Source organism: Kitasatospora sp. NPDC087315, assembly GCF_044744345.1.
Classification (GTDB): Bacteria; Actinomycetota; Actinomycetes; order Streptomycetales; family Streptomycetaceae; genus Kitasatospora.
The window spans coordinates 115,344-167,616 of the sequence record NZ_JBIUYD010000023.1 but is presented as its reverse complement, the minus strand read 5'-3'; the positions used below and the strand labels follow the sequence as shown (position 1 = coordinate 167,616).

The 52,273-nt window shown below is 74.3% G+C and carries 52 protein-coding genes and 1 riboswitch (1 of these 53 running past the window's edge); of the genes, 29 read left to right on the top strand and 23 right to left on the bottom strand.

Annotated elements, in window-relative coordinates; translation table 11 throughout:
- A partial coding sequence (locus ACIO5D_RS29460; RefSeq protein WP_400798910.1) for an IS4 family transposase occupies nt 1–911 on the bottom strand: 911 nt, incomplete at its 3' end.
- A 182-nt stretch (nt 912–1,093) separates the two neighbouring features.
- Here ACIO5D_RS29460 and ACIO5D_RS29455 point away from each other — a divergent pair.
- A complete protein-coding gene (locus ACIO5D_RS29455) occupies nt 1,094–1,870 on the top strand; it encodes a GntR family transcriptional regulator (RefSeq protein ID WP_400650517.1) in 777 nt (258 codons plus the stop codon).
- A 55-nt stretch (nt 1,871–1,925) separates the two neighbouring features.
- Here the strand turns inward: ACIO5D_RS29455 and ACIO5D_RS29450 are convergent, their stop codons facing one another.
- Nucleotides 1,926–2,345, bottom strand: a complete 420-nt coding sequence (locus tag ACIO5D_RS29450) for an HIT family protein (RefSeq protein WP_400650514.1) — start codon at nt 2,343–2,345, stop codon at nt 1,926–1,928.
- 153 nt (nt 2,346–2,498) lie between these two features.
- Between ACIO5D_RS29450 and ACIO5D_RS29445 the strand changes: the two genes are divergently transcribed.
- Complete coding sequence (locus ACIO5D_RS29445; protein WP_363605020.1) at nt 2,499–2,717, top strand: DUF1508 domain-containing protein; 219 nt, start codon at nt 2,499–2,501, stop codon at nt 2,715–2,717.
- A 105-nt stretch (nt 2,718–2,822) separates the two neighbouring features.
- Here the strand turns inward: ACIO5D_RS29445 and ACIO5D_RS29440 are convergent, their stop codons facing one another.
- Nucleotides 2,823–3,518 carry an MSMEG_1061 family FMN-dependent PPOX-type flavoprotein gene (locus ACIO5D_RS29440; RefSeq protein ID WP_363605018.1) on the bottom strand — a complete coding sequence of 232 codons (696 nt, stop codon included), beginning with the start codon at nt 3,516–3,518 and terminating at the stop codon, nt 2,823–2,825.
- A 126-nt stretch (nt 3,519–3,644) separates the two neighbouring features.
- Between ACIO5D_RS29440 and ACIO5D_RS29435 the strand changes: the two genes are divergently transcribed.
- Complete coding sequence (locus ACIO5D_RS29435; RefSeq protein ID WP_400650512.1) at nt 3,645–3,950, top strand: antibiotic biosynthesis monooxygenase family protein; 306 nt, start codon at nt 3,645–3,647, stop codon at nt 3,948–3,950.
- Nucleotides 3,951–4,095: 145 nt separating this feature from the next.
- Here ACIO5D_RS29435 and ACIO5D_RS29430 read toward each other — a convergent pair whose 3' ends face one another.
- On the bottom strand, nt 4,096–4,344 hold the full coding sequence (locus tag ACIO5D_RS29430) for an SCO4226 family nickel-binding protein (RefSeq protein ID WP_363605016.1): 249 nt from the start codon (nt 4,342–4,344) through the stop codon (nt 4,096–4,098).
- Nucleotides 4,345–4,744: 400 nt separating this feature from the next.
- Nucleotides 4,745–4,872, top strand: a riboswitch (FMN riboswitch).
- Nucleotides 4,873–5,064: 192 nt separating this feature from the next.
- Between ACIO5D_RS29430 and ACIO5D_RS29425 the strand changes: the two genes are divergently transcribed.
- From ACIO5D_RS29425 to ACIO5D_RS29380, 10 genes are all read left to right on the top strand, one after another.
- The gene (locus ACIO5D_RS29425) at nt 5,065–5,736 is read left to right on the top strand and encodes a riboflavin synthase (protein WP_400650509.1); all 672 of its coding nucleotides are present in this window, start codon (nt 5,065–5,067) and stop codon (nt 5,734–5,736) included.
- Entirely contained in the window at nt 5,733–6,377 is a 645-nt protein-coding gene (locus tag ACIO5D_RS29420; protein ID WP_400798908.1) for a nicotinamide riboside transporter PnuC, read from the top strand. The genes ACIO5D_RS29425 and ACIO5D_RS29420 overlap by 4 nt, the downstream gene beginning before the upstream one ends.
- Nucleotides 6,374–7,633: a bifunctional 3,4-dihydroxy-2-butanone-4-phosphate synthase/GTP cyclohydrolase II gene (locus ACIO5D_RS29415; RefSeq protein ID WP_400650505.1), complete on the top strand. Its 1,260-nt coding sequence runs from the start codon at nt 6,374–6,376 to the stop codon at nt 7,631–7,633. Before ACIO5D_RS29420 ends, ACIO5D_RS29415 begins: the two co-directional genes overlap by 4 nt.
- Nucleotides 7,634–7,710: 77 nt before the next feature.
- Nucleotides 7,711–8,184: a 6,7-dimethyl-8-ribityllumazine synthase gene (gene ribH, locus ACIO5D_RS29410; RefSeq protein WP_363605012.1), complete on the top strand. Its 474-nt coding sequence runs from the start codon at nt 7,711–7,713 to the stop codon at nt 8,182–8,184.
- A gap of 111 nt (nt 8,185–8,295) precedes the next feature.
- The gene (locus tag ACIO5D_RS29405) at nt 8,296–8,568 is read left to right on the top strand and encodes a phosphoribosyl-ATP diphosphatase (RefSeq protein WP_030306151.1); all 273 of its coding nucleotides are present in this window, start codon (nt 8,296–8,298) and stop codon (nt 8,566–8,568) included.
- A gap of 51 nt (nt 8,569–8,619) precedes the next feature.
- Complete coding sequence (gene hisG / locus ACIO5D_RS29400) at nt 8,620–9,468, top strand: ATP phosphoribosyltransferase (RefSeq protein WP_363605010.1); 849 nt, start codon at nt 8,620–8,622, stop codon at nt 9,466–9,468.
- A 135-nt stretch (nt 9,469–9,603) separates the two neighbouring features.
- Nucleotides 9,604–10,041: a PH domain-containing protein gene (locus tag ACIO5D_RS29395; protein WP_363605009.1), complete on the top strand. Its 438-nt coding sequence runs from the start codon at nt 9,604–9,606 to the stop codon at nt 10,039–10,041.
- A 238-nt stretch (nt 10,042–10,279) separates the two neighbouring features.
- Entirely contained in the window at nt 10,280–11,623 is a 1,344-nt protein-coding gene (locus tag ACIO5D_RS29390) for a hemolysin family protein (protein WP_363605007.1), read from the top strand.
- On the top strand, nt 11,620–12,666 hold the full coding sequence (locus ACIO5D_RS29385; protein ID WP_363605006.1) for a hemolysin family protein: 1,047 nt from the start codon (nt 11,620–11,622) through the stop codon (nt 12,664–12,666). The genes ACIO5D_RS29390 and ACIO5D_RS29385 overlap by 4 nt, the downstream gene beginning before the upstream one ends.
- A 176-nt stretch (nt 12,667–12,842) precedes the next feature.
- A complete protein-coding gene (locus ACIO5D_RS29380; RefSeq protein ID WP_363605005.1) occupies nt 12,843–13,829 on the top strand; it encodes an NAD-dependent epimerase/dehydratase family protein in 987 nt (328 codons plus the stop codon).
- Nucleotides 13,830–13,879: 50 nt separating this feature from the next.
- On the opposite strand, the gene ACIO5D_RS29375 is transcribed toward ACIO5D_RS29380, so the two are convergent.
- Both ACIO5D_RS29375 and ACIO5D_RS29370 read right to left on the bottom strand, forming a co-directional pair.
- A complete protein-coding gene (locus ACIO5D_RS29375) occupies nt 13,880–15,925 on the bottom strand; it encodes an AAA family ATPase (protein ID WP_400757233.1) in 2,046 nt (681 codons plus the stop codon).
- Nucleotides 15,926–16,352: 427 nt separating this feature from the next.
- Nucleotides 16,353–16,997: a uridine kinase gene (locus tag ACIO5D_RS29370; RefSeq protein ID WP_400757162.1), complete on the bottom strand. Its 645-nt coding sequence runs from the start codon at nt 16,995–16,997 to the stop codon at nt 16,353–16,355.
- A gap of 209 nt (nt 16,998–17,206) precedes the next feature.
- On the opposite strand from ACIO5D_RS29370, the gene ACIO5D_RS29365 reads away from it, so the two are divergent.
- On the top strand, nt 17,207–18,370 hold the full coding sequence (locus ACIO5D_RS29365) for an acyl-CoA dehydrogenase family protein (RefSeq protein WP_363605004.1): 1,164 nt from the start codon (nt 17,207–17,209) through the stop codon (nt 18,368–18,370).
- Between the two features lie 164 nt (nt 18,371–18,534).
- Here the strand turns inward: ACIO5D_RS29365 and ACIO5D_RS29360 are convergent, their stop codons facing one another.
- Nucleotides 18,535–18,987: a hypothetical protein gene (locus ACIO5D_RS29360; protein WP_363605003.1), complete on the bottom strand. Its 453-nt coding sequence runs from the start codon at nt 18,985–18,987 to the stop codon at nt 18,535–18,537.
- 229 nt (nt 18,988–19,216) lie between these two features.
- On the opposite strand from ACIO5D_RS29360, the gene ACIO5D_RS29355 reads away from it, so the two are divergent.
- The 4 genes from ACIO5D_RS29355 (at nt 19,217) to fxsA (ending at nt 23,818) form a co-directional block, all read left to right on the top strand.
- Entirely contained in the window at nt 19,217–19,657 is a 441-nt protein-coding gene (locus ACIO5D_RS29355) for an Lrp/AsnC family transcriptional regulator (protein WP_363605002.1), read from the top strand.
- A 121-nt stretch (nt 19,658–19,778) separates the two neighbouring features.
- The gene (locus tag ACIO5D_RS29350) at nt 19,779–21,395 is read left to right on the top strand and encodes an amidohydrolase (RefSeq protein WP_400798905.1); all 1,617 of its coding nucleotides are present in this window, start codon (nt 19,779–19,781) and stop codon (nt 21,393–21,395) included.
- A gap of 157 nt (nt 21,396–21,552) precedes the next feature.
- Nucleotides 21,553–23,166: an apolipoprotein N-acyltransferase gene (gene lnt / locus ACIO5D_RS29345; RefSeq protein ID WP_363605000.1), complete on the top strand. Its 1,614-nt coding sequence runs from the start codon at nt 21,553–21,555 to the stop codon at nt 23,164–23,166.
- An 82-nt stretch (nt 23,167–23,248) separates the two neighbouring features.
- Nucleotides 23,249–23,818, top strand: coding sequence for an FxsA family membrane protein (fxsA, locus tag ACIO5D_RS29340; protein WP_400798903.1), 570 nt, complete (start codon nt 23,249–23,251; stop codon nt 23,816–23,818).
- 151 nt (nt 23,819–23,969) lie between these two features.
- On the opposite strand, the gene ACIO5D_RS29335 is transcribed toward fxsA, so the two are convergent.
- The 3 genes from ACIO5D_RS29335 to ACIO5D_RS29325 form a co-directional block, all read right to left on the bottom strand.
- Nucleotides 23,970–24,344, bottom strand: a complete 375-nt coding sequence (locus ACIO5D_RS29335; protein WP_030396357.1) for an RNA polymerase-binding protein RbpA — start codon at nt 24,342–24,344, stop codon at nt 23,970–23,972.
- A 290-nt stretch (nt 24,345–24,634) separates the two neighbouring features.
- The gene (locus ACIO5D_RS29330; protein WP_400798901.1) at nt 24,635–26,272 is read right to left on the bottom strand and encodes a hypothetical protein; all 1,638 of its coding nucleotides are present in this window, start codon (nt 26,270–26,272) and stop codon (nt 24,635–24,637) included.
- 164 nt (nt 26,273–26,436) lie between these two features.
- Nucleotides 26,437–26,631 carry a hypothetical protein gene (locus tag ACIO5D_RS29325; protein WP_063346460.1) on the bottom strand — a complete coding sequence of 65 codons (195 nt, stop codon included), beginning with the start codon at nt 26,629–26,631 and terminating at the stop codon, nt 26,437–26,439.
- A gap of 395 nt (nt 26,632–27,026) precedes the next feature.
- Between ACIO5D_RS29325 and ACIO5D_RS29320 the strand changes: the two genes are divergently transcribed.
- The 4 genes from ACIO5D_RS29320 (at nt 27,027) to ACIO5D_RS29305 (ending at nt 30,175) form a co-directional block, all read left to right on the top strand.
- Nucleotides 27,027–27,443 carry an ankyrin repeat domain-containing protein gene (locus ACIO5D_RS29320; protein WP_363604997.1) on the top strand — a complete coding sequence of 139 codons (417 nt, stop codon included), beginning with the start codon at nt 27,027–27,029 and terminating at the stop codon, nt 27,441–27,443.
- A 24-nt stretch (nt 27,444–27,467) separates the two neighbouring features.
- A complete protein-coding gene (locus ACIO5D_RS29315) occupies nt 27,468–28,052 on the top strand; it encodes a GNAT family N-acetyltransferase (RefSeq protein ID WP_363604995.1) in 585 nt (194 codons plus the stop codon).
- Between the two features lie 73 nt (nt 28,053–28,125).
- The gene (locus ACIO5D_RS29310) at nt 28,126–29,211 is read left to right on the top strand and encodes a serine hydrolase domain-containing protein (protein ID WP_400798897.1); all 1,086 of its coding nucleotides are present in this window, start codon (nt 28,126–28,128) and stop codon (nt 29,209–29,211) included.
- 508 nt (nt 29,212–29,719) lie between these two features.
- Nucleotides 29,720–30,175 (top strand): helix-turn-helix domain-containing protein, encoded by a 456-nt coding sequence (locus ACIO5D_RS29305; RefSeq protein WP_400798894.1) that lies wholly within the window; start codon nt 29,720–29,722, stop codon nt 30,173–30,175.
- 47 nt (nt 30,176–30,222) lie between these two features.
- Here ACIO5D_RS29305 and ACIO5D_RS29300 read toward each other — a convergent pair whose 3' ends face one another.
- The 5 genes from ACIO5D_RS29300 to ACIO5D_RS29280 form a co-directional block, all read right to left on the bottom strand.
- The gene (locus ACIO5D_RS29300) at nt 30,223–32,421 is read right to left on the bottom strand and encodes a tetratricopeptide repeat protein (protein WP_400798892.1); all 2,199 of its coding nucleotides are present in this window, start codon (nt 32,419–32,421) and stop codon (nt 30,223–30,225) included.
- A 19-nt stretch (nt 32,422–32,440) separates the two neighbouring features.
- On the bottom strand, nt 32,441–33,715 hold the full coding sequence (locus ACIO5D_RS29295) for a hypothetical protein (protein WP_400798889.1): 1,275 nt from the start codon (nt 33,713–33,715) through the stop codon (nt 32,441–32,443).
- 410 nt (nt 33,716–34,125) lie between these two features.
- Nucleotides 34,126–34,782, bottom strand: coding sequence for a vitamin K epoxide reductase family protein (locus tag ACIO5D_RS29290; protein WP_400757150.1), 657 nt, complete (start codon nt 34,780–34,782; stop codon nt 34,126–34,128).
- A gap of 65 nt (nt 34,783–34,847) precedes the next feature.
- Nucleotides 34,848–35,681, bottom strand: coding sequence for a DsbA family protein (locus ACIO5D_RS29285; RefSeq protein ID WP_400650476.1), 834 nt, complete (start codon nt 35,679–35,681; stop codon nt 34,848–34,850).
- 166 nt (nt 35,682–35,847) lie between these two features.
- Nucleotides 35,848–36,528: a hypothetical protein gene (locus ACIO5D_RS29280; RefSeq protein WP_363604988.1), complete on the bottom strand. Its 681-nt coding sequence runs from the start codon at nt 36,526–36,528 to the stop codon at nt 35,848–35,850.
- A gap of 724 nt (nt 36,529–37,252) precedes the next feature.
- Here ACIO5D_RS29280 and ACIO5D_RS29275 point away from each other — a divergent pair.
- From ACIO5D_RS29275 to ACIO5D_RS29265, 3 genes are all read left to right on the top strand, one after another.
- Nucleotides 37,253–37,420: a hypothetical protein gene (locus ACIO5D_RS29275; RefSeq protein WP_363604987.1), complete on the top strand. Its 168-nt coding sequence runs from the start codon at nt 37,253–37,255 to the stop codon at nt 37,418–37,420.
- Complete coding sequence (locus ACIO5D_RS29270; protein ID WP_400798886.1) at nt 37,417–37,803, top strand: hypothetical protein; 387 nt, start codon at nt 37,417–37,419, stop codon at nt 37,801–37,803. Before ACIO5D_RS29275 ends, ACIO5D_RS29270 begins: the two co-directional genes overlap by 4 nt.
- Before the next feature lie 93 nt (nt 37,804–37,896).
- On the top strand, nt 37,897–38,175 hold the full coding sequence (locus ACIO5D_RS29265; RefSeq protein WP_400798883.1) for a hypothetical protein: 279 nt from the start codon (nt 37,897–37,899) through the stop codon (nt 38,173–38,175).
- Between the two features lie 27 nt (nt 38,176–38,202).
- Here ACIO5D_RS29265 and ACIO5D_RS29260 read toward each other — a convergent pair whose 3' ends face one another.
- The gene (locus ACIO5D_RS29260; protein ID WP_400757144.1) at nt 38,203–38,688 is read right to left on the bottom strand and encodes a signal peptide protein; all 486 of its coding nucleotides are present in this window, start codon (nt 38,686–38,688) and stop codon (nt 38,203–38,205) included.
- 245 nt (nt 38,689–38,933) lie between these two features.
- Here ACIO5D_RS29260 and ACIO5D_RS29255 point away from each other — a divergent pair, with 245 nt between their 5' ends.
- Complete coding sequence (locus ACIO5D_RS29255; RefSeq protein WP_400798880.1) at nt 38,934–39,821, top strand: CHAD domain-containing protein; 888 nt, start codon at nt 38,934–38,936, stop codon at nt 39,819–39,821.
- Nucleotides 39,822–39,839: 18 nt separating this feature from the next.
- Here ACIO5D_RS29255 and ACIO5D_RS29250 read toward each other — a convergent pair whose 3' ends face one another.
- A complete protein-coding gene (locus ACIO5D_RS29250; RefSeq protein ID WP_400798877.1) occupies nt 39,840–40,631 on the bottom strand; it encodes a uracil-DNA glycosylase in 792 nt (263 codons plus the stop codon).
- A gap of 176 nt (nt 40,632–40,807) precedes the next feature.
- Here ACIO5D_RS29250 and ACIO5D_RS29245 point away from each other — a divergent pair, with 176 nt between their 5' ends.
- Nucleotides 40,808–41,791, top strand: coding sequence for a slipin family protein (locus tag ACIO5D_RS29245; RefSeq protein ID WP_400798875.1), 984 nt, complete (start codon nt 40,808–40,810; stop codon nt 41,789–41,791).
- A gap of 91 nt (nt 41,792–41,882) precedes the next feature.
- Nucleotides 41,883–42,347, top strand: a complete 465-nt coding sequence (locus ACIO5D_RS29240; RefSeq protein WP_363604980.1) for a CBS domain-containing protein — start codon at nt 41,883–41,885, stop codon at nt 42,345–42,347.
- A gap of 47 nt (nt 42,348–42,394) precedes the next feature.
- On the opposite strand, the gene ACIO5D_RS29235 is transcribed toward ACIO5D_RS29240, so the two are convergent.
- From ACIO5D_RS29235 to ACIO5D_RS29215, 5 genes are all read right to left on the bottom strand, one after another.
- On the bottom strand, nt 42,395–45,304 hold the full coding sequence (locus ACIO5D_RS29235; protein WP_400798873.1) for an FAD-binding and (Fe-S)-binding domain-containing protein: 2,910 nt from the start codon (nt 45,302–45,304) through the stop codon (nt 42,395–42,397).
- A 201-nt stretch (nt 45,305–45,505) separates the two neighbouring features.
- On the bottom strand, nt 45,506–46,528 hold the full coding sequence (locus ACIO5D_RS29230) for a glycosyltransferase (RefSeq protein ID WP_363604978.1): 1,023 nt from the start codon (nt 46,526–46,528) through the stop codon (nt 45,506–45,508).
- A 144-nt stretch (nt 46,529–46,672) separates the two neighbouring features.
- Nucleotides 46,673–47,353 (bottom strand): transglycosylase SLT domain-containing protein, encoded by a 681-nt coding sequence (locus ACIO5D_RS29225; protein WP_400798870.1) that lies wholly within the window; start codon nt 47,351–47,353, stop codon nt 46,673–46,675.
- 573 nt (nt 47,354–47,926) lie between these two features.
- Entirely contained in the window at nt 47,927–48,847 is a 921-nt protein-coding gene (locus ACIO5D_RS29220; RefSeq protein WP_363604975.1) for an EI24 domain-containing protein, read from the bottom strand.
- Nucleotides 48,848–48,979: 132 nt separating this feature from the next.
- A complete protein-coding gene (locus tag ACIO5D_RS29215; protein ID WP_363604974.1) occupies nt 48,980–50,410 on the bottom strand; it encodes an amino acid permease in 1,431 nt (476 codons plus the stop codon).
- A 275-nt stretch (nt 50,411–50,685) separates the two neighbouring features.
- Between ACIO5D_RS29215 and ACIO5D_RS29210 the strand changes: the two genes are divergently transcribed.
- A complete protein-coding gene (locus ACIO5D_RS29210; protein ID WP_400798913.1) occupies nt 50,686–51,891 on the top strand; it encodes a metallophosphoesterase in 1,206 nt (401 codons plus the stop codon).
- Nucleotides 51,892–52,235: 344 nt separating this feature from the next.
- On the opposite strand, the gene ACIO5D_RS29205 is transcribed toward ACIO5D_RS29210, so the two are convergent.
- Nucleotides 52,236–52,273: the final stretch of a hypothetical protein gene (locus ACIO5D_RS29205; protein ID WP_363604972.1), read on the bottom strand. It continues 196 nt past the right edge of the window; only the last 38 of its 234 coding nucleotides appear in the window; the start codon falls outside the window, past its right edge — the gene reads right to left on this strand; it ends in the stop codon at nt 52,236–52,238.

The following is a 52,273-nucleotide window of genomic DNA, read 5'->3' as shown; positions in this document are numbered from 1 at the left end:
GCCAGCTCGTGGGCAGGTGCCTGTTCGGGGTCGAGGATGGTGGTGACCAGCCGGTAGACGACCTGGTCGCCGGTGCGGGCCAGGGTGTACTCGACGACCCGCACGGTCACCGGGTTGCGGCGGCTCCTTCGGTCCGGTTCGGCGTGGACGGTGCTGAGGTAGGAGCCGTCTTCCAGGACCCGCATCACCGGCAGAGCGGCGTTGCTGCGCACTCGCCACAACAGGTCCGCGCCGCTCGCCCGGGCGGCCTGCCACAGCTCGAAGCCGTAGAAGCCCCGGTCGGCCAGCAGCAGCATGCCCTCCCGCAGGTGAGTGAACAGCCGACGCGACAGCACCTGCTCGCCGGCCGACAGCGGACCGACCACCGCGCCGAACACGGCGTGCGTGCCGCATTCGGCCAGTCCGACCACCCTGGCCTGCGGGAACGCGCCGATGCCGCGTCCTGTGCCCGGGCGGCCGAAGTGTGCGTCGTTGGCCTCGGTGTCCGCCAGGTCCAACGTGGTGCCGTCCACGGCGACCAGGTGCCAGCGCCGGTACCAGGCGCCCGCCGTCTCGGGCACGGCCACCGGATGGCAGACCCGCGCGAACAACGCCTTCAGCGGCTCGACCCCCAGCCGACGGCGGGCCCGGCCGATCGCGGCGGTCGTCGGCACCCGCCACGACCGCCGCCCGTCCCCAAGCCCCTCACCCAGCAGCCGGGCGACCTCCTCATAGCCCTGCCCGAAGAACAGGCACATCGCCAGCACGAAGTACACGACCACCCGCGCCGGCAGCAGGCGACTGCGCTTCTCGACCCGCCCGGTCTCGGCGATCACCTCATCGACCAGCCCCGGCGGAAACGCCTGGGTCAGCACCCCGATCGCGATCCGGTCCGATATCCGCTCATCCGCAGGCGACTTGACCTGCCCCACCCTCGCCACACCACAACCAACGAGACACCGACCACAAAGTCACCGGCATTGGGGCTAGGGCCGGTACGGGGCTAGCCCAGACTCAAGCGGAATGGTCTATACCTGTCAAGGGGTTCGGGGGTAACATGATGGACCGTCGGCCGGATTCGGTCCGGGTCGACCCGGTCTGGGAGGATGGCCGGATGGACGACACCCCCGGCCCCGCCGTCCCGTCCGGCCCCGGCGGGCCGATCAGATCGGGTATCCCGGAGCACGGGCGGGTGCCCAAGTACTATGCGGTCAAAGGGCAGCTGGAGTCACTGCTCGACGAACTCGGCGAGGGCGGCGTGCTGCCGACCGAGCGCGAGCTCGCCGTCCGCTTCGAGGTGGCCCGCGAGACCCTCCGCCAGGCGCTGCGCGACCTGCTGATCCAGGGCCGGGTCCGCCGGCGCGGCCGCAGCACCGTGGTGGCCGGGCCGAAGCTGGAGCAGCCGCTGTCGCTGGCCAGCTACACCGAGGGGGTCCGCCGGCAGGGTCACGTCCCCGGCCGCACCCTGATCGGCCTGGAGCAGCTCGCCGCCGATCCCCAACTGGCCGGCCGGCTGCGGCTGGCGGCGGGGGAGCGGGTCTGGCATCTGGAACGGGTGCTGCTCGCGGACGGCGAACGGGTCGGCCTGGAGAGCACCTACCTGGCGGTGGCCCGGGTGCCCGCGCTGGACCGGGACTTCGATCCGGGCTCGTCGTTCTACGCCTTCCTGCGGGAGCGGGCGGGCATCGGGCTCGGCGTGGCGGAGGAGCGGATCGAGACGGTGCTCGCCTCCCCGCGCGAGGCGCTGCTGATCGGCACCCCGCCGGCCCTGCCGATGCTGCTGCTGCACCGGCTCACCAGGGACGCGGCCGGGGTCCCGCTGGAACGGGTGCGCTCGCTCTACCGCGGCGACCGGTTCAGCTTCACCACCCGCCTCGCCGCGGCCGACTGAGCCGCGGCGCCACCCGGAGTGGGCGCCACCCCGGGACGGGCACCCCCGCCGGGCGCTACTCCGGCGGACCGAGCGCCGCGCGCAGCCGCGCGGCGACCTCCGCCGCGCCCGCCTCGTCCGGGTACGTCCCGCGCGGCCAGAAGAAGCCGCGCAGCCCGTCCTTCGGATTGCGCGGGACCACATGCACGTGCAGATGCGGCACCGACTGGCTGATCCGGTTGTTCGCCGCCACGAAGCTGCCCGCCGCCCCGAGCCCGCGCTCCACGGCCACCGTCACCCGCTGCACCCGCAGGAAGAACGGGCCGACCTCGGCCACCGGCAGGTCGGCCAGCGTGGGGTGGTGGGCGCGAGGCACGACCAGGACATGGCCGGGGAACAGCGGCCGCCGGTCCAGGAAGGCCACCGCCACCCGGTCGTCCAGCACCCGGTGCGCGGGGGCCGCACCCGCCACCACCGCACAGAACGCGCACTCCATCCGTCCATTCAAACCACCGCCCGCCGCCCCGGCACCTCCGCGAACGGCCCCGGCACCGCCCGCCTGCCCGTGACCGCCCGTCCATCACCCGTCCGGCCGCCGACCGGGTGCGGCCGGTGTCCGGCCGGGCGCACGGTGCTGGAGGGGCGCGCCGTGCGCCCCGTCGAGGAGGTGGCCCGGATGCCGGGCAAGTTCGAGGTCTACGAGGACGCCGGCGGCAAGTTCCGCTTCCGGCTCAAGGCGGGCAACGGCGAGATCGTCGCCACCGGCCAGGGATACGCCAGCAAGGACGCCGCCCGCAAGGGCATCGAGGCCGTCCAGCGGGCGGCCGCCGACGCCACGGTGGTCGACGTCGCCAAGGCCGCGGTCTGAGCCGCTGTGGTCTGAGCCGCCGCGGCCCGAACCGGCCGCGACCGCGCGGGCCGGTCCCGAGAGGTCTCCGGGGCCGGTCCGCGCCCCGCGCTCCGGCCGCCCGCCCTACTCGTAGCGGTAGAGCAGCGCCTCCCGCTCGTTCTGCTCGATCATCTCGACGGTCAGCGAGGGGTCCCGCAGGTGCGAGAGGGTGACCTCGGCCGAACTGGGCTGCGCGGCCTTGTCGAGCCAGTTCTCCGGCTTCCACGCCGAGCCCCGCAGAAACGCCTTCGGGCAGTGCGAGTAGACCTCCTCGACCGCCACCACGATCGCGCTGCGCGGCGGCTTGCCGACCGCCGTCAGCTGCTCCAGCAGCCGCGGGTCGGTGGAGACACAGGCCCGCCCGTTGACCCGCAGCGTGGTGTCCCGGCCCGGCACCACGAAGATCAGCCCGACTTGTCCGGTCTCGACGATGTTGTGCAGGGTGTCCAGCCGCTTGTTCCCGGTGGCGTCCGGGATGGCCAGCGTGTACTCGTCCAGCACCGACACCAGCCCGGCCGGCCCGCCGCGCGGCGACACGTCGCAGCGCCCGGCCGCGTCGGCGCTGGCCACGAAGACCAGCGACGAGCAGGCGATCAGCCGCCGGGCGACCTCGTGCAGGTGGTCCACCTGCTTGCGCCGGGCGTGGTCGCTCGGCTGCTCGTAGATCTCCCGCAGCTGCGCGGCATCCCGGACGGCGTTCGCGTCGAGGGCTGCGAACAGGCCCCCCGGACGGTCCGGCCCGGCGGTTGACGGAGCGACAGTTTCCGGTGTGCTGGTCATACCGAAAATCTAGCGGAGCCCTTGCCCGCACCCTCGGGGCACACCCTTCGAACGATCGTCCGCACCCTTCCCACCTGCGGTTTTGTGCGGATAATGGAGCAGGGGTTCCCGTCGGAGGTGGTGGCCGTGATCGTCAGACTCTGGTCCGGGCAGGTCGTGGCCGGGCACGCCGAAGAGTTCTGTGCGCTGCTGACCACGCGGGTGCTCCCGGAGCTCGGGAAGATCGACGGCTGCCTCGGCGGCGAGCTGCTGCGCTCGGTGACCGACGACGGCCGGCGGATCATGGTGCTCACCCGGTGGCGGGACGAGGCCGCCCTGCGTGACTACGCCGGGCCGATGTGGCGGATCCGACCGGTCTGGTCCGAGGGGGAGCTGCGCCATCTCGTCCACCCGCCCGAGGTCTCCCACTTCATGCCCGGCCCGGTCTTCTGACCGGGCGGGCCAGACGGGCCGGACAGGCCAGACGGGCCGGACGGGCCAGACAGGCCGGGCGGCCCGGCCAGGCCGACCCGCGGCCACCGGTTCGCCGACCGGCGCACCGGTCGGCCCGCCGCGCTCCGGACCGCTCGCGCCGCGGTCAGGCCGTGATCGGCACCGGGTGGATCTCGTCCGCCGGGTGGCCGGCGCGCTCGTGGACGCGCTGGACGGCCTCCTTGGACGGCGCCTCCGAGAGGCAGTAGACGGTGCCCGACTCGGGGTCGCCCCAGGCGTGTTCGAAGTGCACGCCCTCGTCGGCCTCGACCGCCAGGTCGGCCTGGTGGGCCCTGCGAAGATCCTCGTCGGTGATGCCGGTCATGCCGTGGTGGACATCCATGAACTTGGCCATCGCGCTCGCACCTCCAGAAGTCCGGGCGGACGGTGGCCGCCGTCCCGGCGCGGCCTCGTTCCGCCTCCACCACCAGCGTGCGCTCCCCGCACCCCGCCGCGCCACCGGGCGCCCGGCCGTCCCGGCCCGCCGGTTCGACCGCACCTCCACCCCGCCGTCCGGCGGCCCTCCACCGGACCCTGAGCACCGCCGAACGCCGGCCGGCCACGCCGCACCGCCGACGAGACGCCGCCGCCGGAGCCCTGACGGTCCCTCGCGCCCGGCGTGTGCGCCGCCGACCCGGCGCTCCCGCGCACCCCGGCGCATTCCCGTCCGGGGCGTGAAACAGCCCACAGCGAAAGCCCCTCCCTCGGCCCGCACGGGCCATGGCACAATGACGGCAGTAGTAGCAGTGACGTTCAGCGCACTCCGGGGTCGGTGAAAATCCGAACCGGCGGTTACAGTCCGCGACCCGTCCGCAGCCAGCGGCCGGTTGACCAGGTGAAATTCCTGGACCGACGGTTAAAGTCCGGATGGGAGGCGTGCGCGGCGGACGATGAGCAGTACCCGTGGTCCCCCGGTGGACCGCGGGAGGCGTACCCGACGGGGGAGTTCTCTTTCCCGGCGGCTTCGGCGACCCCGGTGACGGGTGCTGCCGTGAGCCCGGGTGTGTCCATGCCCGTCCGTGTCATCTCCCAGTGCCGCCCCGGAGTCCGCGCCCCAAGCGCGAGGAGAACCCGGGTGTTCACCGGCATCATCGAAGAGCTCGGCGAGGTCGTGTCGATCGAGAAGATCGGCGACTCCTCGCGAATCCGTCTGCGCGGCCCGGTGGTCTGTCAGGGCGCGCGCCACGGCGACTCCATCGCGGTCAACGGCGTCTGCCTGACCGTTGTCGACACCCCCGATCAACTGGCCTCCAACAGTGGCGAGTTCAGCGCCGATGTGATGGCCGAGACGCTCAGCCGCTCCAGCCTCGGCGCGCTCGGGCCCGGCTCCCCGGTCAACCTCGAACGCGCCATGGCCCTCGGCGCCCGGCTCGGCGGACACCTCGTCCAGGGCCATGTCGACGGCACCGCCACCCTGCTGAGCCGCGCACCCGGCGACCTCGGCGCCGACGGCCTGCCCCGCTGGGAGGTCCTGCGCTTCTCGCTGCCCGCCACCATCTCCCGCTACCTGGTGGAGAAGGGCTCGATCACCGTGGACGGCATCAGCCTCACCGTGGTCGAGGCCGCCCGCGACACCTTCACCGTCAGCCTCATCCCCGCCACCCTCGCGCTGACCACGCTCGGTGCCAAGGCCGTCGGCGAGAGCGTCAACCTCGAAGTGGACGTCCTCGCCAAGTACGTGGAGCGCCTGCTCGCCGACCGCGCCCTGCCCCCCGTCCCCACCGAGACCGCCAAGGACGCCTCGTGAACTGGCTCAACGGCACCATGCACCTGCTCGGCCAGGACGTCTACCGGTCCGACATGATCGGCAACCTGCTCGGCCTGGCCGCACTCGCCCTCGGCTGGCTCCGCTCCCGGCTGACCTGGCCCGTCCAACTGCTCTCCGGCGTCGTCCTGGTGGGCGCCTACTGGTCCGCGCACCTCAGCGGCGGCGTGGGCAAGCAGTTCGTGGTGATCCTCGCCGCGATCTGGGGCTGGACCCAGTGGCGGCGCGGCCGGCGGGGCGAGGGCGGCGTTCAGATCCGCTTCGCCACCGGCCGGGAACGCGCCCTGCTGATCGGCGGTACCGCGCTCGGCACCCTCGCCGTCGGCACCCTGTTCACCGTCTTCCCGGAACTCTCCTGGGACGCCTGGCCGGACGCCTACATCTTCGTCGGCACGCTGACCGCGATGATCGCCCAGGCCCGTGGCTGGGTCGAGTTCTGGTTCGCCTGGTTCGCCGTCGACCTGGTCGGCGTCCCGCTCGCCTTCAACAACGGCCTGGTCTTCTCCGGCCTCACCTACAGCATCTACTTCGTCCTGGTCATGCTCGGTCTGCGCGCCTGGTGGCTGCGCGGCCGCACGGCCCGCCCCGCGAACGACACCGTCCTCCAGGGAGCCTCCGCATGAGCACCAGCCCCGCCACCGAGGAAGACCTCGCCCTCGACCCCGTCGAGCGGGCCGTCGCCGACATCGCGCTCGGCCGCCCGGTGATCGTGGTCGACGACGAGGACCGCGAGAACGAGGGCGACATCGTCTTCGCGGCCTCCGCCGCCACCCCGGAGCTGATGGCCTTCACCATCCGCTACAGCTCCGGCGTGGTCTGCGTTCCGATGACCGGCGCCGACCTGGACCGCCTCAGGCTCCCGCCGATGACCCAGGTCAACGAGGACCGCAAGGGCACCGCCTACACCGTCTCGGTGGACGCCAGGGACGGCGTCTCCACCGGTATCTCCGCCGCCGACCGGGCCCGCACCGTCCGGCTGCTCTCCTCGGCCGGCACCGAGCCCGGCGACCTCTCCCGCCCGGGGCACATCTTCCCGCTGCGCGCCGTCGAGGGTGGCGTCCTGGTCCGCCCCGGCCACACCGAGGCCGCCGTCGACCTGGCCCGGCTGGCCGGACTGCCGCCCGCCGGCGCCATCGCCGAGGTGGTCAACGACGACGGCAGCATGGCCCGGCTGCCCGAACTGGTCGCCTTCGCCCGCGAACACGGCCTGGCCATCATCTCCATCGAGGACCTGATCGCCTACCGCCGCCGCACCGAGCTCCACGTGGACCGGGCCGCCGTCACCGCGCTGCCCACCGTCCACGGCGAGTTCACCGCCGTCGGATACCGGGGAACGATCGACGGCATCGAGCACATCGCCCTGGTCGCCGGCGGCCTGGACGCCGACGGCCGGCTCCCCGACGGCGAGGACGTCCTCGTCCGGGTCCACTCCGAGTGCCTGACCGGCGACGTGTTCGGCTCGCTGCGCTGCGACTGCGGCCCCCAGCTGGAGGCCTCGCTGCGCAAGGTCGCCGCCGCCGGCCGGGGCATCGTGCTCTACCTGCGCGGCCACGAGGGCCGGGGCATCGGCCTGGCGCACAAGCTGCGCGCCTACGAGCTGCAGGAACAGGGCCGCGACACGGTGGACGCCAACCTCGACCTCGGCCTGCCCGCCGACGCCCGGGACTTCAGCATCGGCGCCCAGATGCTCGGCGACCTCGGCGTGCGCTCGCTCACCCTGCTCACCAACAACCCCGACAAGCTCGCCGCGCTCACCGAGCACGGCCTCAAGGTCAAGGGCCGCGAGCCGGTCGAGACCCCGGCCGGCGAGCACAACCTGCGCTATCTGCGCACCAAGCGCGACCGGATGGGCCACGACCTGCCCGGCCTCGGCTCCTGAACCGACCGCCCCGCACCCCAGGACGACCGGCGGGCCCCGCGAGGCCCCGCCCACCCGTGAGAAGAGGAAGTACGCACATGAGCGGCCACGGAGCCCCCCAGCTGACCATCGACGACGCCGCCGACCTGAAGGTCGCCGTGATCGCCGCCCAGTGGCACGACCAGGTGATGAACGGGCTGCTGGACGGTGCCGACCGCGCCCTCAAGGAGCTCGGCATCGCCGAACCGACCGTCCTGCGGGTGCCCGGCACCTTCGAGCTGCCGGTCGCCGCCAAGCGGCTCGCCGACCGCGGCTACGACGCCGTGATCGCCCTCGGCGTCGTCATCCGCGGCGGTACCCCGCACTTCGACTACGTCTGCCAGGCCGCCACCGTCGGCCTCACCCAGGTCAGCGTCGACACCGGCGTACCGGTCGGCTTCGGCGTCCTGACCTGCGACGACGAGCAGCAGGCGCTCGACCGCGCGGGCCTGCCCGGCTCCGCCGAGGACAAGGGCCACGAGGCCGTCACCGCCGCCGTCGCCACCGCCGCGGCGCTGCGCCGGGCCGCCTGACCGCCCGGCCCGGCCCACCCGCGGTCCCGGACCGTGGACGTCCACTGGACCGTCCACGGTCCGGGACCGTTTACCGCCCGTAAGCCCGCACGCCGTAAGGTGACTCCCATCATGGCTTCGAAGACATTCGAGGAGCTCTTCACCGAGCTCCAGCAGAAGGCCGCCACCGGCGACCCCTCGTCCTCCCGTACCGCGCAGCTCGTCCAGCAGGGCGTTCATGCGATCGGCAAGAAGGTCGTCGAGGAGGCCGCCGAGGTCTGGATGGCCGCCGAGTTCCAGTCGGACGAACAGACCGCCGAGGAGATCTCCCAGCTCCTCTACCACCTTCAGGTGATGATGGTCGCTCGCGGGCTGACGCTCGACGACGTCTACAAGTACCTCTGAACCGGCCCGAACCGCACACCCCACCCACCAACAGGTAAGGAACCGACCTCCATGCTGCGCATCGCCGTCCCCAACAAGGGTTCGCTCTCGGGTCCCGCGGCGGAGATGCTCCATGAGGCCGGCTACCGGCAGCGCAAGGACCCCAAGGAGCTCGTCCTCGTCGACCCGGACAACCAGGTCGAGTTCTTCTTCCTGCGTCCGCGCGACATCGCCGTGTACGTCGGCTCCGGCCGGCTGGACATCGGCATCACCGGCCGCGACCTGCTGCTGGACTCGCACTCCAACGCGGAGGAGGTGCTGGCCCTCGGGTTCGGCGGCTCCACCTTCCGCTTCGCCCGCCCGGAGGGCGTGGAGGTCAAGGACGTGCAGGGCCTGGAGGGCCTGCGGATCGCCACCTCCTACACCGGCCTGGTCGAGCAGCACCTCGCCGACCACGGGGTGAAGGCCACCGTCACCAAGCTGGACGGCGCGGTGGAGACCGCGGTGCAGCTCGGCGTCGCCGATGTGATCGCCGACGTGGTGGAGACCGGCACCAGCCTGCGCAACGCCGGCCTGGAGGTGTTCGGCGAGCCGATCCTGGTCTCCGACGCCGTGGTGATCCGCCCCAAGGGCGCCGAGTCCGACCCGGGCGTGGAGCAGTTCCTGCGCCGCCTCCAGGGTGTGCTGGTGGCCCGCCGCTACGTGCTGATGGACTACGACATCCGCGCCGAGCACGTCAGCGCGGCCGTCGCGCTGACCCCCGGCCTGGAGTCGCCGACCGTCTCCCCGCTGCACACCGAGGGCTGGGTGGCCGTCCGTTCGATGGTGCTCCGCAAGGAGGCCCAGCGGATCATGGACGACCTGTGGAACATCGGCGCCCGCGCCATCCTGGTCACCAACATCCACGCCTGCCGCCTCTGACCCCCCGCGGTCCCGGCCGCGGAGTTAAGCCGCGATTGAATAGGGCGGGGACGCCGAACGCGTCCCCGCCCTTTTCCTCGACATCCCCCCCGTGACCGGCACCTCCCGGAACCCCGGAACCCCTCGGAGACCCACGTGTCCACCCCCGCCGCCTTTCCCGTCACCTGGGCGCCGCGCCGCACCCGGGCCGTCCTGCTGCCGGTCTGCGCCCTGCTGGTCGTGATGTTCGTCGCGATCGCCGTCGCGCTCCCGGAGAACTGGCAGCTCAACGACCGGATCATGATGGTGCTCAGCGGGGTGCTGTTCGCGGGCGTCGGTGTGATGCTGGCCCGCCCCCGGGTCAGCGCCGACGCCGACGGCGTCACCGTGGTCAACTTCGTCCGCAGCCGGCGGCTGGCCTGGGCCGAGATCGTCCGGGTCAACTTCCGCCAGGGCGACCCGTGGGCGACCCTCGACCTGGCCGACGGCACCTCGCTCGCCGCGGTCGGCATCCAGTCCGGTGTCGGCAAGGCCCAGGCCATCGCGGACGCCCGGGCGCTGCGCGACCTGGTCGAGGGCCGCGGCCGGGCCTGACCCGCCCCGGCCCGCCGGACCTGAGGACCCGACCGGACCCCACCTGCGAAACAGCGGGTCCGGCGGGTCCGAACAGGCTCCCTACGCCCGTCCGGGTATGGTTTACGCTGGTAAAAGTAGGGCAAAGGTTCTGCCCTACCCGAAAACGACCTGAGGAGTGACACTTCCCCTCGATGGACGATCCGTCCGGTAGTACCTGCGCCGCCCTACTTCCGACCGTTGGAAGGCAGGCGGCACTGTGATCACCGCCTGGCTGCTGTTGTTCGCGGCCCTTCTCCTCATCCTCGCGAACGGCCTCTTCGTGGCCGCCGAGTTCGCCTTCGTCACCGTCGAGCGCGGGGCGGTGGACCGCGCCGCCGAGAGCGGCGACGCCAAGGCCGGCCGCGTGTCCCGGGCGCTGCGGCACCTCTCCTTCGAGCTCTCCGGCGCCCAGCTCGGCATCACCGTCACCTCGCTGGTGGTCGGCATGCTCGCCGAACCGGCGCTCTCCGTCCTGCTCCAGCCGCTGTTCACCGGCGTCGGCCTGCCCGACTCGGCCGCCCGCGGCGCCGCCGTCATCATCGGCATGCTGCTGGCCACGGTGGTGCAGATGGTGATCGGCGAGCTCGTCCCGAAGAACTGGGCGATCTCCCGGCCGCTCCAGGTGGCCCGCGCGGTGGCCGCCCCGCACATGGCGTTCTCCTTCGTCTGCCGCCCGCTGATCAGCTTCCTCAACGGGGCCGCGGACCGGACGGTCCGCGCCTTCGGCATCGAGCCGCAGGAGGAGCTGGGCCACGCCCGCACCCCCGCCGAACTGCTCTCGCTCGCCCGGCACTCCGCCAAGGCGGGCGCGATAGACGAGGAGTCGGCCACGCTCTTCGTGCGGACCCTCGGACTCGGAAACCTCACCGCCGAGTCGGTGATGACCCCGCGCGTCGACGTCGCCGCCCTCCAGCGCGACGCCAGCGCCGCCGACGTCCTCAACCTCACCCGGGCGACCGGCCTCTCCCGCTTCCCGGTCTACACCGACAGCCTGGACGAGGTCACCGGCACCGTCACGCTCAAGGACGCCCTCGCCGTCCCGTCGGCCCGGCGCGGACTGGTCCGGGTCGCCGAACTCGCGGTGCCGCCGCTGCTGGTGCCCGAGACCCTGCCCGCCGAGCGGCTGCTCGACCAGCTGCGCCGGCTCCAGCCGATGGCCATCGTGGTCGACGAGTACGGCGGCACCGCCGGCGTCGTCACCGTCGAGGACATCGTCGAGGAGATCGTCGGCGACGTGCAGGACGAGCACGACCCCGCCGACACCCCCGAACTGGTCCCGCTGCCGCCCGTGGACGGGCTGCCCGTCTGGGCGGCCGACGGCCGGGCCAGGACCGACCAGCTGGAGGCCATCGGCCTGCACGCCCCCGACGGTCCGTACGAGACCCTGGCCGGCCTGGTCGCCGACCTGCTCGGCAGGCTGCCCGTCCCGGGTGAGCAGGCCGAGCTGCCGGGCTGGCGGTTCACCGTGGAGGCCGTCGACCGGCACCGCACCAGCCGGGTGCGGGTGGAACGCACCGCCGAGCACCACCACTTCGGCGACACCGAGGACGGGAACCGATGACCGCGCTCCAACTGGCCGTCGCCGTACTCCTGCTCCTCGGCAACGCCTTCTTCGTCGGCGCCGAGTTCGCCGTGATCTCGGTGCGGCGCAGCCAGATCGAACCGCTCGCCGAGGCCGGGAACAAGCGCGCCCGCACCGTGCTGCACGCGCTCTCCAACGTCTCCGCGATGCTCGCCGCCGCCCAGCTCGGCATCACCGTCTGTTCGCTGGGTCTCGGCGCGCTCGCCGAGCCCACCATCGCCCACCTGCTGGAGGGCCCGTTCCACGCGATCGGCATCCCCAGCGGGCTGATGCACCCGCTCTCGTTCGGGATCGCGCTCGCCGTGGTGGTCTTCCTGCACATGGTGGTGGGCGAGATGGTGCCCAAGAACATGGCCCTGGCCGGTCCGGAGAAGGCCGCGCTCTGGCTCGGCCCGCCGCTGGACCGCCTGGCCCGCTGGCTCGCGCCGGTGATCAGCTTCCTGAACGCCTTCGCCAACGGCGTGCTCAAGCTGTTCAAGGTCGAGGCCAAGGACGAGGTGGAGTCCGTCTTCACCACCGAGCAGCTGATGTACCTGCTGGTCGACTCCCGGGACGCCGGCCTGCTCGACGAGGACCGCCAGGAGCGGCTGGAGGACGCCCTGGAGATGGGCCGCCGCCCGCTCACGGACGTGCTGCTCAAGCCCGAGCAGCTGGTCACCGTGGACACCAAGGTGACCGCCGCGCAGATCGAGGAGCTGGCGCTGCGCACCGGCTTCTCGCGCTTCCCGGTCGCCGACGGCGACCCGGCCGGCCACGGCTACCTGGGTTATCTGCACCTGAAGGACATCCTCGACGTCGAGGACCCGTCGGCACCCGTCCCGGCCCGCCTCTGGCGCCCGATCACGGTGCTGCGCGGCACGCTTCCGCTGGACGACGCGCTCGGTGCGATGCGCCGTGTCTCCTGCCACCTGGCCGCCGTGCTGGACCAGGACGGGCGCACGCTCGGCATGGTCACGCTGGAGGACGTGGTGGAGGAGCTGGTCGGCGAGGTGTACGACCCGGACCACCGCTCGGCGGCGTAGCCCCGACCGGCCGGCCACCGGACCGGGCGCCCCGTGGGGGTGCCCGGTCCGGTGCCGTTTCCGGGCCCGCCGCCCCGCCGTCCCGGCACAGAGGTGACGGGCTTTCAGCTGTGGGCGATTCCGCTCAGAGCGTGCGGCTGTTCCCATTCCGGCCGCCCGGAGGCAGGGTGGTCGGCATGAGGCTGCTACTGCTGGGTGGAACGAAGTTCGTCGGCCGCGCCGTCGCGGCGGAGGCGCTCGCACGGGGCTGGGAGGTGACGGCCTTCCACCGGGGGTCGCAGGCGGCGCCGGAGGGGGTGGCGAGCCTGCACGGTGACCGGACCGCCGAGGGCGGGCTGGCCGCGCTGGCCGAGGGGGAGTGGGACGCGGTGGTGGACACCTGGTCCTGGGCGCCCGTCGCGGTGCGCGACACCGCGCGGCTGCTGTCCGGCCGGGTCGGCCACTACGCGTACGTGTCGAGCCGGTCGGTGTACGACTCCCCGGTCGCCGCCGGGGCGGACGAGGACGCCCCGGTGGTCGCGGCCTCGCCGGACGCCGACGGCGAGGTGCCGTACGCGGAGGCGAAGCGCGGCGGCGAACTCGCCGTGCTCGCGGAGTTCGGCGAGCGTGCGCTGCTGGCCCGCGCCGGGCTGATCCTCGGCCCGTACGAGAACATCGGCCGGCTGCCCTGGTGGCTGGACCGGATCGCGCGCGGCGGCCCGGTGCTCGCCCCCGGCCCGCGCGACCTGCGCCTTCAGTACATCGACGCGCGCGACCTCGCCGGCTGGACGCTGGACGCCGTCGCGGCGGGCCTCGGCGGCCCGTACAACCTGGTCAGCGAGGCCGGGCACGCCACGATGGGGGAGCTGCTGGAGGCCTGCGTCCGGACCACCGGCTCCGACGCCGAGCTGCGCTGGACCGACCCCGAGCGGATCCTGGCGGCCGGCGTCGAGCCGTGGACCGAGCTGCCGATCTGGCTGCCGCCGGGCGAACTGTGCGACTTCCTGCACGGGGCGGACGTCGGCCGTGCGGTGGCCGCGGGGCTGCGCTGCCGGCCGGTCGCCGAGACGGTCGAGTCCACCTGGTCCTGGCTGCGCTCGATCGGCGGTACCGCCCCGCAGCGGGCCGACCGCCCGGCGGTCGGTCTCGACCCGGTGCGCGAGGCGCGGCTGCTCCAGGGCTGACCCGGCCGGCCGGGCTGTGAGGCTCGGGCGTGACGGCCGGGGCGTGAGGCTCAGCCCCGGCCGTCGATCAGTTCGCCGTACGCCTGGACCAGGTCCGGCAGCCGCAGCGTCGCCAGGTCCTCCCGGCCCGGCGGCTCACGCAGCATCGAGAGCCGCAGGTCCCGGTAGGCGCAGGACTTCTCGTAGAGGGTGCGGATGAACCGGCCGTTGCCCAGGTCGTCGATCCAGCCCTCACGGACCACATGGGTGCAGATGCTCGCCAGTTCCTCGCCCGCGTCCTCGTCCCAGCCGTCGCCGTCCCGGTCGGCGAGGGCCGCGCCGATCGCGGTCAGCTCGCCGGGGCGGTAGCTGGGGAAGTCGACCCGGGTGGTGAAGCGGGAGTTGAGGCCGGGGTTGGTGGCCAGCAGCCGGTTCATGCCCTCCGGGTAGCCGGCCAGGATCACCACCAGCCGGTCGCGGTTGTCCTCGGCCCGCTTCAGCAGCACCTGCAGCGCCTCGTCGCCGTACGCGTCGCCCTTGCTGTAGCCGGAGTTGGAGAGGCTGTACGCCTCGTCGATGAACAGCACACCGTCCAGTGCGGAGTCGATCAGCTCGTTCGCCTTGACCGCGGTCTGACCGAGGAACTCTCCGACCAGGTCAGCCCGTTGGGCCTCGACCAGATGGTCCCCGGAGAGCAGCCCGAGGGCGTGGAAGACCCGCCCGAGGATGCGGGCCACCGTGGTCTTGCCGGTGCCGGAGGGGCCGGAGAAGACGAAGTGGCGCTTCGGGGGCTGCACCGGCAGGCCCTGTTCGGTCCGCAGCCGGGACATCCGCAACTGCGCGGAGAGCGCCCGGACCTGCCGCTTCACCGGCTCCAGGCCGACCATCCGGGAGAGTTCGGCCAGTGCGGCGTCCAACTCCCGCTCGTCGCCGCCGCGTTCGGCGGTGAAGGGGCTCGCCGTCCGGGGCGCCGCCGCCCCGCCAGGTGCCGCCGCCGGACCGGTACCGGCCCCCGGCGGGGCGGCGGCGGGCGGGAGCGGCGAGCCGGAGCGTTCACCGGCCGCCAGCGGCGGGGCCCCGGCGCCCTGGTCGGCGCCCGCCTCCGCCGTGTCGCCCGGCCCGCCGGGCTCACCGGCGCCGCCGCTCCCGACGGGTGCCGCCGTTCCGTCCGGCGGCACCGGAACGGCCGACCCGGCAGCCGCCTCCGCCTCCGGTTCCTCCGGCGCCTGCGCCGGCCCGCCGAACTCCGCCGGGTACGACCCGACCCCGAAGTCCGCCCCGAAGTCGGCCGCGTCCACTCCTGCGGCCTCCAGCCCCGTACCGTCCAACTCCGCGTCGTCGAAGGCCTCGCCCGGCCTCCCGGTCTCCCGGCCGGCCGCACCGGCGGCGTCCAGCAGCGCGTCGACCACACCGTCCTCGGCCGAGATCGCCGCCAGCCGGGCCGCGGTGTCCATGAACGCCGGATCGGCCCGGTGCACCGCCCGGTAGAGCGGCAGCGCCGCAGCGCTGCGCCCCGCCCCCTCGTACGAGCGCGCCAGCCAGTACCGCAACTCCTTGCGCTGCGGCTGCTCGGAGCGGCAGCGGGCGAGCGAGGCCGCCAGCGGTGCCTGCGCCTGCGCGCACATGTCCAGCCGGACCCGCGCCATGCCCGCGAACAGTCCGGCCTCGATGCCGAGCAGCGGGTCGTCCAGCAGCCGGTCGGTGTCCCGGATCAACTGCTCCCAGTCCTTGAGCAGATAGGACCGGCAGGCGTACAGGAAGCGTGCCGACGGATCCTCGGCGGGCGCCGGACACTGCTCCAACGCCCGCTCCAGCTCGGCGAGATGGCGGCCGTCCAGCCAGTGCGAGGCATGGGCGAGGGTGAGGTCGCGGGTGTTCTCCAGCACCGGCTGCACCCACCAGCCCAGCCAGTACCAGGAACTGAGCGGGCGTTGGTGGCGTCGGCGCTGCTCACCGAAACGTTTCTGGTGCCGGTACATCGCGAGCAGCGCGCCGGAGGTGTCGCTGCGCAGCGCGTGCAGGCCGAGCCAGGCGTCGGCCATCCCCGGGTCCAGCCGGACGGCCACCCGGAACTCCTCCTCCGCGCGGGCGTACGCGCCCGCCGTGTAGGCGTCCATGGCACGCAGCCAGGCGCGGTCGGCGAGCCGGTTCGGGCCCGGGCCGCCCGCGTTGTTGCCGTCGGAACTGTCCACCGTCGTCACTCACGCCCCCCGCGGTGTGCCTCGGGGCTCGGCCGGCGGGTCGGGTGCGGAGAGCCGGCCCGAGGTCGACAGCCCCGGGGCGCATATGCGCCTCCAGGAATCGTACCGGCGCGACGCTGATCCGGAAGGGTGTCGCACCGGGTCAAATGTGATCGGGGGTGCGGTCGTTGGGCGATCACGGAGGCCGCGGGGGCCGGCCCGGGGCGGCCGAGGGCCGGGTGGGGGGAGGGGCCGAACGGCATCCCCGGCTCACGGGGGAACAAGCCGGGGATACCGCGTCCGGTGTTGCGCGATCAAGAAGTCCGGCAACTGGGGAGAACGTAAGTCCTGGCGATACCGCAGGTCAAGGGGTTGTTGAAGGTTCACCGACGGTGCCCGGCGCGATCCGGCCGGTCACCCCGTCGACCCTCGTCCCGGCGTACGGGCGGCTCGGATCGGCGGCGAAATGCGCGGATTCGGCCCGGGCCCAGCCCGCCCAGAACTCCGCCAGCGCCGGGCCGTCGCGCTCCTCCCCGCGGCGCCGGGCGTCCTCGGCGGCCAGCTCCATCCAGATCACCCGGGCCAGCCACGGCCGCACCCCGCGCCGCCCGGCGCCGACCCCCTCGACCAGGACCACCGGGGCGACGGGCGCCACGGCCGTCCCGGCGAACCGGCGCAGCGTCCAGTCGTACACCTGGTACGCGGCGTCCCGCCCGGCGGCCAGCGGCTCCAGCACCTGGCCGCGCAGCCGCCCGGTCCAGCCGAACGGCTCGGCGTGCGTGGCCAGATCGTCCAGATGGACCACCGGCGCGCCCCCCAGCGCCCCGGCCAGCCGGCCCGCGAAGGTCGTCTTGCCGGAACCCGCGTGCCCGTCCACCGCGACCAGCCGCACCGGCCCGCAGGACGGCGGAAGCGCGCGCAGCTCCCGGGCGAGCGCGCCCAGGGCGTCGTCGGCGGCGAGGGCGGTCCTGCCCGGCAGCGGGGGGTGAGGGGTCACGGAAGCAGCCACAACGGCAACCCTACGGCGGCTCGCACTCCAGTACGGACAGTGATTCTCCGCAGGTCGTGACGGCAGCGCCCCGATCGGGCATACTCACTTCGCCACGCATGTGAACGGCCGTTCACCGTAACCCGGTGCCGGTCGGGCCGACCTGCCACACCCGCGTCGGGCCCGCCACGCCTGGGCCCGGTGCCCGATCGAGGAGGCGACCAACCGCCATGACCCCCGCCCCTGCGAAAGCCGTGGACCGCCAGCTGCCGAGCGAGGAGGCCCGGGAACTCCTGAGCCTCACCCGGGACCTGGTCCAGCGCGAGATCCAGCCGCGCGCGGCGGAGGACGAGGCCGCCGACCGCTTCCCGCGCGAGGTGTTCCGGACCCTCGGCGCGGCCGGCCTGCTCTCCCTCCCGTACGAGGAGCGGTACGGCGGCGGCGAGCAGCCCTACGAGGTCTACCTGCAGGTCCTGGAGGAGCTGGCGGCCGGCTGGCTGGCCATCGGCCTCGGCGTCAGCGTGCACACCCTCTCCTGCCACGCCCTCGCCACCTTCGGCACCGAGGAGCAGCGCGCCGCCTGGCTGCCCGGCATGCTCTCCGGCGAGCAGCTCGGCGCCTACTGCCTCTCCGAGCCGCAGTCCGGCTCGGACGCCGCCGCGCTGCGCACCCGCGCCGACCTGGACGGCGAGGAGTACGTGGTCAGCGGCACCAAGGCGTGGATCACCCACGGCGGGCAGGCCGACTTCTACAGCGCCATGGTCCGCACCGGCGAGCAGGGCCCGCACGGCATCAGCTGCCTGCTGGTGCCCGGCACGGCGGACGGCCTCTCGGCCGCCCCGCCGGAGCACAAGATGGGCATGCGGTCCTCGCCGACCGCGCAGCTGCACTTCGACGGGGTCCGGGTCGACCGCGAGCGGCTGGTCGGCACCGAGGGCCAGGGCTTCCAGATCGCGCTCGCCGCGCTGGACTCCGGCCGCCTCGGCATCGCCGCCTGCGCGATCGGGGTCGCCCAGGCGGCCCTCGACCTCGCGGTGGAGTACGCGGGCACCCGCAAGCAGTTCGGCCGGCCGATCGCCGAGTTCCAGGGCCTGTCGTTCATGCTCGCCGACATGGCCACCCAGATCGAGGCCGGCCGCTCGCTCTACCTGACCGCCGCCCGCCGCCGCGATGCCGGGCTGCCGTTCTCCAAGGAGGCGGCGATGGCCAAGCTGTTCTGCACCGACACCGCGATGCGGGTGACCACCGACGCCGTCCAGGTGCTCGGCGGCTACGGCTACACCCAGGACTTCCCGGCCGAGCGCTACATGCGCGAGGCCAAGGTGCTGCAGATCGTCGAGGGCACCAACCAGATCCAGCGCCTGGTCATCGGCCGCCACCTGACCAAGGACTGACCTCCGGGGGCGGCCTCCGGGCGGCCCCCGGGAAACGGCCTCCGGGCGTCACTCCAGGGTGCGGAGCGACGCCCGGAGGCGTAGGGCGGGCCCGGGGCCGGGCCGGACGGTCACCCCGCCTGCACGGGGTGGCCGTCCGTCGACTGCGCGGTGGGACCGCGGGGTCAGCGCCGGACGAGCCGGCCGCGCTGCTCCGGGATGGCCGGGGCGGGCACCGTCCGCACCGGGCGGTGGGCCACGGCGTGCGAGAACGGCTGGGTGCGCCAGTCGAGTTCGGAGGGCAGCGTCAGCAGCGCCTCCAGGCTGTCGGCGTCGGCGTCCGCCGTCGGCTCGACCTCCGCCAGGTCGTCCGCCGACGTGCCGGAACCGGGGCAGAGGGCGGGGGAGAAGGGGTGCCAGGCGGTCGGCAGCACCGCGTGCTGCGGGAGCCGCTCCTCGTCGCCCACCAGGGCGATCGGGCGCCGGCACTCGGGGCAGTGGACCCGGAAGATCTCCCAGGTCTCGCCCTCACCGGGGTCGACCCCCGGCGCAGGGCCGTGGGCGACCGCGAGATCCTCGCGGCCGGTCATATCGTGGGCGTCGTCGGCGCTCAGCGAACGCTGGTCAGTTGCAGGCATGGTGATCCCCCTCGGATCGGGCCCGGCGTGGTCGCCCGGGGCCACAACCAGCACTTCCCTGCGACACGGACTCATAACCCTGCGGCCTGTTGCACTGTGATGCACCAGGTGTGTCCTTGGCCACATTCGTCCGGCATGTGCCCGGTCGGCACCCCGCACCACCGCCGGTGACACCGGGTGCGCCCATCGCGGCGCCCCGCGCGCCCCCGACCCGGTAGGTTTGCGCCTTGTGGAGGATCTCGACCAACGCATCGTCCAGCTGCTCCTTGAGGACGGCCGGATGAGCTACACGGACCTGGGCAAGGCCACCGGCCTGTCCACCTCGGCGGTGCACCAGCGTGTGCGGCGCCTGGAACAGCGCGGGGTGATCCGCGGCTACACCGCGATCATCGACCCCGACGCCGTCGATCTGGCGCTGACCGCGTTCATCTCGGTCAAACCCTTCGATCCCAGCGCCCCCGACGACACACCGGAACGCCTCGCCGGCCTGCCCGAGATCGAGGCCTGCCACAGCGTCGCCGGGGACGAGAACTACATCCTCAAGGTCCGCGTCGGCGCCCCCGGCGACCTGGAGGACCTGCTCGCGCGCATCCGCAGCGCGGCCGGTGTCTCCACCCGCACCACCGTCGTCCTCTCCACCCCCTACGAGGCGCGCCCCCCGAAGTTCTGACCGCACGGCCCCGGCCGGCTCCGACGGTGCGGCCCGGCCGGGCACCCCGAAACGCTCCGACCACGAACCCGTGGGCCCCCGGCCCGAGGACGGGCGGGCGGGAAGGTGCAGACTTAGCCGCATGACCGAACGCACCCCCCGGACCGTCCTGCTGCGCGGCGGCGCCGTCTACAGCCCCGCCGACCCCTTCGCGACCGCGATGCTCGTCGAGGGCGAGCACGTCGCCTGGGTCGGCAGCGACGGCGCCGCCGAGGCGTACACCGACGTCGCGGACGAGATCGTCGAGCTGGACGGCGCACTGGTCACCCCCGCCTTCGCCGACGCCCATGTGCACGCCACCTCCACCGGTCTGGCGCTCACCGGCCTCGACCTCACCGGCAGCCCCTCGCTCGCCGCCGCGCTCGACGCCGTCGCAGCCTTCACGGCCGACCGGCCGGAGGCCGGCGGGGTGCTCATCGGCCACGGCTGGGACGAGACCGGCTGGCCCGAGGGCCGCCCGCCGACCCTCGCCGAACTCGACGCGGCAGCCGGGGGCGCCGCCGTCTACCTCTCCCGGACCGACGTGCACTCCGCGCTCGCCACCACCGCGCTGCGCGCGCTCACCGACGGCCTGGCCGGGCGGCCCGGCTTCGCCGCCGAGGGCCCGCTCACCCGGGACGCCCACCACGCCGTCCGGCAGACCGCGCTCGCCCACCTCACCCCCGAACAGCGCCGCCGCGCCCAGCGCGCCACGCTCGCCCGCGCCGCCGAACTCGGCATCGGCTCGCTGCACGAGTGCGCCGGCCCGGAGATCTCCTCCGAAACCGACCTGGCCGCCCTGCTCGCCCTCGCCGCCGACGGCGACACCCCCGAAGTCTTCGGCTACTGGGGCGAGTTGGGCGGTGTCGAGACCGCCCGCCGGCTCGGCGCCGTCGGCGCCGGCGGCGACCTCTTCGTCGACGGCGCGCTCGGCTCGCACACCGCCTGCCTGCACAGCCCGTACGCCGACGCCGACCACACCGGCACCTCCTACCTCAGCGCCGAGCAGGTCGCCGACCACGTCGCCGCCTGCACCGAGGCGGGCCTCCAGGCCGGCTTCCACGCCATCGGCGACGCCGCCGTCGCCGCCGTCGTCGAGGGCGTCCGGGCGGCCGGCGAGCGGGTGGGCGCCGACCGGGTCAAGGCGCGGCGCCACCGCGTCGAGCACGCCGAGGCCCTGGACGAGACCTCCATCGCCGCCTTCGCCGAACTCGGCCTCACCGCCTCCGTCCAGCCCGCCTTCGACGCCGCCTGGGGCGGCCCCGACGGGATGTACGTCCAGCGGCTCGGCGCCGAGCGCGCCGCCGCGCTCAACCCCTTCGCCGCCCTGCTGCGGACCGGCGTCCCGCTCGCCTTCGGCTCGGACGCCCCCGTCACCCCGCTCGACCCCTGGGGCACCGTCCGCGCGGCCGCCTTCCACCGCACCCCCGAGCACCGGATCTCGGTCCGCGCCGCCTTCACCGCGCACACCCGCGGCGGCTGGCGGGCGCTCGGCCGGGACCAGGACGGCGTCCTCGTCCCGGGGGCGGTCGCCAGCTACGCGATCTGGGCCGCCGACGACCTGGTCGTCCAGGCCCCCGACTCCCGGGTGGCCGGCTGGTCCACCGACCCGCGCTCCGGCACCCCCGGCCTGCCCGACCTCACCCCGGGCCGTCCGCTCCCGGCCTGCCTGCGCACCGTCGTCCGCGGCCGGACCGTCCACCTGGCCACCGGGGCCTAGGGTCTGTCGTCAGACCCTCGCCGGGCGGCCCCGGTCGCTACCACCCTGACCTCACGGTTCCGTGTCCTTCCGGGGTACCTTCTTCGGACAGCGTCCGAACATGCATGCCCCCGGGTCCGCGGGGCGGCTCCCCCAGAGAGATGGTGCGCCGGTGGCCATGCCCGTCACCCAGGAGCGGTCCGGGACCGCGCCCCAGTCGCCCGACCAGGCCCCCCGGCCCGGCCGGGCGGCCCGCGCCCTCGCCAAGGTCCGCGCCGGGCTGCCCCGCACCGGCCTGGCCGTGCTGGGCGGGCTGCTGCTCGCCCTGGCCTTCCCGCCGTTCGACCTCTGGCCGCTCTCCCTGGTCGGCGTCGCCGCGCTCTCCCTGCTCACCCGGGGCCGCACCGCCCGCCAGGCCGCCTGGACGGGCTTCGCCTTCGGCCTGCCGTTCTTCCTGCTGCTGCTCAGCTGGCTGCGGGTGATCGGCTGGGACGCCACCGTCGGACTGTCCGTCATCGAGGCCCTCTTCCTGGCGGCGCTCGGCTCCGGACTCGCCGTCACCTCCCGCCTGCCCGGCTGGCCGCTCTGGGCCGGCTGCCTCTGGATCACCCAGGAGTGGGCGCGCGACCGGCTCCCGCTCGGCGGCTTCCCCTGGGGCCGGCTGGCCTTCGCCAACACCGCCACCCCCTACACCCCACTCGCCGCGCTCGGCGGGGCCCCGCTGGTGACCTTCGCCGTCGCCCTCAGCGGCGCCCTGCTGGCCTGGGCCGCGCTGCGCCTGCGCGGGCCCCGCAGGGCCCCGAGGGCCGCCGCGCTGGCCGCCCTCGGCGCGGTCGCCGCCCTGCTGGCCGGCTACCTCGTCCCGGTGCCCACCGCGCCCGCCGACACGGTCAAGGTCGCCCTCGTCCAGGGCAACGTGCCCAACCCCGGCATGGACTTCCTCGGCCGCCCGATGATGGTCCTCAACAACCACGCCGCCGCCACCGAGAAGCTCGCCGCCGACATCGAGGCCGGCCGGGTCGAGCGCCCGGACATCGTGATCTGGCCGGAGAACTCCTCCGACCTCGACCCGTTCAGCGACCCGCTCGCCTACCAGCGCATCGACGAGGCCGTGAAGGCGATCGGCGTGCCCACCCTGGTCGGCACCCTGGTCGACGGCCCGGACAGCCGGCACGTTCAGAACGAGGGCATCGTCTGGGACCCGAAGACCGGTCCCGGCGCCTCCTACACCAAGCAGCACCCGGTCCCGTTCGGCGAGTACGTGCCGTTCCGCGACCAGCTCGCCAAGGTGATCACCCGCCTCCAGCGGGTCGCCCGCGACTTCTACCCCGGCGACCACAACGGCGTCATGCAGCTCGGCCCGGCCCGGATCGGCGACGTGATCTGCTTCGAGGTGGCCTACGACGAGATCGTCCGCGACACCGTGGACAAGGGCGCCCGGGTCCTGGTCGTCCAGACCAACAACGCCACCTACGCCAAGACCGGCCAGCCCGAGCAGCAGCTCGCGATGTCCCGGCTGCGCGCCGTCGAGCACGGCCGGGCCGTCCTGATCGCCGCCACCAGCGGCATCAGCGCCGTGATCGCCCCCGACGGCTCGGTGGTCCAGCGCACCGAGGAACTGACCGCCGCCGAGCTGTCGGCCGTCGTCCCGCTGCGCGACGGCACCACGGTCGCCGACCGCGTCGGCGCCGCGCCCGAGTGGACGCTGGCCGTCGCGGGCCTGCTGGCCTGCGGCGCGGCCGTGCTGATCGGCCGCCGTCGGCGCCCCGCCGCCGGAACACCCGCCACCTGAGGATCGTTGCACCAGGTGGTGCCGTAGCCGGCCCGGACCTCCCGTGCGGCGCGCAGAGCACCGCTTGGAGTGGATTCGTACCGTGACCCAGCAAGCTACCCCCGCCCGTCCGGCCCCGCGCGGCAAGCTCCGGCGGGTGCTGCCGCTGCTGATCACCGCCTGGCTGGTGCTGGAGATCTGGCTGCTGGTCCAGGTGGGCTCGCGGCTCGGCGGCCTCACCGTCCTCCTGCTGCTCATAGCCGGCGCCGTGATCGGTGGCTCGCTGATCAAGCGGGCCGGGGCGAAGGCGCTGTCGGCGGCGCTCGAACAGAGCCGTGACCCGAAGCCGCAGCAGGCCCAGACCGGGACGAGCATGACGGTCCTGGCCGGCCTGCTGCTGATCGTCCCGGGCCTCCTCTCGGACGCCCTGGCGCTCACCCTGATCTTCCCGCCCACCCGGGCGCTCTGGCGGGCCGCCGGGCGCCGTTTCGCCGACAAGGCGCTGCGCAGCACCGCGGCCACCGGCGCGGACCCGCTGGCGGACGCCATGCGGCTCCAGGAGCAGCTGCGGATCCACCGGCCGGACGGCAAGGTGATCCAGGGCGAGGTGGTCGAGCCCGGCGCCGGCCCGCAGGGCCCGGACACCACCTACCGGCCCCCGATCAAGGGCTGACCCGGCCGGGGCGGCCCGCGCCGGGCCGCCCCGCCTTCCGGTCCCGTCGCCCCGGCTCCCCGGGCGGGAGCCGGTTTCGGGCAACGCGAAAGGGACCCTGGTGGCCAGGGTCCCTTTTCGCGTGCTCCCGCCGCCGTGGGCGGGAGCGGGGTCAGGCGCTCTTACGGGTGTCCCGCGGGTGTACCGCGAGGTTCATCCCTCCGGAGCGGAGTACGGCCAGCCGCTCGGCCAGCACCTCCTCCAGCTCCTCGCGCGTCCGGCGCTCCATCAGCATGTCCCAATGGGTGCGTGTGGGCTTGGTCTTCTTCTCCTCCGGCTCATCACCGTCGAGAAGTACTGCCTCCTGGCCGCAGAAACGGCATTCCCAGGCCGAGGGGATCTCGGCCTCGACCGAGAAAGGAACCTCGAATCGGTGTCCGTTCTGACATGCGTACTCGACGGTCTGGCGGGGAGCCAGATCGATACCGCGGTCGGTCTCGTAGCTAGTGGCCCCGAGTCGCGTGCCGCGGAGAGCTCGCTCGCTCATGAATCGTGCCTCCCGGGCTTATGGCCCACAGGACTAGTGGTCGCTGTTCTTCGTCGTTCGGTCAACGCTCGGCTTCCGACGAAGATTCCCGTCCCGGGACATGCGTCGTCTGTCGTGCCGTCCCTGTTTGTACCCACCAGCGCCCGATTTGTCACATCTGGCCGGTGATATCACCCCAGGTGTCACCTATTTCACATGCGGTGATCGATCGGGCTTTCCGTGAGGAGCGTACCGGGACGGGATACGACGCCCGTCGCCGCCCCGGCCGAAGGCCGTCCGGACGGCCCCGTTCAGCCGAGCGGGCGGGAGCGCAGGGTGGGGTGCCCCTTGGCGAGGTCGACCGGTCCGGCCTCCGGGTCCGGCTCCACCGGCACCGCCGGGGGCGGCCCGGCCGGGAGCGGCGGCGCCTCGACCGGCGCGGCCGCCTCGGTCCGGGTGTCTCGGTGCGGCAGCAGGGCGATCACCGCCTCGCGCAGCTGCGCCGGGGCGTCCTCGTCCAGTGGGTCGACGGTGGCCGGCACCTGGAGGCGGACCGGTGCGCCGGCGCCGATCCGGGCATAGCCGCGCCCGGCGGGGGCGTGCGCGGCCGGCACGATGTCCAGCGGTGTGCCGAGTGCGGCCTGCCCCTCCGCGGGGCCGGTCGGGCCGAGCGTCACCCGGGCCCGGGTGGTGGCCCGGACGGTCGGGGTGATCCGGTCACGGGCCTCGATGTCGTCGGCGATCACCACGGTGACCCGGGCGGCGCGGCCGTGCCGCAGCGGCAGCTCCAGCAGGTCCTGCGGGTCGGGGCGGCCCTCCGCGTGGGCCAGCTCGCTGAGCTCGGTCGGGTGGTCCAGCAGCAGCCAGAGCGGCCGGGTGATGTCCTCCGGGGGCGCCACCCCGGCGTGCCGGGCGGCGTTCAGCGCGGCGAGCCGGCGCTCGGTCTCCCCGGCGGCCCACTCCAGTGCGGCCAGCGCGCCGTGCAGGCTGGTCTCCACGGTGTGCACACCGGGGCGGTTGACCAGACAGGCGTGCTCGCCGGTCCCGGCGCCGTCGATCACCACCAGGTCCCCGAACGGGAGCGCCTGGAGCGCGACCGAGCGGATCAGGCTGGAGGTGCCGTACCCGGTCACGCCCAGCGCCAGCAGGTGCGGCTCGGCCGAGCGCGGCCCGGTGCGCCAGATCACCGGCGGCTGCTGGACGATCGTCCCGCCCTGGCCGACCGGGATGGTCCGGGCGCTGCCCTCCTCGTCGGTGAAGCCCAGCACGATCTCGCCGGGCGCGGTGACGAACCGCTGGGCCGCGATGTCGGTCGGCAGCGGTGCCAGCGCGGTGATCCGCAGCCGGTTGGACTCCTCGTCCCAGTCGAACCGGTACTCCCGGGCGCGGCCGGCCTTGCCCTGGACGACCTGTTCGATCCGGGTCCGGGCGGCGGGCTCGGTGTCGGTGAAGTAGGCCGGGTAGACCAGCTCCAGCCGGGAGAGCCGGCCGTCGCCGTCGAACTCCCAGGCGCCGAAGACGTCCTGGTAGCGGCCCTCGTGGTGGTAGAGCGGGTTGAGGTCCTCGGGGCCGGTCAGGTACGGCGTGAGCGCGGCGTACAGGGCGCCGAGCTTGAGGTCGGCGGCGTTCGGCTCGGGCGGCCCCGGCGGTCCCTTCGGGGACCGTCCGGCCCAGGCCGCGCTGGCCATCAGTGCCACCAGGGCGAACAGCAGGCCGTGCGGCAGCAGGTAGATGCCGAGCAGCATCGCGGCGGTCAGGAAGAGCGTCGGCCCGCGCCGATCCTTCGGGGTGGCCTGCCAGCGGTCCTTGGCCCAGCCGATGTGGTGGCGCAGCCCGCGTCCGATGACGGTGAGCGGCGCGAACATGTCGGAGGCGTGGTCGCCGGCCGTGCGGGCGAGGTCGAGGCCCTTGCTGAGACGGCGGTTGGGCGGCATTCCTTTGAGCGGCATTCCTTGGCTCCCCGGGCGAGTGGGACGGTCGGGTTCGGGAGTGGTGCGGGGGTCGGCCCGGGTGCGGGGTGCGGCCGGGCCCGGGTGAACGACGGGGCCCGGGGGCGGTGGGATCCGCGCCCGGGCCCGGTCGGGGAGTTGCGGCGGGAATTGTCAGGCAAGCGCTAGAACTTGAGGCCGCCGAGCAGGCTGGCCAGGCTCGCGCCGCCCGCGGTGATGCTCGGCGCGATCGAGGAGCCGGCGACATAGAAGCCGAAGAGGGCGCAGACGACGGCGTGGGAGACCTTTAGTCCGTCCCTGCGGAAGAAGAGAAAGGCGATGGTGCCGAACAGGACGATGCCGGAAATCGAGAGGATCACGATCTGCTCCTCGGGGAGGGGGACAGGGACGGCATGACGGAAAGTGCCACAATCGTGACAAAAAGTAATAGATGATGGAACGGTGCAAATGGGTGGTCTTCTTGGCCAATACCGGCCGGTGAGCCGGGTGGAGGCAGGTGAACCGCCTTGGACGGGGGGCGTCTTGTCGCCCCGGTCCGGCGCGCCGAGGCATTCCCGGCGGGCGGGCGGGAGGCTTCCGGGGGTGCCGGGAAGTCGCCCGAACGGCGGCGTGGCCCGCACTCCCGGGTGCCGCGCGGGGGAATACCGCCGTCCGGCCGCCGGACGCGTGCTGGATCATCCGTGCACCGGGCCGCTACGGTGCGGTACGCGCCACTCACAGCCGCAGCACCCACGACACGAAAGCAGGGTCCGTCATGACCGACGCCACCAGCCGGCCGCCCGCCGACGCCCCGGACGCCGAGGTGATCGAGCTGGCCGGGAAGCTCTTCGACGCCGCCCGGGCCGGGGACACCGCCACCCTCGCCGCCTATGTGGACGCCGGTGCGCCCGCCAACCTCTCCAACGACCGCGGCGACACCCTGCTGATGCTCGCCGCGTACCACGGTCACGCCGCCACCGTCGGCGCGCTGCTGGAGCGCGGGGCCGACCCGAACCGGGCCAACGACCGGGGCCAGACGCCGCTGGCCGGGGCCGTCTTCAAGGGCGCCGACGACGTGCTCACCGTGCTGCTGGACGGCGGCGCCGACCCGAAGGCCGGCAGCCCGTCCGCCGTCGACACCGCCGTGATGTTCGGGAAGCAGGAGCTGGTCGCCCGGTTCGAGGGCCGCTGACCGCAGGTCGTAGGCTTTTCGACCATGGAGAGCACCACGGGCACCGCCGCCGTCCAGCGCGACGACAGGGGCGGCCAGGAAGACAGGGGCGACAGGGCCGGCACCGTCGAGTTCCGGATCACCGGCTACGGCCACCCGGACGCGCAGCGACTGTCGGCGGAGGTGCAGGAGGAGTACGTCCGCCGCTACGGCGAGGGCGACCTCACGGTCCTGCACCCCGACGACTTCGAGCCGCCGGCCGGGCTGTTCCTGATCGCCTACCTGGACGGCGCGCCGGCCGCCTGCGGTGGCTGGCGCGCCAAGCAGGCCGATCCGCACGGGCTGCGGGACGGCGACGCCGAGCTGAAGCGGATGTTCGTCGTCCCCACCGCCCGGGGCCGGGGCCTCGCCCGGGCGGTGCTGCGCCGGCTGGAGCAGACCGCCGTCGAGGCCGGACGCACCCGCTTCGTGCTGGAGACCGGCACCGAGCAGCCCGAGGCGGTCGCGCTGTACGGCTCCGAGGGGTACCGGCCGATCCAGAAGTTCGGCATCTACCGGGAGCACCCGCAGAGCATCTGCCTCGGCAAGGAGTTCGCCGGCCAGGGGCTCGCGGGCGCGGTCACCGTCTGAGTCCACGCCCGCTGGGTAGGCTCCCGGCGGGTCGGCCGGCGGCGGGCCGGCGGACGACGGGGCGGGGGCGCGCATGAACGAGGAACCGCCGGGCGGCGAACCGGGTCCGGCCCCGCTCGCCGTCCTCGCCGCCCCCGGCGGGGAGCTGGACCGGCTGGTGTCGGACGGCCTGCGGACGGTCGGAGCCGGCGCGGTCTGGGCCGTCGGCGACGCGGGCGGTACACGCGGCCGGGGCCGTCGGGGCGTCCTCGGGGAGGGCCGGTACGCCCGGCTGGAGGCGGACCACGACACGCTCTACGACCTCGCCAGCCTCACCAAGATCATCGCGCTCTGGCCCTGCGCCGGCGTTCTCCGGCAGGCCGGGCGCCTCCCGCTGGACCGGCCCCTCGGCGACTACTGGCCGGCGGCCGCCGGCCGGCCGGCCGGCGTGGTGACCGCGCGCCACCTGCTCACCCACACCGCCGGAATGCCGCTGCGCACCAACTTCGAGGCGCTCTACGGCCGCGACCGGGCGGCCGTTCGGGCCGGCGTCCTCGCCGCCCCGCTGCACCGCCCGCCCGGCACCGCCGTCGAGTACACCGACCGCGCCGCCGTCCTGCTCGGCCACCTGGTCGAGCACCTCGGCGGCGCCCCGCTCGGCGAACTCACCGAACGGCAGGTCTGGCGCCCGCTCGGCATGGCCGACACCCGGTTCGGCCCGCTCGCCCCCGACGAGGCCGCCCGCGCCGCGCCCACCGAGTACGACGAGGCGACCGGTGCCCACCTGCGCGGCATCGTCCACGACCCGTCCGCCCGGCTGCTCGGCGGCGTCAGCGGCAACGCCGGAGCCTTCTCCACCGCCCGCGACCTCGAACGCTTCCTCACCGCGCTGCTCGACCCGCCGTCCGCGCTGCCCTGGGTCGCCCCCTGGGCCGCCGAGTCGCTGCGCGAGCAGACCGGCGGTCTCGCCCCCGCCCGCGGCCTCTCCTGGCTCTGTGCCCCCGGCACCGACCCCGCCGAGGGCACCTTCGTCCACTACGGCTTCACCGGCACCGGGATCTGGATCAGCCTCCGGCTCGGCCGCTGGGCGCTGCTGCTCACCAACAAGGTCCACTACAACCGCGAGCTCCAGCCGCTCACCGACCTGCGCAACGCCTTCCGCCGGGCCGTCTTCGGCTGACACCCCACCGAGGGCTCCGCCGCGTCCGGTTGCGTCCGGCGGGATGCGTGGGATGGAGGGCGACGCCTGGGAACTCCTGGGGGAGTTTCACCGATATTCCGCCGCGCCGGTCCGCACGCCGGCTCGCAGTGGCGCGGGGCGGGGTATTCGCCATTGACGCACGCGCCGGTGAGCGGCATGCTGATGCGTGTTATGCGGCTGTTACACCGGCTTACGCTGCGAAATACCGGCAGCGGAATGGCCGTGCGTCGGCACCCCCCAGATATCTGGGGGGTGTTTGTCCCGGCGCCGCCCCGGGGGGAGGGGTTGGTGCCACCCCTGCCCGTCGCGGTGCATCGTCCCTGTTCGGGGGCCAGTTGCGGCCTGGCCCGGCCCCGGCGGGCGCCGCACTGCATTGCGCAGAGAGCGTGCGCTGCGCGGACCTATCCGAGAATGTGGTGATGGCATGGTATTGCAGAATCCGGAGAGCGCCAGACGCGGTGACAGATGGCCGCCGGGCAGGTCGCCGGTGACGCCGGCGGGCCGCCCGCCGCTGGCCTCCGGGGCGGATTCCGAATTCGCCGAGCGGGAATTAGGAATTGTCCTGCGTCGACTGCGGCTGGAGCACGGCCTCTCGATGCGGGCGCTTGCCCGGCGGCTGGGATACAGCGCGCACAGTATGTTCTCGGACATCGAAATGGGTCGGCGGATACCCTCCGAGGCGCTGGTCGGCTCGTACGAGGAGACCTTCGGGCTGCCGCCCGGCTCGCTCCTGGTGGTGCGGCAGCGGGCGATGGCCGGGCGTGCGCGGCGGATGACGGCCGGTGCCGACCCGCGGCCGGCCGGGCCGGGCCAGGGCGGGGCGGGCCAGGGCGGGGCAGGTCAGGGCGGGGCGGACCAGAAGCCGCTCTCCGGCGCCGTGGCGCGGCTGGCGGTCGCCGTGCTGAGCCGCACCCGTAGCGTCGTCGGCCGCTGGATCCCTTAGGTCTTGCCCGGGTGCCGGGCCGCGGGGGTGCGGCCCGGCACCGGCGGTCAGCCCGTCATGGCCGCGCGCCGCGCCAGGCACTCGGCGCGGGCGGCGAGGACGTCCTCGTCCTCCGGAAGGAGTTCGGCGGCGATGTCGAGATCGGCGAGTGCGGCGTCCCACCGGTCGGCCCTCAGCAGGACGAAGGCGCGGTTGTACCGGACGGCCGGATCCTGCGGAGCGAGCTCGACCGCTTGGTGAAGATCCGTCAGGGCCTTTTCCAGGTCGTCGAGTTGGCAGGCCGCAGTAGCCCGGCCGCACAGGGCGGGCAGCAGGTGCGGGTCGGCGGCCAGGGCCCGGTCGAAGGCCTCCCGCGCCGCCTTGTGCTCGTCGCGTTCCGCGTGCACCCGGCCGAGTGCGGCCAGCAGGTGCGGGTTCTGCGGGTCCAGCGCGAGCCCGGCCGCGGCGTCCCGCCCGGCGCCGTCCGGATCGCCGAGGTCGAGCAGGATCCCGGCCCGGTTGACGTAGGCGTCGACGAAGCTCGGGTCCAGCACCAGCACATAGCCGAAGTCGGCGAGGGCGCCCTCGGTGTCGCCGTTCGCGTTCCTGACGTCCCCCCGGTTGTAGTAGACCTCGGGGAACGGCGGGCCGAGGCGCAGCGCCGTCTCGTAGGCGGCGAGCGCGGCCTCGTCGTCGCCCCGCGACCGGAGCAGGTTGCCGAGATCGAAGTGGTACTCCGGATAGTGCGGATCGGCGGCGATCACCGCGCGGAGGTCGTCCAGGGCCTCGTCCAGCCGGCCCAGTCCGCCGAGCACCGTCGCCCGGTTGTGGCGCAGGACGGAGCGGTGCAGGCTGTGCTCGTCGTGGCCGAGGTCGCGGTCGAGCTCGGCGAGGCCGGCCGTGACCAGTTCGAGGGCCGCCTCGGGGCGGCCGAGGTGCGCCTCGATCAGGGCGAGGCCGTTGTTGTGGAAGACGGTGTTGAAGGCGCGCTGGCGGCGGTCGGGCAGGAGCGAGGCGAGGGCGATGGCCTCGTTGATCCAGCCCAGGGCCCGGTCGTGGTCGCGGCGGTCGGGCGCGCGGTGCCTGGTGAACAGCATGGCGGTCGCGTACGCGCACTGGATGTGGACGGCGGGGTTGCGCGACCGGGCCCGGGCCTCGTCGCAGATCGCCTCGGCCTCGTCGGCCCGGCCGAGGGCGGACAGCGAGGTCGGCATCTTGCCGGTGAAGTGCCACCAGGCCTCCGGGTGCCGTTCGGGATCGCAGAGCGCGCGGCCCCGGCGGCACAGGTCGAGGGTGGCGTCGTAGAAGCCGAGCAGCATGCAGGCGTCCATCGCCTCGGCGAGCGCGGGCAGTCCGGTGCCGAGGACGTCACTGCCGTGTTCGCGGTGGTACGGGACGGCGCCCAGTGCCGCCGATCTCTCACCGGCGGCCAGCAGGGCCTCGGCCCGTTGGTCGTGCAGGGCCTGCCGTTCCCCGGCCGGGAGGCGGAGGTAGGCGGCGAGCGCGGCCGGGTCGTCGTCGGTGGCGTCCCCGGCGATGTAACGGGCCGCCGCCGCCCGGCTGTTCGCCTCGTCCGTCTCGTCGTCCGTCTCGTCCGGTACGGCGGGGGCGGCCGCCGGGGCGTCGATCCGCGTGCAGTGGAGCGCCAGGACCAGCGGCAGGTTCTCGCCGGGCGGGGTGCCGGGCTCCACCGCGGGATCGGCCGGCGACGGGTCGAGCAGTGCGGCGGTGCCCCCGGCCAGCACGGTCAGCAGTGCCGGGTCGGTGCGCCGCAGGAGGACGGAGAGGAACTCCAGATCGGTCGGGTCGGCGTGGTCGAGGTCCTCGACGACCAGGGAACGGGTGCCGTACCCCTCGGCGGTGAGCAGCTCGGCCAGGAACTCCTGCAGCCCGTGCGCGATCCGCAGCGTGCGCCGGCGCGAGTAGAAGCGGGTCCGCTCCTGGGGCACGGCCAGCGAGGTGAGGGTCTCCCGGGTGGCGGGCAGCCGGTCGCGCAGCTCCGGTGCCACGGTGAGGAGTTCGACCTCGTGGGCGGTGACCAGCTCAGGCCGCCGCGCCAGCGCGTCCGGCAGCAGCCCCCGGACCAGTGTGCCGGCGGCCGTGTACGGGCCGCGCAGCCTGCGGTGCGCGGAGATCTCCGGCAGCAGGGGCGCCGGGACGCCGAGCCGCTCCCGGGCGGCGGCACGGTCCCGGCGCAGCCGACCGGCCACGAGGACGTGCCGCCCGCCACCCGTCGGCGCGGCGTGGTCGGCGGAGGTGATGGACATGGGCCCTCCAGGGGGGACGTCAGGACGGGAACGGCAGGCCGGCCGCGGTGCGGGCGGTGCGCCGGGTGCGCCGCTCCCGCAGGAACAGCACGGTGGCGAGGGTGAGTTCACCGACGGTCATCAACAGGAACAGGACGCTGTCGGCGAGCCCGGTCCAGCGGTGCGCCGGGTCGCCGGACAGCTGCGTGAGCACCGTCCCGTACGCCTTGGCCACGATCGGGGGCAGGCTGACCGCCATCGTCGCCAGGGCGGCGGTGTAGCCGACGGCCATCAGGACCGAGTACCAGCGGGCCACCGAGCGGTCGCGGGGGTGCCAGCTCTCCGGGGCGTACGGCTCGGGGCGGCCCCGCAGCCGCGCCCACCGGTTCGCCAGCAGCTGCTTGGCCGTCGTCTGCAGGTCGACGCAGCCCAGCACGGTGACCACGAGGTAGTACACATCGGTTCGCAGGAAGAAGAAGCACTGCCACAGCAGCCGCAGCACGGTCGAGTACCCGAGGCCCAGGGCCACGCCGCCGATCAGGGAGAAGCCGCCGTCGGCGGTGCGGGTGGCGGCGGCCAGCAGGGTCAGCGAGGCGAGGACGGCGACGTCGGTGAGCATGCCGGCGAGCATCGGGAGCACCCGTTTGCGGCGTTCCACCGCGACCAGCCCGTCCAGGGCCGTCTGGAAGACCACGAAGTACAGCCGCCGGCCCACGGACAGGGTGGACGGCAGGCCCAGGCGGCGCCCTGCCAGCGCGTGCGCGGCCTCGTGCAGCAGGATCAGTGGCGCCTGGGCGAGGAACATGACCGCGACGAGCACCGACATGTACGGGGTGAAGAACAGGTGCCGGTAGCCGGGGGCCAGGTCGGGGGAGCGGACCACGGCGGTCAACCAGGCCGCCAGCAGCAGGAGATACAGCACCGCGCCGACGCGGGAGAACACCGCCCGCCCGAGCCGCTGCCAGCGCACCGGTGGGCGCGGCGCCGCCGGTTCGCCCGGCGGCCGCAGGAAGCCGAGTTCGCCGAGATCGGCGACGAAGTCGGCGAGGTCGACCGTCTCGCCGTAGGTCTCGGTGTACCACCGCGCGGCCTGCGCGCGGGGCATCCCGTCCACGAGCCGGCGCAGCAGTGCCGCGCCGTCCGCGGGAAGGACCACGAAGGTCCCCTCGTCGAGCCGTCCGACCGTCACCTCGTCGCCGTCCGGCTGGAAGACGAGCTCGTGGAAGGTGAGAGGCCGGTCCGGTTCCGGTGGCTGCCGTACGGCCTGCGGCGGTTGCTGCTCGCCGGGCTCGGCCGTGGCCGGCCTGTCTGGCATGGCTCCTCCAAGCGGATGACCGGGACACCGACCGCAGGACGGCTCGTGGCACGCGGCGGTGGCTCCGGGAGGATCCCCGGGGCCACCGCCGGTCCGAGCCGCTCGCGACTACGCGGGGAGCGGGATCGGGGGCCACGTCGGCCCGCACGGGGCGCCGCCGTAGAGCGCCGCAGCGCTGGTCAGACGGACCGAGCCCGCCTTGCGGATGGCGATCTTCTTCATCCTGGTCACCTCCTCTCGCCGGATGGAGCCCGTCAGCGCCCGGTGCTCGCGATCGAGGCGAGCGCCGGGCGCTGACGGGAACAGGTCATCTCTAGCAGCGGAGGAGGGCTGTACTCGATACCCCGTGAACAAGCCGGGTCCATGTCGAGAACAGCCCCGGTACGACAGGCCGGTGGGGCCGCCGGGGCTCAGAGCAGGGTGCTCCAGTAGTACCAGAAGCGGTTGAGGATCAGCAGGGCGATCACGGCCGCCCAGAGGACCGGGAGCGCCCAGTGGTAGCGGGCGGCCTCGCGGACCACCGGCCGCAGCCGGGGGCCGACCGGGATGACACCGGTGCGCAGGTTGTGCAGCGTCGTGTACCAGAAGAGCGGGATCACGGTGGCCCAGACCACCATGCAGTAGGGGCAGAGCGCCCCGATCCGGTACAGCGCCTGGTCGATCAGCCAGTGCACGAAGAACACCCCGAGCAGGGTGCCCGCGTGCAGACCCAGCCAGAACCAGCGGCGGTAGGCGGCGCCCGCCAGCAGCCCGGCGCCGATCGCCGTCAGCGCGCCGAACGCGGCCAGGCCGAGCAGCGGGTTCGGGAAACCGAAGACCTCGGCCTGTTCGGTGCGCATCACCGAACCACAGCTGATCACCGGGTTGATGTTGCAACTGGGTATGTACGACGGGTTCTCGAGGATGCGGAGCTTGTCGAAGGTCAGGACGGCCGAGGCGGCCAGCCCGGTCAGCCCGCCGATCAGCAGGAACAGGGAGTACACCCGGCCCGCGCCGATCGGCGCGCGGTTCGGCGGGGTGGTGGCGGCCACGGGAGGGGAGGGGTTCACGGTGGTCGGGGCGGTCATGGCAGAGCACTCCGGTAGGTGTGAAGGGGACCGGCCCGGCCGGAGATCGGCCGGGCCGGTGGTGCTCACTGCGCGCCCGTGGCCTGCTTGATCTGGGCCGTGAACTCCTCGGGCGTCACCGCGCGGTTGCCGCTGAACAGCGTGATCGGCTTGCCGTCCAGCTTGACCGTCGGCGTGCCCGTCACCCCGCTGCTGCTGAACGCGTCCGCGACCTTCGTCGCCCACGGCGCGTACGTCCGGTCGTTGACCGCCTTGACGAAGGCGTCCGTCTTCAGCCCCGGCACCTGACCGGCCAGGTCCAGCAGGTGGTTGACGTCGCCGAAGGCGTCCTGGCGCTCGTCCGGCTGGTTGGCGTAGAGCACGTCGTGGAACTGCTTGAACTTGTCCACGCCCTCGTTCAGCGCGGCGCCGGCGGCGGCCAGCGCCGTGCGCGAGCCCTTGCCGCCGAGCGGCTTGTCCAGGAACGCGGCCAGGTGGTACTCGATCTTGACCGTGCCGTCGTCCGCCAGCTTCTTGACGGTGTCGCCGTTGGTCGCCTCGAAGGTCTTGCAGACCGGGCAGCGGAAGTCCTCGAACACCTGCAGCGTGTGCGGGGCGTCGGCCTTGCCGTACACCACCAGGGTGCCGTCCGGGCCGGTGGTGTTGGCGGGCACGACCAGCGCGGTCGGCGCGGCGGGCTCGGCGGCGGAGGACTTGTCGTCACCCGCCGAGCTGATCGCCACCGCCGCCCCGCCCGCTATGGCGAGCACGGCGACGGCCGAGACGGCGACGACGATCAGCCGGCGGCGCTTGGCCGCCTGCTGCTCCTGGCGCTGCGCCTCCTGGATCCGCTCGCGGGCGCTGACGCGCTTGGCCTGCTTGCTGTTCGGGTTCGGCTGCCTGTTGCTGGACTGGGCCATGGTGGGTCAACTCCTGTACGGGGCGCGCGGTGTGCGCGGGGGCGCCGCCTCGGCGCGGCGCGGGGCGCCGGCGGGCACGAGGGGGCTCGGACTGGTCTGCTCGGGCGTGGCACACCGCCTGCGGGGGTGTCCGGGTGCTCCCGGGGCCGCCGTGGCGGCGGGGTCGTCAGCAGGCGGGCGCGAAGGCCGACGGCGGGCCACGCCGGGGCGCCGGGCTGAGCACCACGGCCTCGCGACGCGGCCGCGGCCGGTCCGAGACCGGCAGCGGCACCCGCAGCACCGGCCGGACCGGAGCCGGGGCCAGCAGCAGGAACAGGGCGCGCAGCGGGGCCGCGAGCGACTGGCGCAACGCGCGCAGCGAGCGGGCCAGGCCCGACAGGGCGGCGTCGCCCAGCCGCAGCCAGACGGCGGCGGCCAGCGCGACCAGCAGGTGGACCAGCAGGACGAGCAGCTGGGTGACGGCGGGTGCGAGCGGCCCGGTGTGTCCCAACTGCCCGGAGAACAGCGACCCGTCGACCGAACCGCCGCCGCACACCAGCAGGTTCATACCGCGCGCGGGGGCGTGCTCCGCCCCGAGGGCCGGGCCGCAGCCGGCCTGGCCCAGATTGAAGGTCGTGTTGAGCATCAGCTCGACCGGGACCAGCACGGCCGAGATGTGCACCAGCCGGCGCTCCCGGCCGGCCAGCACGGCCGCGACCAGGAAGACGACCGCGGTCGCGGCCACCACCAGGGTGAGCGGCAGCGGGCGACCGGTGATGACGACCTGCCCCAGCGCGGACAGCGGCACGGCGAACGCGGTGAACACCGCGGCCCGCAGGGCCCTCGTCGCGTGCGTGGAAGTCGTCACGCCCCGGAGTATGCCACGACGTTTACACCCGGGACGAGGGTGCGTCGGCGGTCGTGGTCACAAGCCCGAACAGATTGCCCCTCCGTGGTCGTTCGTTCGCGGGGGAAAGGCGGGGAGTTCACCGGCTGGGTGGGTTTGGGACGGCGAGGACGGCTGAGGCACCGTCAGGGGCTGCCGTCGGCGGCGGGGGCGATTCGACAATCTGGCGATGGACCACACCCTCGCCGCCCCCGGCCAGTGGAACCCGCACCCCGGGCCGCCGTTCAGCCCGAGCCCGCCGACGGTACGTCCGCCGGCGCCTCCTCTGCCGCCCCTGCCGCCCGCCCCGCCGGCGGTCGGTCCGCCCGTGATCGATCCGCCGGTGATCGATCCGCCGGTGGCACCCGATCCGCCGACGGTGCACCCGCCGTGGGAGCACTGTCCGGCGCCTTCGGCCACGCCCTCGCCGGTACCCGCTTCGCCCTCTCCTCCCGTTCCGTCCACTCCTTCCGCTCCGACGAACGCTGGGCCGGACGCTGTGCCGGTCCCGTCCACGCCCCCGTGGTCGTCGCCCGCGCCGTGGCAGGCCGCCCCGTCGGCCCCGGCGGCCGAGAGCGCCGAGCCGGGCCGGGAGCAGCCGGCGCCGCACCGGGCGTCACCGTCGGCCGTGCCGTCGTTCTCACCCTCGCCGGCGGAGCTTCCACCGCCTCCCGCCCCGCCGCCGTCGGCCGCACCCGCGCCCGCCGTGACCGTCGCGATCGTCGGCGCACTGCCGCCGACCAGCGGCGCTCCGCCCCCGCCCGCCCTCGACCCGGTGGTCTGGACCGCTGTGCTGATCATCGTCGTCCTGGTCCCGGCCGTCCTCGCAGCGGCCCTCGGCCACTTCCACCCGACACCCCGGAGCCGCAGATGAACCCCGGCCCGCTCCTCAGCGCCGCCGCGGCCATGGCGATCGCCGTCGCCGCTCTCGCCGTCGCCCACCGGCTGCGCCCCGCCGTCCCCGAGGGTGAGGACCCACCCGAACCCCACCCCGCCATCTACGGGATCGGCTCCGGCCTGCTGTCCGGCTTCACCCTCCTCACCGGCTTCCTGATCGCCACCGGCTGGGCGGCGCGCTCCACCGGCGCGGTCCCGCCCGGCGGCCTCTACGCCGCCGACATCGCCGCCGGTGCCGCCGTCCTCCTCTACCCCTCCCTGGCCGGCCTGCCCTTCACCCCGCGTTACACCACCGCCGTCTGCCTCTTCGCCGCCCTGGTCGGCTACACCATGTCCCTGGCGCTCCAACTCCGGCCGTAGCCGGGCGCGTTGCGGTCCGGCGCGTCATCGGGCGGACGCCGCAGGAGGGTTGAGCGGTCCGCCGGGACAGGAGGCGGTCACGCACCGGATCGGGTGGCCCGGTCCCGGGCGGCGTCCGGCGCGGTCTCCCGGCACCGGGGAACCAGGGACCAGCACGCCGCCCTGGGTGCGGCCCTGGTGGCGTCCGAGGTCGTCGGCCGCACCCCCGAGATGGCCGGTGCGACCGTCGTCGGCGACACCGACGACCCGAAGCCCCCGGACGGCCGGCGCATCGGCGGCAGGGTGGTGGGCCAGGTCTTCGGCGGCGCCCTGGCCGGTCCGGTCTGGCGCGACGCCCCCACCGGGACCTTCACCCCGGCGCCGCTGCCGTAGCGGGCGCGTCAGGCTTTTCCGGGTGAGTCAGGCGTAGAGCGCCACCCTCGGTTCGATCGTCCCTCGCCCGACCGTTCCGAGGAGCGTTCCGACGACGGTGAGCCGGTACCGCCCGGTGAGGGTGTGGTGGCCGTGGAGGACGACCTTCGCCGGGGTGAGCCGGGTGTACAGGGTGCCGGTCTGGCTGGCGAGCGGCATGGTGCGCCAGTGGCCGTCGGGTGCCAGCACTTCGAGCCGGATGTCCGACGGATCGAGGTAGGGGCCCCGCTCGGGGGACTCGACCAGGATCTGCGGCGCCACGGTCCGGTCCGTCGACGCGTCGTTGCGGTACGTGACGGTGAACACCCGCTTCCCGTGGTCGGACGGCACCAGGCTGCTGGGCAGCTCCACGAAGCCGACCGGCGGGGCACCGGTCGCCGCCTGGGCGGGGGAGGTGAGCGCGGCGGCCGGCAGGGCGGCGAGGGCCGCGACGGCCAGGGCCAGGCTCCGGCGGGGGATCTTCCGGGTGCGCACGGCACCTCCTTCGGCCGACGGCCGCGTCACCGGGCGCGTCGACGGTTCGGGCGGATCCGTATCCCTCCACCCTGCCCCCTCCCGCGGAAAGCCGCATGCGGCGGGCGCACGATCGGCCTGAGGCCGACGGCCGGTCCGATGGCCGTGCACGGGGACATGCTCGTGCGGCACCCGTACGAGCCCCTTGGCATCGATCATCTAGCCTGGAAGACGTACCGGAAGCCCCGACGAGGGGGTGAGCGCGCATGGCCGCAGCCGAGCCCACCGCGGGCCGGGTGCTGCTCGACCGGATCGGGGCGCAGGCCGCCGTACTGGCCGGGCTGGACGCGGCCGTGCGGGCGGACGAACCGGACGCGGTGCACCGGATGCGGGTCGCCTGCCGGCGGCTGCGCAGCGCGCTGCGGACGTACCGGCGACTGTTCGTCCGGGGCACCACCGACGAGTTGGTGGCCGAGCTGCGGTGGCTGGCCTCCGCCCTCGGGCGGGCCCGGGACCGGGAGGTGCTGGCCGAGCGGCTGGTGGCGCGGGCCCGGGAGCTGCCGCCGGAGTGCGGACCCGAGCAGGTCGCGGCCGAGCTGGAGCGGTGGGGGCGGGAGGAGTACCGGCGGGTCCGGCCGGAGGTCGTCGCGGCGCTGGACAGCCCCCGGCGGCAGGCCCTGGCGGCGGGCCTGGCCGCGCTGCTCGCCGACCCTCCGCTGCGCGGGCGCGCCGAGCGGGCCGCCGTGCCGGAGCTGGCCAGGGTCGCCGCGCGCGAGCAGCGCCGGACGGCCGAGCGGGTGCGGCTGGCCCGGGCCGCCGCTGACCCGCCCGCGCGTGACCGGGCCCTGCACGAGGCGCGGAAGGCCGCGAAGCGGGCCCGTTACGCGGGGGAGACGGCGGCCCCGGCCGTCGGCCCGGCGGCGGAGCGGTACGCCGAACGGATGAAGGCGGTCCAGGAGGTGCTCGGGGAGCACCAGGACGCGGTCGTCGCGGCGACCGCCCTGCTCGAACGCGCCACCGCCCCCGGCGCCGGCCGGACCTTCGGCTACGGGGTGCTCTACGGGCAGCAGCTGGCGGCCGCCGAGGCGGCCCGGCGGGACCTCGCACCGGTGTGGGCCCGGGCGGCGAAACGGCGCCTGGCCCGATTCGGGTAGCGGGTCTCCCGCCGGTGCTCAGTCCTCGCGCGGGGCGAGGCCCGCGGAGCGGGCGGCGGTGCGGAGCAGGTCGCGGAGCATGGCGGTGGTGAGGCGCCCGGTGTTCGTGTTGCGCGGGCTGACGTGGTAGCAGCCGTACAGCTCCAGCGGCGGGCCGCCGTCGGCGGCGGCCAGGGTGACGTGGGCGCCGTGGCCGAAGACCGGACGGGGGCGGGGGAGCAGCCAGCCGGCCGCGGCGACCGCCGGGAGCAGCGCCTGCCAGGCGAAGCCGCCGAGCGCGACCACGGTCCGGACGGTGGGCCGCATCAGCTCCAGCTCCCGGGTGATCCAGGGGCGGCAGGTGTCGCGTTCGGAGGTGGTCGGCTTGTTGTCGGGCGGGGCGCAGCGGACCGGGTCGGTGATCCGGACGCCGTGCAGGCGCAGCCCGTCCCCGTGCCGGACCGACTCGGCGCGGTTGGCCAGCCCGAGCCGGTGCAGCGCGGCGTAGAGCAGGTCGCCGGAGGGGTCGCCGGTGAAGATCCGCCCGGTGCGGTTGGCGCCGTGCGCGGCCGGGGCGAGGCCGACCAGGACGAGCGGCGCGTCGGGCGGGCCGAAGCCGGGGATCGGGCGGGCCCAGTAGTCCCAGTCCTGGTAGGCGCGGCGCTTGGTGCGGGCGGTCTCCTCGCGCCAGGCGACCAGGCGCGGGCAGGCCCGGCAGCCGGTGACGACGCGGTCGAGCACGGCCAGCCCGTCCGCGCGGGCGGCGGCCTCGGCCGGGTGACGGGGGTGGCCGGGGTCGGTGGCGGGGCCTTCGTCCGGGCGCTGGGGCATGGGCACGATCCTAGGGTTCCGTAGGGTCCCGCACCGGGCCGCCTGTACCAGGGGCGTGGGGGAGCCGTTTCGGCGGCGCCCCGGCAGGCGTAGCGTGGAACCGGTGGTTCCGGCGGACCCCGGCTCGGCCGGGTCGGTGACGGCCGGGGCGTGCTGGTGCGCGCGAGGAGACCGCGATGCTGATTTTCGATGCGGTGCTGGGGGCGGTGCTGGGGGCCATCGGGCTGGTGGGCGTCTGGGCCGGGCTGAGCCTGCGGGTCGTGCAGCAGTTCCAGCGGGGTGTGGTGTTCCGGTTCGGCCGGGTCCGCCCGCAGCTGCGGGAGCCGGGGCTGGTGGCGCTGATGCCGGTGGCGGACCGGCTGCGGCGGGTGAACGTCCAGATCGTGACGCTGCCGATCCCCGCGCAGGAGGGCATCACCCGCGACAACGTCACCGTCCGGGTGGACGCGGTGGTGTACTTCCGGGTGGAAGACCCGGTGAAGGCGATCGTCAACGTCCAGGACTACAACTTCGCGATCTCGCAGGTCGCGCAGACCTCACTGCGCTCGATCATCGGCAAGAGCGAGCTGGACGACCTGCTGGCCAACCGCGAACCGATCAACCAGGGGCTGGAGTTGATGATCGACAGCCCGGCGCTGGGCTGGGGCATCGAGATCGACCGGGTGGAGATCAAGGACGTCGCGCTGCCGGAGTCGATGAAGCGATCGATGTCCCGGCAGGCGGAGGCCGAGCGGGAGCGCCGGGCGCGGATCATCACCGCGGACGGCGAGTACCAGGCGTCGGCGCGGCTGTCGGAGGCGGCGGCGGTGATGAGCGCGACCCCCGCGGCGCTCCAACTGCGGCTGCTGCAGACCGTGGTGGAGGTGGCCGCGGAGAAGAACTCGACCCTGGTGCTGCCCTTCCCGGTGGAGCTGCTGCGGTTCCTGGACAGCGCGACCGACGCGCACCACCGGTCGGCGGCGCAGGCCGAGGAGCCGTCGGCGGAGGTCGGGACGGGCGCGGCGGAGGCCGTGGCGCCCGGGGTGGAGCAGCTCGAACTTCCCCCGTTGGAAGAGCTGTTGGAACATTCGCCGCTGGACGAGCCGGACGGCGTGGCGCACCCGGAGCCGGGCAGGCGGGAGAGTGGGCAGGACGGGCCGCGGGTCGAGCGGGCCGGGTGACGGCGGCGGTGGCGCGGCGCCCGGTGGCGGAGGCCCCCGGGCCGGACCACGATGGAGTAACGGGAGTGGCAGGCACGTCAGGAGGCCGATCATGACCAGAGCCAGCGACATCATGCACCAGGGGGCGGAGTGCGTGGGTGAGCACGAGACCCTCGCCGACGCGGCCCGGATCATGCGGGAACGGCACGTCGGGGCGCTGCCGATCTGCGGCGAGCAGCAGAAGCTGCTGGGCATCCTCACCGACCGGGACATCGTGCTGAAGTGCGTTGCCGAGGGCCGGGATCCGGCGCGGGTGACCGCCGGTGAACTGGCCCAGGGCCGGCCGATGACCGTGGAGGCGGACGAGGACACCGAACAGGTCCTGCGGGTGATGGAGCAGTACCGGGTGCGGCGGCTGCCGGTGATCAACCACCCGGAGCACGAACTCGTCGGGATGATCAGCGAGGCGGACATCGCGCGCGGGCTGCCGCAGGCCAGGGTCGCGGAGTTCGTGTCCGCGGTCTGCGCCGAGGAGGAGCCGGCGGCGGAGAGCGCCACGAGCGCCCAGGGCGGCTGACCCGGGGCCCGGGAACCACCCGGGCGCCGCCGCTCCCGCCCGGGGGTTCAGGCCCCGGGCGCCTCCCGCAGCGCCCGCGCCATCAGCTCCGCCAGGTGCAGGGACTGGCGCCCCTGGGCGAGTTGGGAGATCTGGGTACGGCAGCTGAAGCCGTCGGCCAGGATCACGGTGTCGGCGGACGCGGCCCGGACCTCGGGCAGCAGGACCCGCTCGGCGATCGCCACCGAGACCTCGAAGTGCCCCTGCTCGAAGCCGAAGTTGCCGGCCAGTCCGCAGCAGCCGGAGTCCAGCACGCGGTTGTGCAGGCCCATCCGGGCCTCGACCCGGCGGTCGGCGGCGGTGCCGAGGACGGCGTGCTGGTGGCAGTGGGTCTGGGTGATGGCGTCCAGCGGGAGCCACGGGAGCGGGGCGTCCGGCGCGTACGCGTCGATGAACTCGGCGAAGGTTCGGGTCCGTTCGGCCGCCGGGCGGCCTTCGGGGCCGAGCAGGCGGGGCAGGTCCTCGCGCAGGGTGGCGGTGCAGCTCGGGTCCATGCCGACCACGGGGGTGCCGGCCGGCAGCCCGGTGCCGGCCAGCGCGCGCAGGCTGCGGCGCATCACCCGCCGGGCGGTGCCGAGTTGGCCGGTGGAGTACCAGGTCAGGCCGCAGCAGACCGGCCCGGACGGCAGCCGGACGTCGAAGCCCAGATGCTCCAGTACCTCGACGGCGGAGCGCAGCACGCCGGGCTGGAGATGCTCGGAGAAGGTGTCCGGCCAGAGCAGGACGGGCCGCGCGCCCACCGGGGCGGGGTGCGCGGCGCGGTGGCGCCGGTACCAGCGGGTGAAGGTCTCCGGCGGGAAGACCGGGACCACCCGCCGCGGGTCGATCCCGCCGAGCCGCTTCAGCGGCCCCGCGACGGGGGAGCGGGCGATCAGGTTGGCCGCGCCGGGGGCGAGGGCGACGGCCCGCAGCCAGAGCGGCAGCCAGCCCATCGAGAGGTGCGCGGCCGGCCGCGGCCGGTGCCGGTAGTGCTGGTACAGGAACTCGGTCCGGTAGGTGGCCATGTCGACGTGGACGGGGCAGTCGCTCGCGCATCCCTTGCAGCCGAGGCAGAGGTCCAGGGCCTCCCGGACCTCCGGCGAGCGCCAGCCGTCCGGGATCGACTCGCCGCGCAGCATCTCGGCGAGCAGCCGGGCCCGGCCCCGGGTGGAGTGGCGTTCCTCGCTGGTCGCCATGTAGCTGGGGCACATCACCCCGGTGCTGGTGTCGACGCACTTGCCGACCCCGACGCACCGGTGCACGGCCTTCAGCAGGCTGCCGTCGTCACCCGGGTACGGGAGCGCGAGCGGCAGCGGGCGGACCGGCCCGGCGAAGCGCAGATCGGCGTCCAGCGGGCGCGGGTCCACCAGCGCACCCGGGTTGAGGACGTTGCCCGGATCCCAGATCCGCTTGAACTCCCCGAACAGGCCGATGATTTCGGACGGGTACATCCGGCTCAGCAACTCGGCGCGGGCCTGGCCGTCGCCGTGCTCACCGGAGAGCGAACCGCCGTACGAGACCACGAGATCGGCCGCCTGCTCCATGAACTCCCGGAAGACCAGCACCCCTTGGGGCTCGGTCAACGGAAAGTCGATCCGCAGGTGGACGCAGCCCTCGCCGAAGTGCCCGTACGGAACGCCGCGCAGACTGTGGCGGCGAAGCAGCGCCCGCAGGTCGCGCAGATAGTCGCCGAGCCGCTCCGGCGGCACCGCGGAGTCCTCCCACCCGGGCCAGGCCTCGATCCCCCCTCCGGCCGCGCCGCCCGGCAGCCGGGTGACGATCCCGGCGGCGGCCTCGCGCACCCCCCAGAGCTGCCGCTGCTCGCCGGGATCGGTCACCACGGTGGCGGTGGCCGGGCGCTCCCGCCGTACGGTGTCGGCGAGGAGGCGCGCGGCGTCGAGCGCCTCGGCCGGCGTCGTGCCGCCGGTCTCCAGGAAGAGCCAGCACGCGCCCTCGGGCAGCCGGTCCAGCGCGGGCGGTCGGGGGCCGGCCGCGAGCAGGGCGGCGATCAGGTCGGCGGCCATGCCCTCGACGGTCAGCGGGCGCAGCGGCAGCAGGGCGGGGACGGCGTCGGCGGCCGCGCCCTCGTCGGGGTAGCCGGCCACCACCAGGGCGCGGGCGGCCGGCTCCTCGACCAGGCGGACGGTGGCGCCGAGCAGCAGCGCGCAGGTGCCCTCGGTGCCGGTGAGCGCGCGGGCGAGGTGGTGGCCGTGCTCGGGCAGCAGCGCGTCCAGCGGGTAGCCGGAGGTGCGGCGCGGCAGGCTCGGCATGCCCTGGCGGATGGTGGCCAGGTTGCGGTCGGTGAAGTCCTGGAGGTCCCGGTGGAGTTCGCCGACCCGGCCGGGGAGCGCCCGCAGCGCGGCGCGTTCGGCGGGGCCGAGCGCGCCGCCGACGGTCAGTTCGGTGCCGTCGGCGAGCAGCAGGTCCAGCGACTCGACGTTGTCGCTGGTGCGGCCCCAGACCACCGAGTGCGCACCGCAGGAGTCGTTGCCGATCATGCCGCCGAGCGTGCACCGGCTGTGCGTGGACGGGTCCGGCCCGAACCGCAGACCGTGGCGGCGGGCGGCCCGTTGCAGGTCGTCCAGGACGGCGCCGGGCTCGACCCGGGCGGTGCGGCGCTCCGGGTCCACGTCGAGGACGGCGCCGAGGTGGCGGCGGAAGTCCAGCACGACGGCTCCCGGGCCGATCGCCTGCCCGCCGACGCTGGTGCCGGCCCCGCGCGCCACCACCGGAACGCCGTACTGCCCGCAGAGCGCGAGCGCCGTGCGCACGTCGTCCAGGTCGGCCGGTTTGACCACGCCGAGTGGCAGGTGGCGGTAGTTGGACGCGTCCTGGCTGTAGACGGCCCGCTCGGCCGCGCCGAACCGGACCTCGCCGCGCAGTGTGGCGGCCAGCTCGCGGGCCAGATCGGTGCCGGGGGTGGCGGAGGGGCGGCTCATACGGGTCCTCCCGGTACGGTTCGGCGGGCGGGGCGGCAGAGGTCCCGCCGATCATCGCAGCCGGACGCCGGGACGGGTACGGGCCACCCCGGCGTGCGGCCGACGGAGTGGCGCGTACCCGCACCCGGCCCTGGCACCCGCACCCGCCTTCGACCCGGGCGCCGTCGGACCGGGTCGTTCACCGGGCCGTTCACCGGGCCGTCAGGCCGAGGCCTTCCGGCGGGCCGAGCCGGTGAGCGTCCCGCGCGCGATGTGCGAGAGCTTGGCCATCTCGAAGGCCGGGTAGGCGCCGCCCGCCAGCAGCGAGAACTTGACGCCCTCGCGACCGGCCGGCCGCCGGTGGCCCGGGGGCTGGAACCGGCGGTGGTGTTCGGCGGCGCGGTGGAAGAACTGGGGGCGCTCGGCGCGGGCCACGCACCCGGCGAGGTCGAAGACGAACAGGTAGTGCCGGATCATCCGGGTGAAGAGGGCGTCGCGGACGGCGTCCAGCCCGGGCCGCTCGTCCAGCAGGGCGAAGCTCCGCTCGTACTGCTCGAAGATGTCGAAGCGGCTGCTGCCGGGCGAGCCCACGGGGTGGACGGTCTCCCGGCGCCGCAACTGGACGCAGGCGCGCGGCAGGACGGCGATCCGCCCGGCGGCCAGCATCGCCCGGTGGGCGACCGGGATCTCCTCGTACCGGCCGTCGGGGAAGGCGAGGCCGTGGTCGTGCCAGAGGTCGCGGCGCAGCAGCCGGTCCCAGACCAGGGCGGGCGCGCCGAACAGCGCGGGCCGGTCGAGCGGCCCGGCCACCTCCGGCCCGGCCTCGGCCAGCAGTGTCTCCGCGCCACCGGGCCAGTCGCGCCCGGCGTGGTGGCGGGTGTGCCCGAAGAGCAGGACGTCCACCGGCCCGGTCCGGTCGAGCCGGTCGGCCAGCGTCCGGAGGCCGTCCCGGGGCAGCAGGTGGTCGGCGTCCAGGAACAGCAGGTACTCGCCCACCGCCCGGGCGGCCCCCGCGTTGCGGCTGACACCGACGCCGACGGCCGCGTCGAGGCGGAGGACGGAGATCCGGGGGTGGCGCGCCGCGAAGGCGTCCACGAGACCGGCCGGGCAGTCGGGGGAGCGGTCCGCGACCACGACGACCTCGAAGTCGCGGAAGGACTGGCCGACGAGTGAGTCCAGGCAGTCCGCCAGCTGTTTCCGCTGGTCATAGGCGGGGAGCACGACGCTGATCAGGGGTGAGGGCATGACGCCGGAGCGTAGGAGCGCCTGCGGGAGGTGGCAAAGCCCCGCAGGCGCTCAATTCTGATCAATACCCGTCAAACCGTACGTACGTCCGCCATATCTTCACCCGGTATGCCGGATGTGTCCACGCCGGTGAGCCGCCGCCGATCAGTACCAGTGGTGGGACTGCCAGAAGGACCAGGCGCCGCAGGGGCTGCCGTAACGGGAGTTCATGTAGTCCAGGCCCCACTTGATCTGGGTGGCGGGGTTGGTGCGCCAGTCGGAGCCGGCGGAGGCCATCTTGGAGGCGGGGAGGGCCTGGACCAGGCCGTAGGCGCCGGAGGAGGCGTTGGTGGCGCTGGGGTTCCAGCTGCTCTCGTGGGAGACGATGTTGCTGAAGCACTGGAACTGGCCGGCCGGGACCATCTGGGCGGCGATCTCGCGGGGGCTGCCGGAGTACGTGGGCTTGCTGTTGAGGTCGGAGCGCGCCTGGGAGCGGGAGGCGGCGGCCTCGGCGTCCGCCTTGGCCTTCGCGTCGGCCTCGGCCTGAGCGGCGGCCTGCGCCTGGGCGGCGGCGTCCGCCTCGGCCTGAGCCTGGGCGGCGGCCTGCGCCTCTGCCTGCGCCTGTGCCTCGGCCTCCGCCTGGGCGGCGGCGGCAGCCGTCGCGTCCGCCTGGGCCTGGTCCCCGACCGGTCGGCCGTCCACGGAGACACCGGCCACCGGGGCGGCGGCCTCGGCGCCGTTGCCGCCGCTCTGCGGGATGGCGAGGGCGGCGGTGGCCGCGCCGGCCACCACGAGGGTGGTGACACCGGTGATCAGGGAGTTTCGGCGGGCATGGCTGAGCTGCATGGAGCGGGCGATCCTTTTCCGTCGGGGGCCGTGCCGGTGGCACGCGGGGGCCGGACATCGCGCGAGCGTGCTCGGGGGAGCGGGCCCGCGGTGCCGTCCGGGACGGCCGTGGCGCCCCGGCGGAGGAACTGCGGGGCGGGCGGGGTACGCGGTGGGTGGTGCGGTCCGCGCTGCCTGGCGACGGGCCATTCTTGGCAGAGCCCGGGACGGGCGGCAAAGGCGCTCGGTACTACGGCCGGTAGTGGACACGGCGGGTGCGGACGACGAAGCGCCCGGCCGAGGCCGGGCGCTTTGAAAGGTTTTGTCCGATTGAGGCAATCGATGGGCCCGGGGCGCCTCGTCGTCGAACGACGGGGTGGAGCGGGCCGGTGGCCTGGGTTCTTCCGGGGCGGCGGGGAGTGCCCGCGCCCCGGAGCCCCGGGTGGGCGGCGCGCGTCCGTCCGCCGGAGCCGGTCCGGCCCGGGGGTGACCACTATCGGCGGCAGTAGGTGGCAAAACCCGTGTGGGCGGCCTCACACGCCGGGGCGGTCCGGGCGGCGGGGAGTGGCGCAGGGTGACCGGCGGGTCACCGGTTCAGGGGGTCGGGTGCGGGTCGGGCCCGGCGACCGCCCGCGGAGGAGCGCTCGCGTACGGGTTGCCCGGGACGGGCGGCCCGGACCGGTCGTAGGGGGGCACATCCGGCACGGCCTCCCCGCCGACGGCCTCCGGTCCGTCGGCGCCCGCCTCCGTGCCCGCCTCCGCGTCCTCGGCGCCCTCCTCGACCGGCACCAGGTCGCGGGCCAGCAGCGTGGCACCGGCCACCGCGCCGGGCATGGCGAGGACCGTCACCAGCGGGATCAGGAACGCCAGGATCAGCGGCACCCCGAAGCCGAGCGAGAGCCCGAGCCGGGCGCGCAGCAGCCGGATCCGTTCGCGCTGCGGCACCCCGCGCCGCTGGAGGCCCACCGCCGTCAGCTCGACCGCGAGGAAGAAGCCGGACACCAGGAACCCGGCCGCCGGTACCACCGTCTGCCCCACCACCGGGATGAACCCGCAGACGAACAGCGGGATGCCGAACCCGGCCACCCGGACCAGCACGAACAGGCTGTCCCGCGCCGCGGTCCACAGCTCGCGCCAGAGTGGGACGTCCGGCGGGGTGGGCGCGCCGCCCTCGCTCTCGTCGACCTTCGCGCAGAGCGACTCGTAGAACGGCTGCCCGACCAGCAGGGTGACCGCGGTGAAGGTGATCAGCGAGATCAGCAGCCCGCCGCCGAAGACGACCGCGGCGAGCGCGGTGCGCAGCAGGCCCTGCCACGGCGAGCCCCAGCCGTCCGCGAACGGGGTGGCCCACTCGGCGAGGTCGTCCGACCAGCCCCCGAGGAACACCAGCGCCACCGCGTACCCGGCCAGGGTGAGCAGCGCGGGCAGCATCCCGAACGCCCACCAGCGGCCGTGCCGCCCCACCCACCTCTGGCCCTTGACCAGGTATCCCATCCCCGCCGCAAGATCTCGCACAGCACGAAAGCGTAGGGGCTCCCGGTCCGCGGGTCATGTCCGTTCCGTCACGAGCGGGTACCGGAACGCCGCCGGGCCCGGAAGCCTCCGCATCGGCTTCCGGGCCCGGCGTTCCCTGGGCGGTGCGGTGGCTCAGGCAGCCGCCGCCACCGCCGTCCGCCGCCGGCGGCCCACCACGGCCGACGCCACCAGCACGATCGCTGCGGCGACCAGCGACAAGTACATCTGTTTCCGCCCGTCGGCGTCCGTGAACATGTACGCCACCACGAACCCGATCATGCCGATGGCGGTCCAGGTCAGGTACGGGTACAGCCACATCCGCACGGTCAGGCGCTCGGGGGTCTCGCGCTCGATGATCCGCCGCATCCGCAGCTGCGAGAAGCAGATCACCAGCCAGACGAAGAGCGCCACCGCACCGGAGGAGTTCAGCAGGAAGGCGAAGACGGTGTTGGGGGAGGTGTAGTTGAAGAAGACGGCGACGAAGCCGAAGACCACCGAGGAGAGGATCGCGACCCGCGGCACCCCGCGCTTGGTCACCGAGGCGAACGCCCTGGGGGCGTCCCCGCGCCGGCCGAGCGAGAAGGCCATCCGGGAGGCGGTGTACATCCCGGAGTTGAGGCAGGACAGCACGGCGGTCAGCACGATCACGTCCATCACCTGGGCGGCGCCCGGGATCCCTATGTGCTCCAGCACGGCCACGTACGGGCTGCCCTTGACCGAGGCGGCGTCCCACGGCAGCAGGGTCACCACCAGCAGGATCGAGCCCAGGTAGAAGATCCCGATCCGCCAGATCACGCTGTTGGTCGCCTTGCGGACCGCCCTCTGCGGGTCCTCCGACTCGCCGGCCGCCAGGGTGACGATCTCGCTGCCCATGAAGGCGAAGACGACCGTGAGCATGCCGGTGAACACCGCCCCCACGCCGTGCGGCAGGAAGCCGCCGTGGCCGGTCAGGTTCGTCATCCCGACCGCGTGGGTGCCGGGCAGCAGCCCGAACGCGGCCAGCGTGCCGACCACCAGGAAGGCGGCGATCGCTACCACCTTGATCCCGGCGAACCAGAACTCGAACTCGCCGTAGGAGGCGACCGAGAACAGGTTGGTCGCGGTCAGTACCGCCATCACGATCAGTGCGAACGCCCACTGCGGCACGCCCGGCATCCAGTTGTTGAGGATCTTCGCGCCGGCGGTGGCCTCCACGGCGAGCACCACGACCCAGAAGAACCAGTACAGCCAGCCGATGCTGAATCCGGCCCACCGGCCGAGCGCCCGGTCCGCGTACGCCGAGAACGAGCCGCTCTGCGGATCGGCCGCCGCCATCTCGCCGAGCATCCGCATCACCAGGACGACCAGCACGCCGGCGAGGGTGTACGAGAGCAGGATGCCGGGGCCGGTGGTCGCGATGCCCGCGCCGGAGCCGACGAACAGGCCGGCGCCGATCACACCGCCGATCGCGATCATCGACAGGTGGCGGTTCTTGAGTCCCGCCTTCAGGTGACCGTCGGCCGGGGGTGGGGTGGAGCCGCCGGCGGGGGGCGAGACGGCGGGGGTGGTGGTTTCCGCACTCATCAAGGGTGCCTGTGCCTTTCCAGCGCGGCCTGCCCCTCGGCACGTGCGCCGGAGGGTGGGGGGACGGATCCGCGCATTGCGGTGCAACCTACTTTCTCCTTCCGCATATCGGAACAACGTTCTGGTAAATGTTCGCTCACCGGACATAAAGGGGCAGGTCAGAGTGGGTGAAATGGGGTCCGGAAAAGCTCAGATCTGACGCAGCGAAAGGCGCTCGGGAGGTGCTGGAGCCCGGCGCGGGGATTCGTCAACGGGCCGTACATACTGGCGGCGTGATGATCGCCTTCTTGGTGCTCGGCCTCCTCGCCGTCCTCGCCCTGCTGACCCTGGCACACTGGTATCTCTGGCGGCGCCTGGTGCGCGACGTCTCCACGCCGGGCGGCTGGTGGCGCAGGGCCGGTACGGTGCTCGCCGTCCTGCTGCCCCTGCTCGCGGTCGGCGCCCTGGTCGGCGGGCGCGCGCTGCCGCTGGCCGTCGAGCGGTGGCTGGCCTGGCCCGGCTACCTCTGGCTCGCGGTGCTGCTCTACCTGCTGCTGGCGCTCGCCGTGGGCGAGGCCGTCCGGCCGCTGCTGCTCCGGCTGCCGCGCCGGCACAGTGTGGAGCCAACCACCCTGGAAGAAAAGGAAACTGATGAATCGTCGGTCATGGCCCCCTCGCCGGAGCGCCGGCTGTTCGTCGCCCGCACGGTCGCGATCGGCGCCGCGGGCGCGGCCGCGGCCGTCGTCGGCAACGGTACGTACGGCGTGCTGCGCGGGCCGCGGCTGAAGCAGGTCACCGTGCCGCTCGCGAAGCTGCCCGCGCGGGCCCACGGCTACCGGATCGCCGTCGTCAGCGACATCCACCTCGGTCCGATCCTGGGCCGCGCGCACACCCGGCGGATCGTCGACACCATCAACGGCGCGCAGCCGGACCTGATCGCCGTCGTGGGGGATCTGGTGGACGGCTCGGTGGCCGAACTCGGCCGCGAAGCCGAACCGTTGGCCCGGTTGAGGGCGCGCGACGGCGCCTACTTCGTCACCGGCAACCACGAGTACTTCTCCGGCGCCGGGCCCTGGGTCGACTTCATCCGCGAACTGGGCGTCCACCCGCTGCAGAACGCGCGGGTCGAGCTGGCCGGCTTCGACCTGGCCGGGGTCAACGACATCGCCGGGCGGGACCAGGGGGACGGCCCGGACTTCGGCAAGGCGCTCGGCGACCGCGACCGGGCCCGTACCTCCGTCCTGCTCTCGCACCAGCCGGTGACCATCCACGACGCCGTCCGGCACGGCGTCGACCTCCAGCTCTCCGGCCACACCCACGGCGGCCAGCTCTGGCCCGGCAACTACCTGGCCGAACTCGCCAACCCGACCGTGGCCGGCCTGGAACGCTACGGCGACACCCAGCTCTACGTGACCCGTGGCGCGGGTGCCTGGGGCCCACCGGTCCGGGTCGGCGCGCCGTCCGACATCACCATCGTCACGCTGGCCTCGTTGCAGGTCTGATCCCCGGTGCCCCCGCCCGGCGGCGAGGTGCCGGGCGCACCGCTCGCCGATGGGCCGCGGGGCGCCTGGCCGGCCCGGAGGTGCGGGCGGTGCGGGCGGTGCGGGGGCGTGGTGTCGGGGCGACGGCATGGAATCTCCGGGGAAAGGGATTTGACGGTCCGTCACCCGGGCGGGGGCGCGAAATGATCGAATCCCGATGCTAGGGCTTGTCCGACGATTCGCGTCGCATCAGCGCGCGGCGGGAATCGTCGGACAAGCCCTGGGCGGAGGAATGTCCGAATCGGCCGAAGACACGGCACGGTGCTCTCCCCGGTCCGGGTGGCGGCCCGCCCCGGCGCCGGGGGCTACCGCTCGGTCACGTCCAGCAGGGTGATCCGTCGGG

Excerpts from the sequence above, each read along its gene's own strand:
- ACIO5D_RS29455 (WP_400650517.1), top strand. The coding sequence starts at position 1,094 with ATGGACGACACCCCCGGCCCCGCCGTCCCGTCCGGCCCCGGCGGGCCG.
- ACIO5D_RS29450 (WP_400650514.1), bottom strand. The coding sequence starts at position 2,345 with ATGGAGTGCGCGTTCTGTGCGGTGGTGGCGGGTGCGGCCCCCGCGCAC.
- ACIO5D_RS29440 (WP_363605018.1), bottom strand. The coding sequence starts at position 3,518 with ATGACCAGCACACCGGAAACTGTCGCTCCGTCAACCGCCGGGCCGGAC.
- ACIO5D_RS29430 (WP_363605016.1), bottom strand. The coding sequence starts at position 4,344 with ATGGCCAAGTTCATGGATGTCCACCACGGCATGACCGGCATCACCGAC.
- ACIO5D_RS29415 (WP_400650505.1), top strand. The coding sequence starts at position 6,374 with ATGAGCACCAGCCCCGCCACCGAGGAAGACCTCGCCCTCGACCCCGTC.
- ribH (WP_363605012.1), top strand. The coding sequence starts at position 7,711 with ATGAGCGGCCACGGAGCCCCCCAGCTGACCATCGACGACGCCGCCGAC.
- ACIO5D_RS29405 (WP_030306151.1), top strand. The coding sequence starts at position 8,296 with ATGGCTTCGAAGACATTCGAGGAGCTCTTCACCGAGCTCCAGCAGAAG.
- hisG (WP_363605010.1), top strand. The coding sequence starts at position 8,620 with ATGCTGCGCATCGCCGTCCCCAACAAGGGTTCGCTCTCGGGTCCCGCG.
- ACIO5D_RS29385 (WP_363605006.1), top strand. The coding sequence starts at position 11,620 with ATGACCGCGCTCCAACTGGCCGTCGCCGTACTCCTGCTCCTCGGCAAC.
- ACIO5D_RS29380 (WP_363605005.1), top strand. The coding sequence starts at position 12,843 with ATGAGGCTGCTACTGCTGGGTGGAACGAAGTTCGTCGGCCGCGCCGTC.
- ACIO5D_RS29375 (WP_400757233.1), bottom strand. The coding sequence starts at position 15,925 with ATGGACGCCTACACGGCGGGCGCGTACGCCCGCGCGGAGGAGGAGTTC.
- ACIO5D_RS29365 (WP_363605004.1), top strand. The coding sequence starts at position 17,207 with ATGACCCCCGCCCCTGCGAAAGCCGTGGACCGCCAGCTGCCGAGCGAG.
- ACIO5D_RS29360 (WP_363605003.1), bottom strand. The coding sequence starts at position 18,987 with ATGCCTGCAACTGACCAGCGTTCGCTGAGCGCCGACGACGCCCACGAT.
- ACIO5D_RS29350 (WP_400798905.1), top strand. The coding sequence starts at position 19,779 with ATGACCGAACGCACCCCCCGGACCGTCCTGCTGCGCGGCGGCGCCGTC.
- lnt (WP_363605000.1), top strand. The coding sequence starts at position 21,553 with ATGCCCGTCACCCAGGAGCGGTCCGGGACCGCGCCCCAGTCGCCCGAC.
- ACIO5D_RS29335 (WP_030396357.1), bottom strand. The coding sequence starts at position 24,344 with ATGAGCGAGCGAGCTCTCCGCGGCACGCGACTCGGGGCCACTAGCTAC.
- ACIO5D_RS29330 (WP_400798901.1), bottom strand. The coding sequence starts at position 26,272 with ATGCCGCTCAAAGGAATGCCGCCCAACCGCCGTCTCAGCAAGGGCCTC.
- ACIO5D_RS29320 (WP_363604997.1), top strand. The coding sequence starts at position 27,027 with ATGACCGACGCCACCAGCCGGCCGCCCGCCGACGCCCCGGACGCCGAG.
- ACIO5D_RS29315 (WP_363604995.1), top strand. The coding sequence starts at position 27,468 with ATGGAGAGCACCACGGGCACCGCCGCCGTCCAGCGCGACGACAGGGGC.
- ACIO5D_RS29310 (WP_400798897.1), top strand. The coding sequence starts at position 28,126 with ATGAACGAGGAACCGCCGGGCGGCGAACCGGGTCCGGCCCCGCTCGCC.
- ACIO5D_RS29300 (WP_400798892.1), bottom strand. The coding sequence starts at position 32,421 with ATGTCCATCACCTCCGCCGACCACGCCGCGCCGACGGGTGGCGGGCGG.
- ACIO5D_RS29295 (WP_400798889.1), bottom strand. The coding sequence starts at position 33,715 with ATGCCAGACAGGCCGGCCACGGCCGAGCCCGGCGAGCAGCAACCGCCG.
- ACIO5D_RS29290 (WP_400757150.1), bottom strand. The coding sequence starts at position 34,782 with ATGACCGCCCCGACCACCGTGAACCCCTCCCCTCCCGTGGCCGCCACC.
- ACIO5D_RS29285 (WP_400650476.1), bottom strand. The coding sequence starts at position 35,681 with ATGGCCCAGTCCAGCAACAGGCAGCCGAACCCGAACAGCAAGCAGGCC.
- ACIO5D_RS29270 (WP_400798886.1), top strand. The coding sequence starts at position 37,417 with ATGAACCCCGGCCCGCTCCTCAGCGCCGCCGCGGCCATGGCGATCGCC.
- ACIO5D_RS29255 (WP_400798880.1), top strand. The coding sequence starts at position 38,934 with ATGGCCGCAGCCGAGCCCACCGCGGGCCGGGTGCTGCTCGACCGGATC.
- ACIO5D_RS29250 (WP_400798877.1), bottom strand. The coding sequence starts at position 40,631 with ATGCCCCAGCGCCCGGACGAAGGCCCCGCCACCGACCCCGGCCACCCC.
- ACIO5D_RS29245 (WP_400798875.1), top strand. The coding sequence starts at position 40,808 with ATGCTGATTTTCGATGCGGTGCTGGGGGCGGTGCTGGGGGCCATCGGG.
- ACIO5D_RS29240 (WP_363604980.1), top strand. The coding sequence starts at position 41,883 with ATGACCAGAGCCAGCGACATCATGCACCAGGGGGCGGAGTGCGTGGGT.
- ACIO5D_RS29235 (WP_400798873.1), bottom strand. The coding sequence starts at position 45,304 with ATGAGCCGCCCCTCCGCCACCCCCGGCACCGATCTGGCCCGCGAGCTG.
- ACIO5D_RS29230 (WP_363604978.1), bottom strand. The coding sequence starts at position 46,528 with ATGCCCTCACCCCTGATCAGCGTCGTGCTCCCCGCCTATGACCAGCGG.
- ACIO5D_RS29225 (WP_400798870.1), bottom strand. The coding sequence starts at position 47,353 with ATGCAGCTCAGCCATGCCCGCCGAAACTCCCTGATCACCGGTGTCACC.
- ACIO5D_RS29215 (WP_363604974.1), bottom strand. The coding sequence starts at position 50,410 with ATGAGTGCGGAAACCACCACCCCCGCCGTCTCGCCCCCCGCCGGCGGC.
- ACIO5D_RS29210 (WP_400798913.1), top strand. The coding sequence starts at position 50,686 with ATGATCGCCTTCTTGGTGCTCGGCCTCCTCGCCGTCCTCGCCCTGCTG.